Origin of the sequence: Roseateles asaccharophilus (assembly GCF_004362405.1) — a bacterium.
GTDB classification, from domain to species: Bacteria; Pseudomonadota; Gammaproteobacteria; order Burkholderiales; family Burkholderiaceae_C; genus Kinneretia; species Kinneretia asaccharophila.
Genome location: NZ_SNXE01000001.1, coordinates 226205 through 281484, shown reverse-complemented (window position 1 = coordinate 281484; position 55280 = coordinate 226205). Strand labels below are relative to the sequence as shown.

The window sequence follows — 55280 nt, the reverse complement described above, 5'->3', positions numbered from 1 at the left end:
AGGCGGCGCGTGCAGTTTGGATTGCTGGCGCTGACCGTGGGGCAGAGCTCGGGGTCGCGCCAGTCGGACGTGTCCAGCAGCGGCGCCGTGTTGGGTGCCAGCTGCTGGAAGCTGGGGGCCTTGAAGCCGGTGTTGACCGAGCCGCGCAGCAGCACCATGTCATTGGGCTGGAAGCGGAAGGCGATCTTGGGGTTGGTGGTGCTGCCCACATCGCTGTAGCGGTCATGGCGCAGTGCCAGCTGCAGGTCCAAGCCCTTGACCACCGGCACCGCCAGCTCAGCGTACAGCGCCTTGATGTCACGGCTTTGCTTGCCGATGGCGCTGTTGCCCGGGCACAGCAGCACGTCGGTTGCAGTTGCTGTGCTGCTCAGGCCGGAGACGCAGTTGAAGGCACCGGGCTCGGGCGCGAACTTGTAGCCTTCGCGGCGCAGATCGAAGCCGGCGGCAAAGTCCAGCGAGCCTGCCGGCAGGGCCATCAGGCCGCCCGAAATCGAGCCGTCGAACTGGGTCAGGGTGGTCTCGCCGCCCATGAGGCGACCGCGCGCCTTGGTGGACTCGATCAGGTCCATGGCCGCCTGGCTCTGCTTCTCGCCGGGCTTGACCCAGGGGTTGATGAGGCCGGTCTTGAGCGCCTCATTGAGTTTGGCGGTGTAGGCGTAGCCGTCGATCAGATCCGACCAGGCCTTGGCCTTGGCCGTGGAGAGGCCGAGCTTGTAGGCATAGGCGCCGATATCGCCGTCCAGGCCGGTGGCCAGGCGCTGGTTGTCCGACACATTGCCGATCACGCGGTTGCCGAAGTCCTGCATGCGCCAGCGGTAGGCGATGGGCTTGGTGGGATCGAAGTCGTTGACGCCCGCGCTCTTAAGGTTGAGGTAGTGCGGGCCGTTGACCGGGTAATGGTTGCCGGCCGCGGTCGTGGTGCTGAACTGGGCGGGAGTCAGCTCAGCCTTGGATTCGGTGCGCGAGGCGGTCAGCTCCACGAAGGCGGTGTGGCTGTCGCTCAGCAAGAAGCTGCCGCGCGTCACCAGGTTGAAGGCATCCTTGGGCGGAGCCAGCATGTACTGACGACCATAGTCGGTGTTGCACAGGTAGCGGTTGGCCGCGGCGCTGGCGTTCCAGAGCTGGGGTTGGTACTGCACGCCCGTGGCGATGGCGTCGCAAGAACCCTTGAGGCTCAGGGCATTGATGCGGGTGTACCGGGTGGCGTCGCCGCTGCCCACGGTGGAGCCGGTGGCACCGAGGGCGGTGTTGGCCACATTGATCACGTTGGCGAAAGGATGGCTGGACGAGTCCGGCGAGAGGTAGCGATCAGGCTGGAAGCCATTGGCCCAGCTGCGCTCATTGCCGCGCAGGATGTCGTCTTTGTCCAGGGCCAGGCTGGCCAGCACATTGAAGCGGTCGCGGTCCAGATTGCCGAAGCCGCCGGTGATGCTGGCACGGCGCTTGGTGCCGCCGCCGGATTCCAGGGGCTGGGAGAAGTTCACGCCCACGTCCACGCCCTGCATGTCCTTCTTCAGGATGAAGTTGATCACGCCGCCAATGGCGTCGGTGCCGTAGATGGCGGAGGCGCCGTCCTTGAGCACCTCGACGCGGGCCACGGCCGCCATGGGGATGGCGTTCAGGTCCACCGCGCCACCGCTCATGCCATGGGTGGAGACGCGGCGGCCGTTCAGCAGCACCAGGGTGCTGCCCGGGCCCAGGCCGCGCAGATTGGCGTTGGCCGAGCCGCCGGTCAGGCGGTCGGTGTCGGAGCCGAACACATTGTTGTTGGCCACGGCGCTGTCGGCGCCCGTGCCATTCACGCCCATCTGGCTGAGCATCTGCTCGGCCGTGGTGATGCCCTTGCGATTGAGTTCCGCGGCCGAAATGATCTGCACCGGCAGCGCGCCCTCCGAGGCCAGTCGCTTGATGCTGGAGCCGGTGACTTCCACGCGCTCAACCTTCTTCACCTCCGGGCCGCTCTGCGCCCAGGCCATGCCTGCCACGTGAACGCCCATGCCGACCAGGGCCAGACTGCGCGCGAGTTGGTTCAATTTCAAGCTGCTTCTCCTTCGTAGGGGCTGGCACATCGTGGACGGCGCAAGCCGCTGGTCGATGTGCAGAGGAATGGAATACGGGTCCCTGGGGTGGCTCTGGTGGCGCTGTCTGCGCACGGCCCTCTTGCATTCATGATCAGACAGGGGCCTGAACCCCGCCAGAGGGCTCCCACCCATTTGTTGTGTCTGTCACGATGAATGCTTGTCGCCTGCCCATAACCTGATGGAATGCAGGCCGGAAACCGGCCCGCGGATGCCTGGAGCATGCCTGCTTGTGGGGCATGCGCGTGCCGATCTGGTGCGGTATGCGTCGGGGCATTCCCGAGGTTTCTGGACCTCGAGCAAGAAGTTATGCCGGCAGACGGCGCGGGACTATACAGTGGCCCGCCAAGCTCATCCTGTCCCGTCCCCATGCCACTGATCACCAAGTCCTTGAGTCTGATGGGTGCGGCCCTGCTGCTGTCGGGCTGCGCCAGCCTGAACTCGGTCGGCCCGGACCTGCCCGCCGAGCTGCGCCAGGCGCTGCAGGGCGCCGGCCTGCCCGAGAGCGCCCTGGCCGTGGTGGCCGTGCCCTTGCAGGGCGGGGAGCCCGGGCGTGGCGGCCTGCAGGTGCAGCCCGAGCGGCTGATGCAGCCGGGCTCCATCATGAAGCTGGTGACCAGCGTGGTGGCGCTGGACCGGCTGGGGCCCAACAGCCGGGGCCAGACCGAGCTGTTGGCTGATACGCCCGTCCGTGGCGAGGTGCTGGAGGGGCCGCTGTATCTGCGCGGTGGCGCCGACGACCAGCTGGACTGGGGTGCCCTGTGGCAGATGCTGCGCCAGCTGCGGGAGCAGGGCCTGCGCGAGATCCGCGGCGGCCTGGTGATCGATCGCAGCCTGTTCACGCCGGGTCGGCTGGACATCGGCGTGCCCGCCTTCGATGAGGCACCGGAGTTCCCCTACAACGTGATTCCGGATGCGCTCTATCTGAACGGGCAGCTGCTGGGTCTGCGCCTGCAATCGGACGCGCAGCAGCTGCAGGCGCGGCTGAGTCCGGCCTGGCCCGGCATGCGTGTGGACGCGAGCGGCATGAGGCTTGCGGATCGGGCCTGCCAGGACTGGGCGTCCGGCTGGTTGCTGCCCGCTATGACCTGGCAGGGCGGCGAGGCCGTGGTGCAGCTGCGCGGCAGCTTTCCGCGCCACTGCACGGTCGAGCCCCAGCTCAATCTGATCGAGCGCCAGTGGATTGCCACCCAGGCCCTGCGCCAGATCTGGCGTGAGCTGGGCGGCAGCCTGGCGGGCGAGGACCGCGAGGGCACGACGCCGGCCGGCGCCGTACGGCTGGCCCTGCACCAGGGCAGGCCCCTGGCCGAGCTGATGTACGGCATGAACAAGCGCTCGGACAATCCGCTCACCCGCCTGGTCTATCTGCGCCTGGGCGCGGCGGCCGCGGCGCCGGGTGAGGACAGCCGCGCCGCGGCCGAGCGCCAGATCCGCGCCTGGTTTGCCGAGCAGGGCATAGACGCCCAGGGCCTGGTGATGGACAACGGCTCCGGCCTGTCGCGCAGCGAGCGCATCAGCGCGCGTCAGATGGTGGCCTTGCTGCTGGCCTCGCAGCGCGGCCGTCATGGACCGGAGCTGCTGGTCAGCCTGCCGGTGGCCGGGGTGGACGGCACCTTGAGCCGGCGCCTGCGTGAGGGCCCGGCGGCGGGTCGGGCCCGCCTCAAGACCGGCACGCTGCGCGATGTCACGGCCCTGGCCGGCTTCGTGCCCGATGCGGCCGGCCGCACCTGGGTGGTGGCGGCCATGCTCAATGACGAACGCGCCGGCCCGCGCGGCAGTGCGGTGCTGGATGGCCTGATCGATTGGCTGGCGCGGCAGCGCTGAACGCCACCCGCTCAGTGACCGGGGCAGCGCAGCGGGCTTGATCGGCTCGCGGGGACAGGCTGCCGACTTTGGCCTATGCTGAAGCCGCCATGGATCTGTTCATCGACGAGGCGAGCTACCTGGTCCTGGCCCGCTCGGCCGGGCAGGCCGGAGCCGGCGTGGCCGAACGCCTGGCCCTGTGCTGGCACCAGCGCCAGCGCGACCCGGCCGCCGCCCTGGCCCTGAGCGCCCAGCTGCGAACCCTGGTGCCCGAGCTCGGCCGTGCCCGGCTGGATCTGGTCGAGGCCGAGCTCGCATTGCTCCGGATGGATTTACCCCTTCTGGACCAAGCACTAGGGCGCGCACGTCAGGCGTTCGAGGCGGCAGAGGATGCGCAAGGACTGGCCGATTGCGACTGGCTGGAGGCCTGGCGTGCCTCCACCGAAGGTCGGCAGCCCCAGGCGCTGCCCTGGCTGGAGAGTGTGCGGCAGCGGGCCGGGGCGCAGTCCCAGCGTGCCCAGGCCGCGAGCTTGTGGTCAGACTTGCTGCAGACCTTTGCCGACCCGCTGGCGGGCCGCGCTCGCGGCGCACCGTCGCTGGAGCAGATTGGCACGCTACCCGTGGGCGTGGACGCCTGGGCCCACGAGCTTCGCGGCACACTGGCCGCCCAGGCCAGTGACTATGGCCGGGCCGCCGGCGAACGCCTCCAGGCCTTTGAGAAGGCCCGCAACAGCGGCCAGCTGCACCGAGCCGTGGTGGCCATCCACAACGCCGTGGATGCGCTCAACAATCTGGGCATCTACGAGCAGTCCTTGCAGTGGATGGAGCATGCGCTGGAACTGCTGCGCCCGCGCGCCTGGCCGCTGCTGGAGGGGCACAGCCTGACCCAGCTGGGCGATACGCTCAGGCGCCTGGGGCGGCTGGATCAGGCCCTGCAGGCGCTGGATGAGGCCCTCGACAGGCTGGGCGGCCTGCCGACCTCCAGACCCTATGCGATTTTGCTCAAGTGTCGGGGTGATCTGCTGCTGGATCGCGCCGAAGCGGAACCGGCCCTGCAGACCTTCGAGCAGCTCCAGGCCCACGGCCAGGCCCGGCTGCACCCCGATCTGGGCATACATGCCCTGCGTGGCGGGGCGCAGGCCTTGAGCCTGCTCGGGCGGGGACAGGCGGCGCTGTGTCGCGCGCATACGGCCCTGCAGCGCGCCCGTGACAGCGCGCATGTGTACCGGCAGATCGAGTCGCTGCGCGCGCTGGCCCGCCTGCATGCGGCTCACCCGGCGCTGAAGCCGGACGAGCCCTTGCAGGCGCCCAGCCCGGCCTTGCACTACCTCTTGCAGGCGCAGGATCTGGCCGGCACATTGGCCGGCTTTTCGCCTCCCGGCGAGCTCTGGGACGAGCTGGCCGATGCCTGGGCGGCCAGCGGCGATATGGCGCAGGCCTACCGGCTGTGCCGCGTGGCCGAGGCTGCCAAGCGCCGCAGCCAGACCGATCAAGCTGCCCAGCGTGTGCTGGCCATGCAGGTCTTGCACGAAACCGAGCAGGCGCGTGCCCAGGCGGCCGAGCAGGCGCGGCGCGCCGACCGGCTGGATCGTGAGATGGCCCAGCGTGTGCAGCAGGGCAAGCTGCAGGCCCTGAGTCGTCTGGTGGCCGGCGTGGCCCATGAGCTCAACACGCCGCTGGGCAACAGCCTGATGGCCGCCAGCAATCTGCAGTCCCGTGGGGACGAGCTGCACCAGGCCTTGCAGGTGCAGCAGCTGCGCCGCAGCGCGCTGGAGGCCTTTCTGGATCAGATCCGCAGCTCGGGGGCGCTGCTGACGCGCAATCTGGAGCGTGCGGCCAGCCTGGTCGAACAGTTCAAGCAGCTGGCCGTGAGCTCCGACGCCCGGGTGCGGCAGCGCCTGCGGCTGCGCCCGCTGTGCGAGCAGCTCCTGCATGAGTTCCAGGGCCAGCTCGCGTCCACCCCAGACTTGCGCCTGGCGCTGGTGCTGGAGGTGGATCCGCGTCTGATCCTCAGCAGCGATCCCGTGGCGCTGCAGCAGCTGCTGGCCGAACTGCTGATCAACGCACGCCTGCATGCCTTTGCGGGGCGCAGCCAGGGGTGCGTGAGCCTGCGCGCCGCTATTGAAGGCGAGCGTGGGCTGCGCCTGAGCCTGGAGGACGATGGTTGCGGCATCGCAGCGGACAACCTGTCCCATGTGTTTGAACCCTTTTTCAGCACCCGTTTTGGTCAGGGGCGCAGCGGCTTGGGACTGCATATCTGCCACAACCTGGCGCTGGCCCGTCTGGGGGGGACGCTGAGCGTCAGCAGCGAGCCCGGCAGGGGTTGCTGTTTCACCCTGCTGCTGCCCGATGCCTATCCTGAACTGCGTGACGAGGCGCTATCCTCGTCCTGAGGATGATCCACAAGGAGCGCGACGCATGCAGCGTGCAGACGGCTGGAGCGAGGTGGTTGACCAGAGGAGGTGGTGGAGGCTGACAAGGCTGCTGTGCGGCTTGGCGCTGCTGTCCTCGCAGGCTGCGCTGGCGGCCGAGCCGCCGCGCCGTTTCCTGACCGAACCCTTCCCGCCCTACACCTTTGCCGACGAGGCAGGCCGCGCCGCTGGTCCCATGGTGGATGTCTTGCGGGAGGCCTGCGAACAGCTGGGCTGGCGCTGCAGCATCGAGGTCCTGCCCTGGCGGCGGGCGCTTAACGAGGCGCAGCGCGGCGAGGCTCATGGGCTGTTCACCATCTCTGACACGCCGGAGCGGCGGGCCTATTTCCATGTGAGCGCGCCCGTGGTGGACGGGCGCTACACCTTGTTTGCCCGGGCGGGTGAAGACTTTGTGTACCGCGGTCGGCCCGAACAGCTGGCGGGTCGCACCGTCGCGGCCTATGGTCCCTCGGGCACCCTGCTGGCCCTGGAGGAGCTGGCCCAAGCCGAGCCCAGCCTGCGGGTCGAGACCGAGCCGGACAATCTCACCGTGCTGCGCAAGCTGGTGGCGGGCCGCTACGGACCCGAGGGTCTGGCCCTGATCAATGAGGGCGTGGCCCTGCACCTGATCCGCGAGCGCGGCGTGGGCGGCTTGCAGGCCGCCGGGGTGGTGAAGCAGTTCGCCTACTCCTTCGGCCTCGCGCGCAGCCGGGTCAGCCTCAAGGAGTTCCAGGCCTTCAACGCCACCCTGGTGCGCCTGTGCCGCAGCGGCCGCAGTGCCGCCCTGATCAAGCCCCACGCCGTGCCAGCCTCGCCTTGCGCCAAGGCGTCCTGATGCCGGCCCTGCTCTTTCAGAGCGCCACGGGCCGCAGGATTTGCAAGCTGCCGGCGTCGGCGTCGATCTCGGCCTCGGCGCCCACGGGAATCGTGAACTTGCGGCGGATGTGGCCGATCATGGCGCCGCGGTAGACCGGCACCTTCAGCGGCAGGAAGTAGTCGTCGAAGACTTCGTCCAGCGTGTGGCTGGCATAGCCGTCGCCGGGCTCGCACCGCGTGAATTTGCCGATCACCACGCCGCTGAGCTGGCTCAGCGCGCCGCACAGGCGCAGGGTGGAGAGCATGCGCTCCACGCGGTAGATGTATTCGTTGACCTCTTCCAGAAAGAGGATGGCGCCGCGGCAGTCCGGGAAGTAGGGCGTGCCGGCCAGGGAACTGAGCACGGCCAGATTGCCGCCCACCAGGGGGCCGCGGGCGCGGCCGCCGCGCAGGGTACTGATGCGGTCGTCCTTCTGCACCAGGTTGTCGCCGCGCTCGCCCTTGGGGTTGCTGAGCAGCGGGGCCTCGGCGTTCATGACCAGGGCGCGCCAATGCGCCACCGAGAAGGCGTTCCACTCCGATTCGGCCACCGGTGCGTGAAAGCTCACCAGACCGGCCTGACGCTGCATGGCATTGAGCAGGCTGGTGATGTCGGAAAAGCCCCCGAAGTACTTGGGCTTGCGCCGCATCAGGGCGTAGTCCAGCTTGTCCAGAATGCGGTTGCAGCCCGAGCCGCCGGTCATGGCCATGATGCCGGCGACGCCGTCGTCGGCAAACATGGCGTTCAGATCGGCCGCACGCTGTTCATCGGTGCCGCCGAACTTGCCCCAGCGCGCGCGCAGATGAGGCGCTTCACGCACCTTGAAGCCCAGGGCCTGCAGGGCCTCGGTGGCGATGGCATAGGGCTCGCGCTCGAAGGTGGCCTTGGCCGGGCTGACCAGGGCGATGGTGTCGCCGGGCTGCAGGCGGCGCGGATAGACCGGGGCCGGGCTCGCCGGCGCGACAGCCCGGGTGGCGGGCGCGGCCAGACCGGCACCCGCGGCGAACAGTGATTGGCCCAGCAGGCGGCGGCTCAGCGTCATGGTGGCCTACATCACCCGCGGCAGGTCGCGGCGCACCGCGACGCGGTCGCCGAAGTCGAAATGCCACCACTCGGTGCTGATGCCCTGGAAGCCGGCCTGGCGCATCGCGGCGCGCAGCCAGCCCCGCTCCACCAGATGCTCGGGCCGGAGCAGGCCCAGGGCCAGATGCTCGGCCTCGTGGTCGGGGTGGGAGGTGAGGGCCATCTCGTCAAAGCCCGATCCCATGTCCACCTCGCGGCCCTGGGGGTCCAGCAGGGTCAGGTCCACGGCCATGCCGTAGCTGTGGATGGAGCCGCGCACCGGGTTGGCCAGATACAGGGTCAGGGGCGTGCCCTGCAGCTCGTCCCACAGCACCTCCTGCACGCGCTGGGGGCGCAGCGCGTCCAGCACCAGCATGCGGTAGCCGGGGCGGTGGGCCTGCAGCCAGCGCGCGGCCTGCTCCAGAGCGTCGGCGGCCTCGCGACGCAGATAGCCGCAGTCCAGGCCGCCATAGACATTGCGGCCCACAAAGTTATCGGGCGTGGCGTAGCGCAGCTCCACCGCAATGCCGGGAATGCTCAGCAGGGCGCGGAAGTCGGCATGGCCGGGCACCTCCTCGCAGGGAATCATGGGCGGCGTCAGGGATTCGGGGGCGTTCACGCCAGGGTCTCCAGATTGTCCTTGGCGGCATCGCCGAGAAAGCGCACCAGACGACGCGCGGTCTGGGCCAGGGGCGCATTGGCGGCGCTGAGCAGATAGAGCTGCACCGGCAGATGCGGCGCCACGGGGCGCAGGCGCAGGCGGCTGCGGTCGGCGCCGGCGGCGGTGAAGGGGTCGACGATGGCCAGGCCCAGGCCGGCCTCCACCAGGGAGCGGGCCAGCTGGTAGGTCTGCACCGTCAGGCGGCTGCGCGGCTGCAGGCCCTGGGCCTCGCAGGCATTGAGCACCACGCTGCCCAGGGGATCATCGGCCGGCAGGGCCACCAGCTCGCTGTGGATCTGACCCAGGGGCAGGGGACCCTCGCCGGCGGCCTCGGGTGAGCCCAGGGGGCACAGGGCCACCATGGGGCCGCTGGCGATGCTCTCGGAGCGTATGCCCGGGTGGCGCGGGTCCTGCAGCGAGAGGGCCAGATCGGCCTCGCCCAGCAGCAGGGCCGAGACGATCTCGCGGGTGTGGTTGGTGGCCAGCACGCAGCGGGCCTGGGGATAGGCCCGGCACCACTGGCTCATGGCCTGGGGAATGACCGTGGCGCCCAGGGTGGGCGTGGCCACCAGGCGCACCTGCTCGGACTCGCCGCTGCGCAGATTGGCGGCCAGGCGCCGTATCGAGACCAGATCGCGGTTGAGCTTGTCGATCTCCACGAACAGGCGCTCGGCCTCGGGCGTGGGGTAGAGCTTGCCGCGCACCCGGTCGAACAGGGGCATGCCCAGCTGCAGCTCGCAGTGCTGCAACACCTTGGTCACGGCGGGCTGGGAGATGTGCAGCAGCTGGGCGGCACCGCTGATGGTGCCGGCCTGCATCACCGCGTGGAAGACCTCGATATGGCGCAGCCTCATGCCCGGCAGCCTCTTGCGGCGCAGCGGCGCGGAGCGGCTTCGGCGGGGGACCTGGGCAGGGGCATGGGCTTCATGACAGGACCGGTCATTGTTTGGAGGCGGGACGGCGCTCGCAACTGAATAGAGCGGAGGCAAATATAACTTTGCGTTATCGCCTCCGTGAACCCGTTGTGAGAACCCGGCCCGCTGCCGGTCGGTCCTGCGCCAGCCCTACCAGCGCGAGGTATAGGGCTTGGCCTCGCCGCTGAGCGGGCTGCTGCTCTTGAGCAACATGCCGCCGGGGCTGCTGGCCACATCGATCAGGGCGGCGGTCTCGGGGTCGAGCTGGCCGTCGTAGCGGCTGGGCCGGTACTTCATCTGGAAGGTGACGATGGTTTCCTGCGTCAGCTGATCAAGCTGGCCATGGCGCGGCACGTTGTAGCCTATGCGCGCCAGGCGCTCCTGGGCCCAGGCGTAGTCGGGCGGCTGCAGGGTGAAGAGCGGCACCTTGGCCGCCACCTGGGCGGCGTCGGGCCAGGGAATCAGGCCGGCATCGGCAAACTGCTTCCAGGGGAACATGGGGCCCGGGTCCTGCTTGCGGCCGGGTGCGATGTCCGCATGGCCCAGGATGCGCTCGGGCTTGATGCCGTGGCGGGCCACGATGTCCTTGCTGAGGGCGAGCACCGCGTCGATCTGCTTTTGCGAGAAGGGGGCGTAGACGCGTCCGGCCGCGGTGTCGGTGTAGCCGGGGTTGACGATCTCGATGCCGATGGAGGCGGCGTTCAGATTGCTGTGGCCGGCCCAGAAGCTGGGGCCGGCATGCCAGGCGCGGCGGTTTTCGTCGACCAGGCGGTAGATGGTGGGGGGCTCGTCGCGCACCAGATAGTGCGAGGAGACCAGACCGCCGCTGGTCAGCACCTTGAGCGACTTGGGAAAGTCCAGCACCGTGTAGTGCAGGATCAGGAACTGGGCGCGGCTGTCCTGGTTGTCCGAGGTGTAGCTGCTGTCGATCTGCAGCGCGGGCGGGGTTTGCGGACCCGTGGCGCAGGCGCTGAGCAGCAGGGCCAGGGTCAGCGGGGCGAGCAGTGGCGGGATCTTCATGAGCGGGCGGCCAGCTGGGCGGCGGTGAGATGGGGTTGCAGATGCGTGATGGTGAGCGAAGTGTCGCCGGGCAGGCCCGCGCGCAGGCCCTCGCCCAGCAGCGGGTGCAGCTGCAGGGCGCGCCCGGCGGCCACCACCGGACGCGCACCATAACGCCGGATCAGCGCCAGCGCCAGCCGGGCCAGCTCCTGGCCCGCACGATAAAGCAGCGCGCGGGCCTGCGCGTCGCCGTCCTGCTCGGCCGCCGCCGCCACGGCCAGGGCCAGGCGGCCCATATCGCCGCGCTCCCCGCCGTAGACAAAGGCCCGGCTGCGGGCCCAGTCGCTGTCGCCCAGGGCCTCGAAGACCCGGCGCGCCAGGGCCGAGTCCCGCCAGGCGCCCGGCGCCTCGTCCTCGCGCCGCCAGACCTGGGCCAGGGCCTCGCGGGCGATCCAGAACCCGCCGCCCTCGTCGCCCAGCAGGGGGCCACGACCACCGGCGCGCTGCATGCGGCCCTGTTCGTCGATGAAGGCCGCGATGGCGCCGGTGCCGGCGTACAGCAGATAGCCCTCGCCCGGCGCGAAGGCGCTGCGATAGGCAATGTCCATATCGCTGCCCACGAAGATGGCGGCGGGCGCCAGGCCCAGGGCCTGGGACAGCAGCTCGCGCAGCTGGGCGGCCGCCGGGCCGTCGGACTCGCCCACGCCGGTGATGCCGGCGTAAATGCCCCGCGGCCGGCCCCGCGCCAGCACGGCGCTGGCCAGGACCTGGCTGATCTGGGCCAGGCTCACGCGCCCCGCGCTGCTGGCCAGCTGCAGGCCGCTGAGGCCGGCCACCTGGCCCTCGGCCAGGACATGACCATCGACCTGGGCCAGGGCCCAGCGGGTCTGGGTGCCCCCGGCGTCCAGGCCCAGGCCCAGCGCGGTGGTGGAGTAAGGGGAGACTGACATGGTCGGCGGCCTAGCTTAGAGCCCCGCGGATACCGGCGCCAATGTCAATGCCGGGCCGGGCCATAACCTGGGCTCAGGCGTGCGCCCCGCGTCCTGCCGAGCCCCCCCTAATTTGCAGGTAGACGCCACGGTAAAACTGAGGTGCCGGGGGGGCACACTGCGGTGCAGCATTGCCTTGCAGGAGTTTTCCCATGCCCAGCTCGATCACCCAGACTTCCCGCCCCACGCCCTGGCAGCGTCTGCGCACTGCCGCCGTCATGGCGCTTGGCACCCTGGCGAGTGCGGGCGCCATGGCCGGTTTCATCACCCTGAATGAAGCCGGCATGGACAGCATCTTCAGCCAGCCCAGCTTTGGCTCGCAGACCGTGGACATCCGATTCAACGCTCCGATGACCCTGGTCAAGCCCAGCCTGCTGGGCCTGGACAGCATTTGGGAGATGGACGAGCTGCGCAGCCTGGCCGCGCCGGGCAGCAAGACCGTGAGCATGTTCTTCGCGGACAGCATCAACTGGTGCGGCGAGGACGGCAGCAACTTTGTGGGTTGCGCGGATCTGGGTGGCCCCGGCTACCCCGCCGCGCGCATCATGGTGCTGAAGTCCAGTACCGCGGCTTCAAATTTGGGGGCCGTCCTGGCCGCGCATGAGCTGGCTCATGTGCTGGGCCTGGACCATGTCAACACCAGCGGCAATTTGATGAATCCCTTTATCGGGGCCACCAGCCTGAGCTTCAGCCAGGTCAGCAGTCTGCTGAGCAGCCCCATGATCCAGCTGGACGGCGCTCAGCGCTTTGTCTCGATCACGCCCATCGCCCTGGTGGCCCAGGTGCCCGAGCCGGCCAGCTGGGCCATGCTGGGCCTGGGCGTGCTGGCCCTGGGCTGGCGCCGTCGGGCCCGGGCCGCCTGAGCCCGCGGCAGCTTCAGTCCGCCATCAGCCGCAGGGCCGCACGCGGGCCCTCATTGCCCACGCGGTCCAGGGCCGAGACCACCAGGGCCTCCAGTCCCGCGCGCTCCAGCAGCAGCTCGGTCTCTTGTGTGGTGCTGAAGCGCCATTGGCCCGCACGGCGTTGCCAGAGCGCATAGCGCAGCACCGGCTTGCCGGGGCCGGGACGCAGCTGCAGGCGCAGCTGGGCGGGGTCCGCCTCCTGCAGGGCCAGCTGCGGGGCAGCCGGGCCGCCCGCTTCCAGCCAGGGTGTGGCGGGCACCAGGGCTTGTTCGGCATAGAGTTCGCGCTGCAGGGCCTCACTCAGGCCGCGGCGGTTCTGGCTCAGGGCCACCATGCTGAAGTGCGCGTGACCGCTGCCGGGATAGGCCTGGCGGCTGTGGGCGATCTGGGCCGTGATCTCCTCGACGGGCCAGCCCTCGGCCTTGTCGGCCGGGGTGATGCGGCTGGTGAAGAGCCCCGCCCAGATATGGCGGCCCTGGCGGTTCTGCGCGTTCCAGTAGTCCAGCAGGGGCGCAAAGGCCTGGGCCCGCTGGGCCCGCGGCCAGTAGAGCTGGGGCAGCAGATAGTCCAGCCAGCCCTCGTGCAGCCAGCGCTCCACATCGGCATAGAGCTTGTCGTACTGGCTGAAGCCGGCAATGCCCTCGGGCCGCAGCGCCGGCTTGGGCAGGCCAAAGGGGCTGATGCCAAAGCGCACCCAGGGCTTGGTGCTGCGGATCAGCTGATGCAGGCGCTGCACCAGCTCGTCCACATTCTGGCGCCGCCAGTCGGCCCGGCCCAGCTTGCCGCCCCCCTGCACATAGCGCTGCCAGGCGGGCTCGTCCGGGAAGTCCAGCTCCAGCTTGGACGCCGGGTCGCTGCCCGGCTGCGGGACGGGGTAGGGGTAGAAGTAGTCGTCGATGTGGATGCCGTCCACGTCGTAGCGCTGCAGCACATCGCGGAACACGGCCAGGGTGTGCTCGGCCGCACCGGGCTCGCCCGGGTCCAGCCAGAGCTGGTCGCCATAGCGCTTGACCCAGTCGGGACGGGTCTGGCTCAGATGGTTGGTGGCCGGGGCCGACTTCGCGCCGCTCTGGCGCGCGCGGAAGGGGTTGAACCAGGCGTGCAGCTCCAGGCCGCGCTGGTGGGCCTCGGTGATCCACAGGGCCAGGGGGTCATAGCCCGGCGAGCGGCCCTGCTGCCCGCTCAGGTACTCGCTCCAGGGTTCCAGGCGCGAGTCGTAGAACGCATCGGCGCTGGTGCGGATCTGCAAGATCAGGGCGTTGAGCTTGAGTGCCACGGCCCGGTCCAGGATGGCGCGCATCTCGGCGATCTGCTGGTCGGCGCTGAGGCCGGGCTGGCTGGGCCAGTCGATATTGGCCACGGTGGCCACCCAGGCGGCGCGGAACTCGCGCGGCGCCGGCGGGGCCGCGGCGGCCAGCTCGGGCGCGGGGCGCGCGAGTGGGGTCCGGTCTTGCGGCGGCGGCAGGCTGCCGCAGGCCGACAGGGCGGCGCCGGCACCGCCGGCCAGCAGCAGGCGACGGCGCCCGGCATTCAGACTTTGACGAACCATTGCTTCTTCCACATGAACCAGGCCACACCATACATGGCGCCCAGGAATGCCAGCGCATACAGCAGGGAGGCATTGACCGGCGCCAGCCCCAGCTGCTGGATCGGCGCGTAGATCAGGGCCTTGAGGCTGGTCTGACCGTCGGGCTTGACGCTGGCCAGCAGCTTGGCCACCAGGCCCGAGAACGCAAAGATGAACAGCGCATTCATGCCGAAGACCAGCAGGGGCTTGGCCAGCACGGCCATGCGCGCGCGCACCAGCGGCAGGGGCATGGCGTCCAGCAGCCAGTAGCAACAGGCGAACACCAGCTGGGCCCAGCCCGCCATCGCGAACACATAGGACGGCGTCCACAGATTCTTGTTGATGGGCATCAGCCAGGCATCCAGAACCTGGCCGATCCACAGGCAGGCAAGACCCGAGACCATGAACCACCTGGCCTTCTCGCCCGGCTCGCGGCGGCTCAGCAGCCACTGGCCGGCCAGCACGCCCAAGAGCTGGCTGGCGACGGCCGGCAGGGTGGACAGCAGGCCCTCGGGGTCCCAGGTCTTGCTCTGGCGCCAGAGGTGGCCTTCCATCAGCCAGCGGTCCAGCCAGGCGCCCACATCCTCGCCCGGGCGCAGCGAGCCGGTGTGCCACACGCCCTGGGCATCCGGCACCGGCACGCCCAGCTGGATGGCGCTGTAGAGCGCCATCAGGCCCAGGGCCCAGGCCAGCTGGCCGCGCCAGCCCCACCACAGCACGATGGGCGCGGCCAGCAGGGTGCACAGGCCCAGGCGCTGCAGCACGCCGGGAATGCGCAGCTCGGCCAGGCTGAAGCTGGGGATCCAGTTGAGCAGCAGGCCGATGGCGATGATGGTGAAGGCGCGCCGCGCCGTCTGGGCCAGCAGCTTGAGCTTGTCATCGCCCAGCGCCGCGCGGCGGCCCAGGCTGATGGGCATGGCCATGCCGCTGATGAAGACGAAGAAGGGAAAGATCCAGTCCGTGAAGGTCCAGCCATGCCAGGGCGCATGCCCCAGCGGGCCGTACAGATGGCTCCAGCTGCCCGGGTTGTTGACCAGCAGCATGGCGGCAATGGTGAAGCCGCGAAAGACATCCAAGGACAGCAGGCGGGTATTCATCGGGCCGCGTCGTCCTCGGTCTTCTTGCCGAACTCGGCCGGCACCTTGATCAGCGCGGCCATGGCAAAGGACGGCAGCGTGGCGATCAGCACCCAGATGAAGAAGTTTAGATAGCCCAGCTGCTGCTGCAGCCAGCCGCTCCACATGCCGGGCAGCATCATGCCCAGGGCCATGAAGCCGGTGCAGATGGCGTAGTGCGCAGTTTTATGCTCGCCCTCGGCCACATAGATCATCACCAGCAGATAGGCCGCGAAGCCCAGGCCGTAGCCGAACTGCTCGAAGGCGATGGCGGCGCTGATCAGCCACAGATTGCCTGTCGGCCAGGCCGCCATCAGCACATAGACGATATTGGGCACATTGATGGCCAGCACCATGGGCCACAGCGCCCGGCCCAGACCCACGCGCGAGATGATCCAGCCGCCCAGCAGGCCGCCCAGGGTCAGCGCCGTCAGGCCCACGGTGCCGTAGGCGATGCCCAGCTGCTTGGTCGTCAGCGCCAGGCCGCCGGCCTCCAGCTTGTCCAGCAGAAAAGGGGTGGCCAGCTTCAGCAGCTGGGCCTCGGGGAATCGGTACAGCAGCAAAAAGGCCAGGAAGACCGCAATGCCTGGCTTGCGGAAGAAGGCCGCGAACACGGTCAGGAACTCGGCCAGCCAGCTTTGTCCGGTGTGCACGCGCGCCTGGTCGGCTGCCGGCCGCGGCAGGGCCCACTGGTGATAGGCCGCCATGGCGACGAAGAAGCCCGCCAGGATGAAGAAGACGATGCTCCAGGCCGTCGTCATGCTGCCGGTGCGCTCCTGCAGCTCGCCCGCCAGATAGACCAGGCCGCCCTGACCGCCGATATTGGCCAGGCGGTAGAAGGTGGAGCGCACGCCCACGAAGGCCGCCTGCTGGTGGGTCTTGAGCGCCAGCATGTAGAAGCCGTCGGCCGCGATGTCATGCGAGGCTGAGGCAAAGGCCATCAGCCAGAACATGGCCAGGGTCAGCTGGAAGAACTTGGGCGCCGGCACCGACAAGGCCACCAGGGCCAGGCTCGCACCCACCAGGAACTGCAGCGCCGTGATCCAGTGCCGCTTGGTGCCGAAGATCTCGATCAGCGGCGACCACAGCGGCTTGATCACCCAGGGCAGGTAAAGCCAGCTGGTGTACAGCGCGATCTCGGCGTTGGAGACCTCCAGGTTCTTGTACATGACCACCGACAGGGTCATGACCACCAGATAGGGCAGGGCCTGGCCGAAGTAGAGGCTGGGAATCCAGGCCCAGGGGTTGCGGGCGTTGCTGCGGCTGGCTTCAGGGATGCTTGTTGTCATGCGCTAGGGTTCGTTTCGGCGTCGGGACCACCCCAGCCTCGGTCGGGGCGGTCTGCAGCGGCCTGCTCGACGGCAGCCGCATCCTGCGGCGTGCATTCTCGGCCCGCAAGCGGGACAACTCCATGCGCTCGACGCTGACCTCTGCCGCGCGCTCCAGGGTGCCGCGGCGCTGGGCCTGGGCCCAGTTGCGCAGGGTCTGTTCGGCCAGGCCCAGTTCACGGGCGGCGGCATAGACGCCACACTGGGCCGCACGGGCCAGGGCCTCGCGCTTGAAGTCCAGGGTGTATTCGCGCCGTGGCGCGCCGCGCAGATTCATGGGCGGCGCCCGCTCAGCCCGCGTCCAGGGCCTGGCGCACGCGGCCCTGGGCCTGGTCCAGCAGCTGGCGTGCCGCCTCCACCGAGACTTGGCGGCGCAGCGCCACCACGGCCACCTTGACCTGGAAATCGCAGCGCTCCAGCACCGCACGGGCCTGGGCCTCATCGGCGCCGGTGGCACGCATGGTCAGGGCCACGGCGCGGCGCAGCAGCTTGGCATTGCTGGCCTTGAGGTCCACCATCAGATTGCCGTAGACCTTGCCCAGCCTGACCATCAGGCTGCTGGAGAAGGTGTTGAGCGCCATCTTCTGCGCGCTGCCGGCCTTGAGCCGGGTGGAGCCCGAGATCACCTCCGGGCCGGTGTCCAGCGTGATGCCGATCTCGGCCGCCGCCGTCACCGGCGCGCCCTCATTGTTGGCAAAGGCAATCGTCAGGGCGCCGGCGCCGCGCGCCGCCTCCAGTGCGCCCAGCACATAGGGCGTGCCGCCCGAGGCGGCCAGGGCCAGCAGCACATCGTGCGGACCGATGTTCACGCCCTGCACATCGCGTGCGCCCTGCGCCTGGTCGTCCTCGGCGCCTTCCACCGCCACGAACATGGCCTCCTGTCCGCCGGCGATCAGGGCCAGGGCACGCTCGCGCGGCCAGGAGAAGGTGGGGTAGAGCTCCACGCTGTCCAGCACGCACAGACGCCCCGAGGTGCCGGCGCCGGCATAGATCAGGCGCCCGCCGGCCTGGATGCGCGGCAGGGCGGCGGCCACGGCCTGGGCCAGCTGCGGCCCGGCAGCGCGGACCGCGGCCACCGCCTGCAACTGATCCTCGACAAAGGCGCTGATCAGCTGGGGCAGTTCATACAGGTCCAGATCCGGGTGGGCCGTGCTGGGTGTCTCGGTCTTGAGCATGTGGGGCGGGGTGTGCTGGCGGGAGCGTTCACTCTAGAGCTGCCCCGCCCCTCTGACCAATGAATGCCGACGCTCGGCACATAACGCCAGGTAATCGACCCCCCCGCGGCCCATTCGGCGGCTAGGGCTCGTAGCGCAAATCCAGCGGGGTCGCATACTCGCCGCTGCGCGTGCCGCCACTGCTGATGCCCATGGGAACGCTGGCAGGCTGGCTGAGCGCCCAGGTGAGCCGGAAGTCACAGCTCTTGTGCGGGCTGTTGCTGCTGCTCGGTAGCTGCGTCAAGAAGCGCGTGAGGTCAGCGCTGCGCAAGCGGTAGCGTTGAATCTCGCCTTGCGCCTCGATCAGCTCAAAGGGAGGTTCTTGGGCGAAGGCCGCGAGACTACCGTCTTGACGTGAGCAGCTGGCCGAACTCTTGAGCAGCGGTCGTCCTCGCGACGGAACCTGGAGCAGCACCTCAAGATCGGGACTGTTGCCATTCATGCGCACAGGCCCGCTGGGGCTGATCATGCTGAAGCGGGGTGGAATCTGCACCGCGCTGTTGTACGCGCTCCCGGCGCGACGAAAGCTCACCATGACCTGAGCTTGCTCGGCTGCGCCATCGAAGACCGCCACATAGTCAGAGGCGCTAGGGCTGCTCGGCCTGAGCTCCAACGTCCGACCTTGCAGCTCGGTGCTCAGGGCATCTCCGCCGGCCAGCTGCAGCACGGCCCATTTGCCGTCCTGATGCAACTGCGCCCTGACCGTCAGGACCGAGCCGGTCTGGGTGGCGGTGTAGCTCAGCCGGACGTCTTGGGTGGCGGCCTCGGACGAGGGCTTGCAGTTGGCAATTGCGCAGACCACGCCGTTTGCGAAGCCGGCCCCAATGGAGCGGCCCAGGTCTTCCGCATCGGATGATGAGCCGCCGCCGCACGCCGCCAGCAGCGCCCCCAGCGCGACAGGAACAAGAAAGTGGCGCCCGCGGCGCGCATGTGTTGTTGGCATATTGCTCCCCTGTGTGCTGCCCTTGTTGGAGGCAGTCGGCAGGCATTATGCAAATGGGAGATCATCCGGGACATCAGAAACTGGAGAGCTCGCCATGCGTCGCTTTGATATCTCACGCCGACTGGCTGTCGCCGCCCTGCTGCTGGTCGGCGCCTCGGCCCAGGCCGCCTTGCAGGTGGGCGCACGTGCCCCCGATTTCCGGGCCGAGGCCGCGCTGGGTGGCCAGGGCTTTGCCTTCCACCTGGGCACCGCGCTGAAGGAGGGGCCGGTGGTGCTGTACTTCTACCCCAAGGCCTTTACCAGCGGCTGCACCATCGAGGCCAAGCGCTTCGCCGACGCCACGCCTCAGTTCAAGCAGCTGGGTGCCACCGTGATCGGCATGTCCAACGACGATATCGCCACGCTCAAAAAGTTCTCGGTCGAGGCCTGCCGCAGCCAGTTTGCCGTGGCGGCGGACGCGGGCGCCAAGGTGATGAAGGACTATGACGCCGCCCTGCGCATCGTGCCCGGCATGGCCGACCGCATCTCGTACCTGATCACGCCCGACGGACGTATTGCCGCCGTGCACGAGAGCATGAATCCGGACGGCCATGTGGATGCCATGCTGCAGGCCTTGCAGCGTTGGAAGAGCGGGGCCGCCAAGCCCTGATCCTCGCCCCATTGCTCCCCTGAGCCATTGCGCCGCTGGGCTGCGGCGCTAGCATGCGCAGCTTCGCCGCCCCAGCCCATGCCGCCACACACCGCGCCCTCGCCCCGCCTCTTCGCCCTGGCCTGGCCCCTGTTCATCGAGCTGCTGCTCGGCCTGGCCGTGGGCATGATCGGGACGCTGCTGGCCGCCCGGGTGTCGGATGCAGCCGGGGCGGCCTTTGCGCTGGCCAATCATGTGCTGGCCACGCTCTTCATCCTGTTTCGCATCATCGGGGCCGGTGTCAGCGTGGTCGTGACCCAGAGCCTGGGTGGCGGACGCCGCGACCAGGCCGACGCCCTGGCCCGCGCTGCCCTGGGCGCCAGCAGCTGGATCGGCCTGCTGGGTGGGGCCGCGGCCCTGCTGGGCGCCGGGCCCTTGCTGCGCCTGCTGAACGCGCCGGCCGAGGTGCTGCCCCTGGCCCAGCCCTTTCTGATGGCCCTGGCCCCGGCCCTGCTGCTGGATGCCTGGAATGCCTGCATGGCCAGCGTGATGCGCGCCCATCTGCGCAGCCGGGACACCTTGGCGGTGCTGGTGGCCATGCAGCTGTGCCAGCTGGCGCTGGCTATTCCGCTGATGCAGTGGCTGGGTCTGCCGGGCTTTGCCCTGGCCCTGGTGCTCAGCCGCGGCTTGGGTCTGGGCCTGCATCTGGGCCTGTGGCGTCTGCGCCTGGGCCTGCGGCCGCAATGGGGCGACTGGTGGCGCCTGCCCCGCCGCGAGTTGGCCACGGTGCTGCATATCGGCCTGCCGGGGGCGGCCGAGAACATTGCCTACCGCCTGGCCTATATGGTCAGCATCGCGGTGGCCGGTACCCTGGGCGCCTCGGCCCTGGCGGCACATTCCTATGCCTCGCAGCTGATGTACTTCGTGCTGCTGCCCGGCCTGGCCACCGGCTTCGCGGCCGAGATCGTGGTGGGCCATCTGATCGGTGCGGGCCGCTTGCACGAGGCGCATCGCCTGGTGCGCCGGGCCCTGGCCCGAGGTCTGCTGATCAGCGTGGTGGTGGCCACGCTGGCGGCCCTGGCCTCACCCTGGCTGCTCAGGCAGTTCAGCACGGATGCCGGCATCGTCTCGGCCGGCGTGACCCTGATGTGGCTCACCGTGCTGCTGGAGCCTGGCCGCACCTTCAATCTGGTGGTCATCAATGCCCTGCGAGCCGCGGGGGATGCACGCTATCCGGTCATGGTGGGCGCGGGTTCCATGCTGCTGGTGCTGGCGGGTGGCAGCTGGTTGCTGGGTCACGTGCTGGGCTGGGGTCTGGTGGGTCTGTGGATCGCCTACGCGGCCGACGAGTGGCTGCGCGGCCTGCTGATGTGGCGACGCTGGGCCACCCAGGGCTGGGTGCCCCATGCCCGCGGTGTTCACCGGCGGCTACACCGGCGTCACCCGCTCTAGGGACAGGTCTTGACCCACTCAGGCGAGCGGGTGGCAGCGGGCGGGGTGCCGCCCTACACTGCGCTGGGCAGATTGAGGGGATCAGCATAGAAGCCGAACCGTCCACGTCGGCGCAGCCGCAGACGGCCGTGCAAGCGCACCGGCCGCTGAGCCTGTGCCCGTTCTGCGAGCATCGCAGCCCGTCCGGGTCCAAGTTCTGCAATCAGTGCGGCGCGGCCCTGCATCTGCAGCCCTGCCGGCACTGCGGTGCGCTCAATGACGTCACCCAGACCCGGGAATGCGCGCGCTGCCATCAGGACCTGGGGCCGCTGGAGCCCGAGCCGCTGCAGGCCGATCCCCCGGTGTCGGGCGCCCTGAGCCCCCGCCCGGCCCTGCCCCTGGTCTCGGAGCTGGTGGTGGACCGGGACTGGCGCCTGGCCGGCGAACCGTCAAGCGCTTCGACCCGGGGGCCACGCTGGCCCTGGTTGCTGGCCCCGGGCCTGCTGCTGGCCGGCCTGAGCGCCTGGGCCGGTTATCGCCTGGCCCTGCATCAGGCGGCGGCGCAGCCGCCGGCACCCGCGGTGCTGTCTGCGGGTCCGGCCGCCTCCGCGCCTGGCGCGCTGGCGCCCCCAACCCCAACCCCGACCCTGAACACCAGCGTGGAGCCGGTGCGCGCGAGCGCCCCCCCTACGCTCCCGGCCCCGGCCGCCGTTGCCGCCACCGCCTCGTCCGCACCCCCACCCGCCGCGGCGGGCGCAGTGCTTCGCAACCCGCCGCGCCCGGCGGTGGTGGCGCCGCCCGCCGCGCTGCCCGGCCGCGCGGCGTCTGCGGCAGCCTGCAGCGAAGCCATGGCGGCCCTGGGCCTGTGCGCCTACCGCGGCGATTCCCCCAGCCCATCTTCTCCCAGGAGTCCCTGATGAACCGATTGCTGAACACCGGCCTGGCGCTTGCGGCCCTGCTGTGCGCGGGCGCGGCGGCGGCCGCGGTCGACTACAAGATCGTCACCGCCTCCGAGAAAGGCACTTACTACGCCATTGGCAAGGACCTGGCGCGCCTGGTGGCGCCCGAGGCGGGCATCAATCTGGAGGTGCTGCCCACCTCGGGCTCGGCGGCCAATGTCAAGCTGCTGCGCTACGAGCCGGGGGTGAAGTTTGCGGTGGTGCAGGCCGATGTGTTCCAGGCCTTTGTGGACCGCTCCGGCGCCGGCAATGCCGAGGCCAGCACCCTGATCCGCCCCCTGCGCGTGATCCTGCCGCTCTACAACACCGAGATCCACTACATCGTGCGGGCGGACTCGCCCTACAACTATCTGCACGAGATCAAGGACGCCAGGATCAACGGCGGCCTGGTGGGCAGCGGTGCCGCCCTCATCACCCACACCCTCTACCGCATGATGTTCGGCGGCCCCGTGCCCGAGGCGCAGGCCAGCTTTCTCTCCAACGAGGAGGCCCTGGTCAAGCTGATCGGCGACAAGTCGCTCGACGTGGTGGTGGTGGCGGCGGGCCAGCCGGCGCCCCTGATCGCGAACATGAAGCCCGAGGCGCAGAAGTTCATCAAGCTGCTCAAGTTCGATCCCAGCCACCCCAGCGCCCGCCAGCCGCTGAGCACCTACGCCCCGGCCACGGTGCGGGCCGCCAGCTATCCCAATCTGCTCAGCGAGGACTTCACCACCATCTCGGTGGGCGCCTTTCTCGTGACCTACGACTACAACACCCGCGGCACGGTGGACAGCATGCGTGCCTTCGGCCGCGCCCTGTGCCAGAACTTCGAGCGGCTGCAGGAGCAGGGCCATCCCAAGTGGCGCGAGGTCAAGCTGGCCCTGCCCGAGCTGGGCCCGGGCTGGAGCTACTACTCGCCCACCGCGCGCGAGCTGCGCGCCTGCACGCCCAAGAAGCGCTGCTCCAACGAGGAGCGCATCCTGGGCCTGTGCAACTGAGGCCTCGCCCCGTACCGGCGCGTCTGTCCCAGACCGGCCCCACGGCTATCATGAGCGCCGCCTGCAGGGGGTGGCCGGTGTCGGCCTTGGCCGAGGTCTTGAAAGAGGATTGATGAGCAGCAGCAGCGAGCACGACGCTCTGGCATGGCCGAGCCCGGTGCGCCTGGTCGACGAGGTGGCCCGGGTGCTGCGTCAGCGCATCTACACGGGCCACTATCTGCCGGGCGATCTGCTGCGCCAGCAGCAGCTGGCCGAGGATCTGCAGGTCAGCCGCACGCCGCTGCGCGAGGCCTTGCGCATGCTGCAGAGCGAGGGCCTGGTGGAGGCCGACGGGGTGCGTGGCGTGCGCGTGGCGCGCGCCGACCGGCGCCGCCTGCTGGATGCCTATGCCCTGCGCGAGATGCTGGACGGGCTGGCCGCCCGTCAGGCCGCCGAGCGCGGTGCCGCGCGCGCCCGCGACCTGCTGGGCCCCATCGTGGAGGCGCAGCGCCTGACCCTGGAGCCCTGGCAGCCCTCCGAATACATACGCCTGAACGTGGAGCTGCACGCGGCCATCGTGGCCCTGGCGGACAACGAATTCCTCTCCGCCCAGCTGGCCCTGGTGCGCAAGACCTCCCAGGTCTTTGCGCCGGCGGTGCTGATCAGCAAGGACCGGGCGGCCCCCTCGGTGCACGAGCATGGCCTGATCGTGGAGGCCATTGCCGCGGGCGATGCCGAGCGCGCCGAGCGGCTGGGCCGTGACCATATCCGCGCCACCATGGACTGCCTGCGCCAGGCCTCGGCAGCCCTGGAGCGCGCCGGCTCGCGCCCGCGCGCCCTGGCCGCATGAGCCTGTTCCTCGCGCGCCGCCTGGCCACCCTGCTGCTGACCCTGCTGGCCGCCTCCCTGCTGGTCTTTGCCGTGCTGGAAGTCCTGCCCGGCAATGCCGCCCAGCTGCTGATGGGGCCGGACGCCGCGCCCGAGGCCGTGGCCGCCCTGGCCGACAAGCTGGGCCTGAACCAGCCGGCCTGGCAGCGCTATGGCCAGTGGCTGCTGGGCCTGCTGCGCTTTGATCTGGGCCTGTCCTATGCCTATGGCAGCCCGGTGGCCGAGCTGATCGCCGAGCGCCTGGCCCTGACCGTGCCCCTGGCCCTGCTGGCCATGATGCTCACCACGGCCATCGCCCTGAGCACCGGCCTCTATGCCGCGGCCCGCCATGGCCGACCCGGCGACACGGGGGTGATGCTGCTCAGCCAGCTGGGCATTGCCGTGCCCAGCTTCTGGTTTGCCATCCTGCTGATCCTGCTCTTCTCGGTGAAGCTGCAGTGGATACCGGCCGGCGGCTTTCCGGGCTGGCGCGAGGCTGAGGGCGGCGGGCTCTGGCCGGGCCTGCAGGCCCTGATCCTGCCGGCCCTGGCCCTGGCCGTGGTGCAGGCCGCCATCCTGGCGCGCATCACGCGCTCGGCCATGCTGGAGGTGTTGCGCGAAGACTTCATGCGCACCGCCCGCGCCAAGGGCCTGTCCCCGCGCCAGGCCCTGTGGGGCCATGGCTTGCGCAATGCCATGATCCCGGTGCTCACCGTGATGGGCCTGCAGTTCGCCAATCTGCTGGCCGGCACCATCGTGGTGGAAAACGTGTTCTACCTGCCGGGCCTGGGCCGCCTGATCTTCCAGAGCATTGCCAACCGCGACCTCATCGTGGTGCGCAACTGCGTGCTGCTGCTGGCGGTGATGGTGATCCTCGTCAACTTCGTGGTCGATGTGCTCTATGCCTGGATCGACCCGCGCATCAAGACCACCGAGCTATGAGCCGGCATCGCAGCTTCGTGGTCGGCGCCGTGCTCTGCAGCCTGGTGCTGGGTGCCGCGGCCCTGTCCCTGGTCTGGACGCCCTGGCCGGTGCAGGAGATCGATATGGCCAAGAAGCTGCTGCCGCCCAGCGGCCAGCACTGGCTGGGCACCGATCCCCTGGGCCGCGATGTGCTGAGTCTGATCCTGGCCGGCGCGCGCAATTCCATCCTGGTGGGCGTGATCGCCGTGGGCATAGGCCTGGGCGTGGGCGTGCTGCTGGGCCTGTGGGCGGCGGCGCGGCGCGGCTGGGTGGAAGAGGCCCTGATGCGCCTGAGCGACTTCAGCTTCGCCTTCCCGGCCCTGCTGCTGGCCATCATGCTCACGGCCGTGGCCGGGCCCGGCATCGTCAACGCCATCATCGCCATCGGCCTGCACAATATCCCCACCTTCGCCCGCATCACCCGCGCCGCGGCGCGCCAGCAATGGGCGCGCGACTATGTGCTGGCCGCGCGCGCCTGCGGCAAGGGGGCCTGGCGCATCAGCCTGGAGCATGTGCTGCCCAATATCGCGGCGGTGCTCATCGTGCAGGCCACCATCCAGTTCGCCCTGGCCATACTTGCCGAGGCGGCCCTGTCCTATCTGGGCCTGGGCAGCCAGCCCCCCGCGCCCAGCTGGGGCCGCATGCTGGCCGAGGCCCAGACCCTGCTCTTCCAGGCGCCGCTGCTGGCGGTGTTTCCCGGCCTGGCCATCATGGCGGCCGTGCTGGGCCTGAACCTGCTGGGCGACGGGCTGCGCGACCTGCTGGACCCCAAACTGGCGCGGAGCCGCTGAGCATGTTGCTGGAGCTGCAAGACCTGCACATCCACCTCGCCACGGCTCATGGGCCGGTAGAGGCGGTGCGTGGTCTGGATTTCACGCTGGACCGCGGCCAGACCCTGGGCCTGATCGGCGAGTCCGGCAGCGGCAAGTCCCTCACCGCCCTGGCCCTGATGGGCCTGCTGCCCGAAGGGGCACGGGCGACGGGCCGCATCCTGCTGGAGGGTCAGGACTTGCTGAGCCTGCCCGAGCAGGAACTGGCCCGGCTGCGCGGCGCGCGCCTGGCCATGGTCTTCCAGGAGCCCATGACGGCGCTCAACCCCCTGCACCCCATAGGCCGCCAGGTGGCCGAGCCCCTGCGCCTGCACCGCGGCGCCACCCGGCACGAGGCCGAGACCCGCGCCCTGGCCCTGCTGGAGCGCGTGGGCCTGCCCGATGCGCGCCGCCGCCTGGGTGCCTATCCGCATGAGCTCTCGGGCGGCCAGCGCCAGCGCGTGATGATGGCCATGGCACTGGCCTGCGAGCCGGCCCTGCTGATTGCCGACGAGCCCACCACGGCCCTGGACGTGACGGTGCAGGCCCAGATCCTGGACCTGCTGGCCGAGCTGGTGGAGGAGGGCGGCATGGCCCTGCTGCTGATCTCGCACGATCTGGGCGTGATTGCCGAGAACGTGCAGCGCATGCTGGTCATGTACGGCGGCCTGGTGCTGGAGCAGGGGCCCAGCGCCGCCCTGTTCCAGCGCATGGCCCACCCCTACACCCGCGGCCTGCTGGCGGCGCGGCCGCGCCTGGGCGGCGCCCGGGGCCAGGCCTTGCGCGCCATTCCCGGCACGGTGCCGGGTCTGCACGAGATGCCGCCGGGCTGCCCCTTCGCGCCGCGCTGCGAGCGGGCCACAGCGGCCTGCGAGGCGGCGCGGCCCGCGGCGCGGGCGCTGGCGCCCGACCATCTGCTGCGCTGCATCCATGTGCATCAGGAGGGTGCCGCCCATGGCTGAGCCGGCCGCAAGACCGCCGCTGCTGGAGCTGCGCGAGCTGCGGCGCCACTACAGCCTGCCGCGCGAGCGCCTGTTCGCGCCCGCGCCGCGGGTGCAGGCCCTGCAGGGCGTGGACCTGCGCCTGGAGGCCGGCCGGGCCCTGGGCATCGTGGGCGAGTCGGGCTCGGGCAAGAGCACCCTGGCGCGTGCGGTGCTGGCCCTGGACGAGCCGGCGCAGCGCGGTGGTGGCCAGGTCTTGCTGGACGGGCAGGACCTGCTGGCCCTGCCGCCCGAGGCCCTGCGCCAGGCCCGCGCGCGCATGCAGATGGTCTTTCAGGATCCCTATGGCTCGCTGGACCCGCGCCGCCGCGTGGGCCGCATCGTGGCCGAGCCCCTGGCCGCGCTCACCCGCCTGAGCCCGGCCGAGCAGACGGCGCGTGTGCTGGAGACGGTGCAGGCCGTGGGCCTGCGCGAGGCGGATCTGCAGAAGTACCCGCATGAGTTCTCCGGCGGCCAGCGCCAGCGCATCGCCATTGCCCGCGCCCTGGTCACCCGCCCGGCCCTGATCGTGGCGGACGAGCCGGTCAGCGCCCTGGATGTCTCGGTGCAGGCCCAGGTGCTGAACCTGCTGGCCGAGTTGCGCGAGCGTTTCGGCCTGGCCTATCTGCTGATCAGCCACGATCTGGCCGTGGTCAACCATGTCTGCGACGAGATTCTGGTGCTCTACCGCGGCCGCGTGGTGGAGCAGGGCAGTCCCCTGACCCTGTTCCGCCTGGCCGCCCACCCCTACACCCAGGCCCTGCTGCAGGCGGTGCCGCGCCTGCAAGCCAGCGGCAGGCGGCGACGTGCTGCGGCCGTGACCGTGGAGCGGCCCGCGGGCGCCTGCGACTATGCCCAGCGCTGCCCCCATGCCACGCCGCGCTGCCTGGCCGAGCGGCCCCTGCTGCGAAATCTGGATGGCGCGCAGCGCGTGGCCTGCCATCATGCCGAGGCGATACTGCAACTGCACACCCAGACCGAGGAGAGCCCGCCATGAAGATCACCCGACGCTCCGCCGCCGCCGGCCTGATGGGCCTGAGTGCCCTGGGCAGCCTGCCGGCCTGGGCCCAGGCCCGCCGCGACGGCAGCCTGGTGCTGGGCATGACCCTGGAGCCGCCGGGTCTGGACCCCACGGCCGGCGCGGCCTCGGCGATTGCCGAGATCGTGCTCTACAACATCTTCGAGACCCTCACCAAGATCGCCCCGGACGGCAAGGTCAAGCCCTTGCTGGCCGAGAGCTGGGAGGTCTCGCCCGATCTCAAGACCTGGACCTTCCGCCTGCGCAAGGGCATCAAGTTCCAGAACGGCGAGCCCTTGGATGCCGCGGCGGTGAAGTTCAGCTTCGAGCGCGCCGCCGGCGAGAAGAGCAGCAACAAGGACAAGCGCCTGTTTGCCAGCATGGGCTTCATCAGCGCCCCCGATGCGAACACCGTGGTGATCGGCCTCAAGACCATCGAGCCCGACTTCCTCTTCCTGATCGGCCAGGCCACGGCCATCATCGTGGAGCCCAAGAGCGCCGAGAAGAACGCCAGCCAGCCCGTGGGCACCGGCCCCTACAAGCTGGAGGCCTGGAACAAGGGCGCCAGCATCACCCTGGGCGCGTGGGCCGGCTACCGCGCCGCGGCGGCCATCAAGATCCGCCGCGCCACCTTCCGCTTCATCAGCGATCCGGCGGCCCAGGTGGCGTCCCTGCTCTCGGGCGATGTGGACGCCTTCCCGCGCGTGGCCGCGGCGCGCAGCCTGGGCCAGTTCCGCAACAACCCGCGTTTCCAGGTCATCCAGGCGGGCTCGCGGGCCAAGACCATCGTGGCCATCAACAACAAGAAGAAGCCCCTGGACGATGTGCGGGTGCGCCGCGCCATTGCCATGGCCATCGATCGCAAGGCCGTGATCGAGGCCGCGGCGGACGGCTTTGGCGTGCCCATCGGCAGCCACTACCCGCCCAGCGCGCCTGGCTATGTGGACCTGACCGCGGTCAATGCCTTCGACCCGGCCAAGGCCCGCGCCCTGCTCAAGGAGGCCGGTGTGAGCACGCCGCTGGAGCTGAGCCTCAAGCTGCCGCCCACGCCCTATGCGCGCCAGGGCGGCGAGGTGGTGGCGGCCCAGCTGGCCAAGGTGGGCATCACGGCCAAGATCGAGAACGTGGAGTGGGCGCAGTGGCTTTCGGGCGTCTACACCAACCGCAACTACGACCTCTCCATCATTGCCCATGTCGAACCTTTCGACCTGGGCAACTACGCCAAGCCCGGCTACTACTGGGGCTATGAGAACCCCGAGTTCGCCAAGCTGCTGGACCGCATCAACAACACGCCGCGCGAGGCGGACCGCCTCAAGCTGCTGGGCGATGCCCAGCGCCTGATCGCCCAGGATGCGGCCAATGTCTTCCTCTACCAGCCCCTGTGGCTGACCGTGGCCAAACGCTCGCTCAAGGGCCTGTGGACGGACATGCCCGTCTTCGTCAACGACCTCGCCGGCCTGAGCTGGGAGTGAGGACGATGAGCCCGGCCCTGCACGAGCTTGGCGCCCTGGCCCTGGTCGAGGGCTACCGCCGCCGCGACTTCTCGCCGCTGGAGGTGGCGCGCAGCCTGCTGGACCATGTGGCGCGCTGGGAGCCGCAGCTGTGCGCGCTCTATGCCTTCGAGCCCGAGGCCGTGCTGGCCCAGGCCCGGGCTTCCGAGGCGCGCTGGCTGCGCGGCGAGCCCCTGCGCAACGCGCAAGGCCTGAGCCTGGACGGCGTGCCCGCCACGCTCAAGGAAAACATTGCCACCCAGGGCACGCCCGTGCCCCTGGGCACGGCGGCCACCGAGCTGCGCCCCGCCACCGAGGACGCGCCGCCCGCCGCCCGCCTGCGCGAGCTGGGCGCCGTGCTGCTGGCCAAGACCACCATGCCGGACTACGGCATGCTGAGCTCGGGCCTGTCCAGCTTCCACGCCCTGAGCCGCAATCCCTGGGGCCTCAGCAAGAACCCCGGCGGCTCCAGCGCCGGGGCGGCCGCCGCCGCCGCGGCCGGCTACGGCCCCCTGCACCTGGGCACGGACATCGGCGGCTCGGTGCGGCTGCCCGCGGCCTGGTGCGGGCTCTTCACGCTCAAGCCTAGCCTGGGCCGCATTCCCATCAAGCCGCCCTATGCCGGCCGGGTGGCCGGGCCCATGACGCGCACGGTGGAAGACGCCGCGGTGATGATGGCGGCCCTGGCCCAGCCCGACTGGCGCGACACCACCAGCCTGCCGGCCCAGGACATTCCCTGGCTGCAGGCGCGCGAGGCTCAGGACTTGCGCGGCCTGCGCCTGGGCCTGATGCTGGATGCCGGCTGGGGCTTGGCCGTCACGCCCGAGATCCGCGCCGCCGTCGAGGCCGCCGCCGGGGTCTTGGAGCGCGCGGGCGCGAGTGTGGCGCTGATGCCCGGCTTTTCCACGCGCGCCATGATCGACGGCCTGGACCGCTTCTGGCGCATGCGCTCCTGGCTGGACATCTCGGCCCTGCCGGCCGAGCGCCAGGCCCAGGTCCTGCCCTATATCCGCGCCTGGGTGGCCGGCGGCGCCCAGCTCAGCGCGTCCGAGCTCTTTCATGGCTACAGCCAGATGGCGGCGCTGCGCGAGGCCGCGGTGGCGGCCTGCCAGCCCTATGACTATGTGCTCTCGCCCACCTCGCCGGTGGGCAGCTTCCCGGCCGAGTGGGCCAGCCCGATCAACGATCCGCTGCGGCCCTTCGAGCACATCGCCTTCACCCTGCCCTTCAATATGAGCGAGCAGCCCGCCGCCAGCATCAATTGCGGCTACGACGCGGACGGCCTGCCCATCGGCCTGCAGATCGCGGGCCGGCGCTTCGATGATCTGGGCGTGCTGCGCCTGGCCCGTGCCTACGAGCAGCTGCGCGGGCCGCAGCGGCCCTGGCCCGTGCCGCCCGAGGCGGATGCCGACCCAGCGTCCGAGGCGCAGACGCCGACCCTGATACGCCGCTCCAACCCCCTGGCCAACCGGGGGCGCGCCGGCTATCGCTGAAGCAGGGCGTCCAGCAGGGGCTGGATGAAGACCGCCATGAACACGGTGCTGGGTGCCATGCCGATCAGGGTGCCCAGCACCATCTGCCAGAGCCGGATATGGGTGGCCCCGGCCACCATATTCACCACCGCAAAGGGGGCGATGGGCAGCAGGCGCAGGATCACTACCGAGCGCAGGCCGCGGCGGCCCAGGCTTTCGCTGAGCAGCTGCACCTTGGGCCCGGCCAGGCGCAGCAGCAGCTCATGACCCAGGGCATGGCCCAGGCCATGGCTCACGCAGGCCGAGAGCGCCGCCGCGCCAAAGCACAGGGCCAGGCCGGGCCAGGGCCCCAGGGCGGCCAGCACCAGCAGGCAGAGCAGGCTCAGCGGCATGGCCAGCACCAGGGCCAGCACCATCAGGCCCAGCATCAAGAGCGGCCCCAGGGCCTGGGCGCCCTGCTGCAGGGCCGTGAGCAGCTTCTGCGGCGAGAGCCAGGGCGCCAGGGCCTCGCTGCGCCAGGCCAGGCTCAGCGCGATCAGGGCCAGCAGGGCCAGGCCCAGCAGCAGCAGGCGCCAGCGCAAGGCGGCTGAAATCCGGGGACGTGGCCTGAGGCTCATGGCTTAGCGTTGCGCTGGGGCTTGCGAGGTCGGGTCCGCCATGTTCGCCGCAACTGATGGCAGTTTGGTGAGCAGCTCGGCCAGGGCCTGCACATGCTCGCTGTCGAACATGCTGCCGTGCAGGCCGGGCACCTCGGCCAGGCTCAGGCGCTGGCCCAGCAAGCGCTCCCAGGGCTGGAACAGCATGCGGTTCCAGCGCAGCAGGCCGCTGCTGCGCACCAGCAGCACCGGGCAGTCGCAGGCGCTGCTGCGGTGCCGGCGCAGGGCCGCCACCTGGGCGACCAGGCCCGGATCGCTGAACATGGCGCCCAGGCGGCGGCCGTTCAGGCTCAGGTCCTGCAGATGCAGATGGCGCACCAGCCAGCTGGCCAGGCGCCAGGAACTGCCGCCGCCCAGGGCGGCATCCGGGTACAGGGTGTCCAGCAGCAGCAGGCGCTGCGGGCCGTGGCCCTGGGCCTCCAGCTGCGCACAGCTGGCCAGGGCCGCCACCCCGCCCACCGAGAAGCCGGCCAGCAGATAGGGCCTGCCGGCCGTCTCGCGCGCAATCGCCTGGGCATAACGCGTGGCCAGGTCCGCCATGCTGGCCGGTGCCGGATCCAGCGGCGGCTGCAGCATGCGCAGGGCATAGCGGCCCTGCAAGGCCTCGGCCAGGCGGCGCAGGCGCAGCAGATCGCCATGGCCCGAGGCCGCGATGAACAGCGGCGTGCCGCCCTCGCTCAGGGGCAGCAGCAGATCGCTGCCGGGCGCGGGCGCCTCCAGGGCGGCGGCCAGGCGCCGGGGGCTGGGGTGCTCCACCAGCCATTGCAGGGGCAGGCTGCGCTGCAGCGCCTCTTCCAGCGCGCCCAGCAGGCTCAGGGCGCTCAGCGAGTCGCCGCCTTGTTCGAAGAAGTCGTCGTCCAGACCGATGTCCTCGCGCTGCAGCTGTTGCCGCCACAGGGCCAGCAGCCGGGCTGGCAGCGCGCTGCCGGGGGGCTCCGCGCCGGCCCTGCGCTCCGGCGCCTGGGGGGCGGGCAGGGCCTGCAGATCGATCTTGCCGGTGGCGCTGAGCGGCAGCTCGCTCATCAGGCTCAGGCCCGCGGGCACCATATAGCCGGGCAGACGGCCGCGCAGGGCGGCCAGCAGCTCGGCGGCGGGGCGCATGCCGCTGCCCGCCAGCCAGGCGTGCAGCCGGGCGGGCCCCGGGCCCTCCTGCAGGCACTGGACGGCCGCCTGGCGCACCCCGGGCAGGGTCAGGCAGGCGGCCTCCACTTCGCCCAGCTCGATGCGGTGGCCGCGCAGCTTGATCTGCCGGTCCTGGCGTCCGGCAAAGTGCAGCTGGCCGTCGGTGTCCAGCCAGCCCCGGTCGCCGGTCCGGTACATGCGCTGATCCGGGTGGAAGGGGTCGGGATGAAAGGCGCGCGCCGTGTCCTCGGCCTCAAGATAGCCCTGGGCCAGGGTCGGTCCGGCCAGCCAGATATCGCCGCAGACGCCAAAGGGCAGGACCTGGCGCTCGCTGTCCAGCACATAGATGCGCGTGTCGTCCAGGGCGCGGCCCACGGGCAGGGCCTGGTCCTCGGGCCAGGGTTCGCAGGCCCAGGCGCTGGCAAAGATGCAGGCCTCGGTGGGGCCGTAGACATTGAAGAGCGTGGCTCCGGTCTGGGCCAGAAAGCGGTTGGACAGGGCCGGCGGCAGGGTCTCGCCGCCGCAGCAGGCCAGGCGCAGGCTGGGCACCGGGTGCTCGCGCAGGCCTTCCAGCAGGGCCTGCAGCGTGGCCGGCACCAGGGCGCAGAAGCTCACCCGGTGGCGCGCCATGAAGGCCGCCAGGCGCTGCGGGCTGTGGCGCCCCGGGGGCATCAGGGCCAGGCTGGCGCCCTGGGTCAGGGGCAGCAGCAGCTCGATCAGGGCCGGGTCGAAGGCGGGCTGGACCTGCTGCACCGCGCGGTCCTGCGGGCTCAGGCCCCAGCGTCGTGCCATCCAGGCCAGGCGGCGTTGCAGGGCGTCGTGCCCCATCAGCACGCCCTTGGGGCGGCCCGTGGAGCCGGAGGTGAAGAGCATATAGGCCGCGCCCTCGGGGCTGGAGTGGTCCTCCGCCTCATCCGGCTGCGGGCCCGGTGTCTGTGCCGGCCAGGGGCCCCAGAGCGGCAGGCACAGGGTGTCGAGGGCCGAGCTCACGGGGCAGGGTTCGCTGCACAGCAGCAGGCGGGCGCGGCTGAGCGCCAGCAGCTCGCCCAGGCGCTCGGGCGGGCTCTCGGCATCCAGGATCAGAAAGGCCGCGCCCGCGCGCGCCGTGGCCAGCAGGGCCAGCACCAGGGCCACCCGGTCGCCGCTGTGCAGGCCGCGCTCGCGCAGCTGCCGCGCCAGATGCAGGCTGATGGCGTCGAGCTGGGCATAGCTGAGGCGCTGGGCCTGGGGCGCGTCCGGCTCATCCTCCCAGAACAGGGCGCTGGCCTGCGGGGCCAGGCGGGCCTGGCGCAGAAGCTGCTGGACGAAGGTCTGGGGCCGCTCCAGCCGCGCCAGGTCTTGATGCAGGCCCAGGATCAGGGCCTCGCGCTCGGCCGCGGGCAGCAGCGCCAGCCGCTCCAGCGGCGCCTCCAGGTCTTGCGGCAGCTGGACCATCAGATGCCAGAGCCGGCGCAGCAGCAGGGCGGTCTCGGCCGCGCCGCAATGGCTGTCGGCGGCTTCCAGCACCAGCTCCACGGCCTCGCTGTCGCCGAACTCGCACAGGGTCAGGGCCAGGGGATAGCGGGCCTCGGTGCCAAAGCTCTGGCTGGCGCGGGTCAGGGGGCTGTCGCCAAAGCTCAGGGCATAGCTCTGCCGCTCCAGCGAGACCATGGCGTCCAGCAGGCTGTCGCGCCCGCTGCGCATCAGCTGCAGGCGGTGGGCGGTCTCGCTCAGGGGATAGCGGGCATGGCGCAGACCGCCGGCCACCTGCTGATGCACCTGGTCCACCAGCTGGCCCACACGCAGGCCCGGCTGTGGCCGGATCAGCAGGGGCTGCACCGTGGCAAACATGCCCAGGGTGGCCCGCCAGCGCGCGCCGGAGCGCCCCAGGCTGGGCATGCCCACGGCCACGGCGTCCGCGCCCTGGCTGCGGTGCAGATAGAGGCAGAGCGCGGCCACGGCGGCATCAAAGAGGCTGTGACCGCGGGCCTGCAGCCCACGCAGCACCGGGTCCAGCTCACGGCGGCTGATGCGCAACCGGGCCAGATGCAGGGCCGGCAGGCGGCCCGCAGCGGCCGTGCCGCGCTGGCGCGGTGCCTGGGCCGCGGGCAGCAGGGCGGGCCACTGCCGGGCCCAGTAGTCGGCGTCGCGCGCGAAGGCGGGGCTGTCGCGGTAGGCCAGGGACTCACGCACATGCTCGCTGTAGGCGCCGCCCTCGTAGGCCGGGACGGGCTGCCCCGCCAGCAGGGCGCTGTAGATCTGGGTCCAGCGCTGCAGAAAGCGCTGGGTGCCCCAGCCGTCCATCACCAGGTGGTGAAAGCGCAGATACAGGGCGTGCCGCTGCCGGCCGTCGCTGAGCAGGCTCAGACGCCAGGGCAGCTCGCGGCCCAGCTCGAAGCGCTGCTGGCGCTCCTCCAGCCACCAGCGTTCGATAAAGGCCTCGGCATCGCCCTGAGCCGGCAGGGCGATGTGCTGCAGGGGCGGCGTCACCCGGGGCAGCAGACGCTGGCGGCCGCTGCGCTCGGGCAGCAGGCGCAGGGCCTCGCTCTCGGCCACCATCAGGGCCAGGGCGCGCTGCAGGCAGTCCAGATCCAGCGGGCCCTGGGGATGGCAGCAGCCGCCGATGTGCAGATGGCCGCTGTCCGGCCACAGGCGCTGGTCCAGCCACACCTCGTGCTGGGCGAGGGACAGGGGCAGCGTCAGGGCGCTGTCGGACGGGCTGGAATCAGGGGCTGCCATAGATGCTGTTGTTCCAGGGCGTGGCGGTAGCCACGTTCGGCGATCTCCTCGGCGCGCTGGTAGGCCATCAGGGCAAACTCGCGCACATCGGGCGAGAGAAAGACATCGGCCTGAGCCAGGGTGCGCGGACGCTGGGTGGCGCCGCCGATATGGCCGGCCGCGTAGAGGATGTCGGCAATGCCGGGCGCGCGTGGCGCCTGGGCGCTGCCCAGGCTGCGCAGGCGGGCCCCCGGGCCCAGGCGGTCCAGCCGCGCGTCGGCCCGCAGGTCCTCGCGCTGGTCCACATCGATGGCGAGCACCGTGCCATTGCCGCGCCGCCGCTCCAGCGGCGTGCCCAGGCGGGCCCGCATGGCGGCCACCGGCACATTGTCCAGAATGGCCCCGTCCACCAGCAGCTCGCCGTCCCGCAGCACCGGCGGGAACAGGCCGGCCGGGGAATTGCTGGCCAGCACGGCCTGCCACAGCGGCCCCTGGTCCAGCACCTCGGTCTGACCCCGGCTCAGATTGCAGGCCGCCGCGAAATAAGGGCGCCACAGCTGCTCGATGCGCAGCTCACCGAAGAGCGCCTGCAAGTCCCGCTGCACCCGCTGGCCGCCCACCAGGGAGACCAGGGGCAGGGTCAGGCGTTCGCCCCCGGCGGCAAAGCGCCGGGTCTGGCTCAGGATCTCGTCCAGGCTCGACCCCAGGGCCAGCTGGGCGCCGATCAGGGCGCCCATGCTGTTGCCGCCAATCAGGTCCACGGGCAGGCCTTGCTCCTCGAAGGCTCGCAGCACCCCCAGATGCGCAAAGCCGCGCGCGCCGCCGCCGCCCAGCACCAGGCCGATGGCACGGCTGGTCAGGAAGCGTGCCAGACGTCCGGCATCGCCCGCGTGACCGCGCCGGATGGGATAGGTGCGCTCCAGCAGCCGGTCCTGGCGCCAGCGCTCCAGCTCGTCGGGGCGTGCCGCGGCGGGTGCGTGCAACAGCACCAGATGCTGGCGTTTGAGGTTCCAGCCCGGCTCCTCGCGCAGGCCCAGTTCCAGGGGGGTGGGCCTGGCCTCGCCCCCGTCCATGCCCACCAGGATCAGCTGGTCGGCATGGCGAAAGGCCAGGCGCGTCCAGTCGGGGCGACCGGCCTCGCCGGCATAGACCAGGAAGTCATGGCCATCGTCCAGATCGGCCAGCCGGGACAGCCCCAGCTCCTGACCGTCCACGCTGAGGTGCTCGGCGTCCCGGCCCGCGCTCAGGGCCATGGCCGTGCCCAGGCAGCGCAGAGCCAGGACCAGATCCTGGGCCAGGGCCTGCACGGCCTGGCGCGCCGCCTCGCTGTCTTCCAGGGGGAGCAGCAGGAAGCTCTGCGACATGCGGCGCTTCTCGCCCTCGCCATCGGCACCGCGCAGGCGCTCGGCCACCGCACGCACCAGGCTGCGGCTGAGCGGCAGCGGATAGTCGCGCAGCAGGTCTTCGAAGGCCTCGCGTGACAGCACGGCGATGGTGGCATCGCGCAAGGCGGTCACATGCTGGGCGCGGCGTTGCTCCATGATCATGGAGAGCTCGCCCACGCTCTGGCCGGGATGCAGTTCGTTGTAGAGCAGCAGCTCGCCGCGGGCACCGCGCCGCCAGCAGCGCAGGGCGCCGCTGATCACGAAGACGAAGGAGTCGGAGGCATCTCCCTCCGCATAGACGGCGCTGCCGCCCGGCACCTGGCGCAGCTGCATGCGGGCGGCCAGGCGCTCCAGCAAAGGGCTGGGCAGCTCGCCAAAGATGCGATCCTCCCGCAGCACGGCGATGAAGCGTTCCTGGTCGGAAGGGCTGGGAGCGTTGTGCAATGAGGCCTCGTGCCGAGTTCAGCGCTTGCGATCCATCTTGCATGCCCACCCCCGCTTGCGCAAGGCGGGGCGCCCCGGGTCCGGCCATGGTTCACAATCCGGCGCAAACCCGATATTGCAGGAGCCCACACCATGAGCCAGACCCCCGACACCTCGACCGTCGAGCGCCCCGACCAGCTGGAAGCCCAGCTGGCCTTCAAGTCGCGCTTCGTGCTGCTGTTCGGCGAGATCAATGACACGGTGGCCCATGCCACCTGCCGCCGCCTGCTGGCCCTGTCGGAGCAGTCGGATGCGCCCATCACTATGCTGATCTCCTCGCCGGGCGGCCATGTGGAGTCGGGTGACGCCATCCACGACATGATCCGCTTCGTGCGCGCCCCGGTCACCACCGTGGGCACGGGCTGGGTGGCCAGCGCCGGCGCCCATATCTTCCTGGCGCCGCCCAAGGAGCGCCGCGTCTGCCTGCCCAACACCCGCTTCATGATCCACCAGCCCGCCGGTGGTGCCGGCGGCCAGGCCAGCGATATCGCCATCCAGGCGCGCGAGATCCTGCGCACCCGCGAGCGCATCGCCCGCGTCATCGCCACCCAGACCGGCCAGAAGATCGAGCGCGTGCAGGCCGATATGGAACGCGACCACTGGATGAGCGCCGAGGAGGCCATCGAGTACGGCATCGCCACGCGCGTGATCGAGCGCCAGCAGGACCTGGGCTGAGCGGGCTGCGGCCCGGCCCGCGCTTTTCCGGGGACGCAATGTCACGCCCCGGTGGTAGATTGGGGCGCCCGGCCGGGTGCGCGTGGAGCGACCGGCCCGGCCTGGAGAATCCCTGATGCCTTTCAACCTGCCGGAACTGCTCGGTCCCTATCTGCTGCCCCTGCTCATCGCGGTGCCCCTGGCCCTGCTGGTCATCGTGATCAGCCGGCGCCGCGGCGACGATGAGCTGCCGCCGCCGCCCCCACGGCCTCGTCCGCCCCAGCCCGCCCCCCTGCCACCGCTTGCGCCGGCACCGGCGGCGCGCGAGCCGGTGCCGCCGCCCGCCGCCCCGGCTGTTCCCGCCGCCCCGGCCGCTCCGGCCCATCTGCTGCTTGTCGATGACTCCGCCGTGGTGCGGGCCAAGCTGGCCAAGCTCTTCGAGGGCGCCGGCTACCGCATCAGCCTGGCCAAGGATGGGGTCGAGGCCCTGGACGTTTTGCAGCGCGAGCGCTTTGCCGTGCTGATCACCGATCTGGAAATGCCCAATCTGGACGGCTTCGGCCTGATCGCCGCGGTGCAGGGCGATATGAACACCGAGGATCTGCCCATCATCGCCATCACCGGCCATGAGGAGCTGCACACCCGGGTGCATGAGATCCAGGGCCTGTTCGGCCTGTTCAAGAAGCCCTGGAACGACCGCGAGCTGCTCAAGCGCGTGGAGACCCTGGCCGCCATGCGGCGCTCGGGTATTTAACGATTCTTAAGACTGTTGCCCAGCCATTCCTGTGACGATGCTGGTGAAGTACCCGGTGTTCGGGTACCTCAGGCTTTTCAATAGCAGGAATCGTGATGAAGAAGTACTTTGTGGCGGCAGCAGTCGCCGTGGCGGCGGTGCAGGCCGTGGCGGCGGATACGGCTTGGTATGTGGGCGCAGATCTGGGCAACACCAACTTCAAGCAAGAGGACGACAAGACCAACCGCGTTGGCTTCGGTGCCACCGTGGGCTACCGCATCAACGAGAACGTGGCCCTTGAGCTGCAGGCCCGCCGCCTGGGCCGCAGCGGAGACCTGAGTGCCAACGCCGTGAGCGCCTCGGTGCTGGGCATTCTCCCCCTGGAGAACAATTTCTCGCTGTATGCGCGTCTGGGTTATGGACGCAACTCGCTGGAGCTGGATTCGGGTAGTGCGGACTACACGGTCCGCAAGAGCAAGGCTCTCTTTGGTCTGGGTGCCAGCTACGCCATCGACAAGAACTGGTCCGTGCGTGCCGAATATGTCAACCTGGGCAAGAACAAGTTCCAGGACGGCCAGGACAGCGTCGAGATCAAGATGCAGCAGTTCAACTTGGGTGTGAACTACGCCTTCTGATTGCTAGGGGACTCCCCGTTTGACAGCCCTGCCTTGTGCGGGGCTTTTTTTCGTCGTGGTGAGCTAGCGCATCAGCATCCAGGCCATGAGCCCCGCTGGAATCAGGGCCAGCCCCAGCAGCATGAACAGCAGCAGCGCTTGACGCTGGTTGCGCTGGCGCAGCTGCTCCATGGCCGCCACCAGCTGCGCGTTCTGCTCCGCCAGACTCTGCAGCAGGGCCGCGCTCTCGGCCTGCTGTTCGCTGAGCCCGGCCAGCTCCTGTTCCAGGCGCTGCAGCCGGGCGAGCGCCTCGGCCAGGGTCTGCGGTGCCGCCTGCGGTGCTTCGGCGGCCGCCTCGGCCTCCTGGCTGCGCTTGAAGAGCTTGCGCGCGCCCTTGACCAGCACGGGCGTGGCCTCGATCACATCGGCCCAGGGCACGGCCTTGAGGGCGCTGATCCAGCTGATGGCCATGGTGCTTCAGTCCTCCAGGCCTTGCAGATGAGCGTCGTCGCCCCAGCTCAGGATCTGCAGCCCGCCCTGGGCATCCATGCGCAGGCGATTTAGCCCGGCATTGGGAATGGCGCACTCGCGGGCGCCGTGCAGGGGCTTGTTCAGCGCCTCGCGCCAGACCATGTCCAGCACCCCGCCATGCGTGACCACGGCCAGCCTGCGCCCGCGATGCGCCGCCGCCAGCTCGCGCAGGGCCGCCAGCACCCGGGCATGGAAGTCGCGCCGGCTCTCGGCGCCGCCGGGCAGGGCGTAGTCCGGCTCATGCCGGGCCCAGAGCGAGAACTCCTCGGGGTGGCGCTGCCGTATGTCATCGAAGCTCAGGCCCTCCAGGATGCCGAAGGCCTGTTCGCGCAGGGCCGGCGCCAGCTGCGGGGCCAGGCCTTGCGTGCTGGCCAGCGGCTCGGCCGTCTGGCGGGCCCGTATCAGATCGCTGCTGACGAGCAGGTCCAGGGCCTCGCCGGCCAGGCGCTCGCCCAGGCGGCGCGCCTGCGCCAGCCCGCGGGCATTGAGCGGCACATCGATCTGGCCCTGGAAGGTCTGGCGGCGGTTCCAGTCGGTCTCGCCGTGGCGTATCAGCAGCAGTTCGGTCATGGGCCGATTGTGCCGGCTCCGCCGGACTGACTCTGCAGCCAGGCCAGCAGCTCCAGCCCCAGCACACGCCGGCGGGCGGTCTCCACCTGGCGTCGCTTGTAGGCCTCGTGACTGGCCGCGCCCTGCTGGCTCTTGGCCAGGCTGGCGGCATCCAGCAACTGGATCTCGTAGGCAAAGAAGAAGCTCACATCGCCGTTCTCGGTGACCAGGGCCTCGCCGCCGTCCTCGGCGCGCGGGGCCTGCTCCGGCCGGCCCAGGGCCGCGGCGGGCAGGTGGATCATCTTGCGGACCGTGAACTGCAGGCTCTGGAAGTCGGCCGCGCTGTGCGGGTTGTCGCGCTGGGTCTGGCGCTGGGAGATGGCGGCCAGCTCCTGGTCCATCTGCTGCAGCAGGGCGCTGGGGTAGCCGGGGCTGCGGTCGATCTCGGCACGGTGGCGGGTGAAGATCTCCTTGGCCGCCAGCAGGTCCACCAGGGTGTTGCGCGTGCGGCTGACCTCCAGATTGGTGAGGGTGATCAGATGGGCCCGGCGCAGCAGGTCCAGGGCCAGCAGGCACTCGATGCGGGTGTTGAGCGTGAGGCGCACGCCCAGATGGTCGTGGATGTCGGCCGCCACATACTCGGGCTTTTGCAGCAGCTTGAGCAGGATGCTGTGCCGGCCCTTGTTGCGCTTGCGGTCCACATGGACCAGGGGCAGGCAGATGCGGCCGTCGCTCAGGTACGGGCGATCGCCCTCGATCTGTATGACCTCGTCCAGGCCGGCAAAGACCTGCTGCCGGATGGCGGCAAAGTGGCGCAGCTTGAGGTTGTTGTCGATGTAGAACAGGCCGTGCATGACCTTGAGCAGGACGCAGGCCCACAGGCGCAGGGGTTCGAAGCGGTGCGCGCGCTGCGAGGCCAGCACCAGCAGCTGCAGGGGATCGCTGTCATCGCAGACCTCGGCCGGCAGCAGGGACTGCTGCCCGGGCTCCAGGAACTGCTCCCGCACAAAGCCCAGGGCCTCGCGCTGGATGCGGCGCAGATAGTCCAGCACCCCGGGCTGCTCCACGTCGTAGCCGTACTCGCGCGCGAACTGGCGCGCATCGCGCAGATTGCGCAGGGCCAGGGCGCCCAGATCGATCACCGACACGCCGCGCGTGATCGCGTTCAGATAGGTCCAGTTCAGCGAGAAGCGCTGCTCTGTTTTCAGCGAGGCCTGCAGAAGTTCGTCCATGGGTATGGCGTGCGTGGCTGTGCCCAGCATAGCGCTACGCACGCCCGCAGGCCATGGGGCCCGCGAGACACCCTGCTCAGACCCAGGGCGGCGCCAGCCCCTCGGCCGCCAGGGTCTGCTGCACGGCCGGGCGCTCCAGCATGCGCTGCAGATAGGCGCCGAGGGCCGCCCGGCTGCGCGCCGGCCGTGCAAAGCCGCGCGTCCAGCGGCAGAGCATGAAGGCCATAGCATCTACCGCGCTGTAGCGCTGGCCCAGCAGCCAGGGGCCGCTCGTGTTTTGCAGCTGCTGCTCCAGCTGTTCCAGCAGCTCCACCACCCGCGCCTCGGCACAGGCCTTCACCTCGGCCGCGCCGGCCTCATTGCCCGCCGCCACCCAGCGCTCGGGGTAGAAATAGGCCATCAGCGCGGGCTGCACCGTGTTGGTGAGCCAGATCAGCCATTTGTAGAACTGCGCCCGCTCCGGCGTGCCCAGGGCCGGGGCCAACCCGGCCTGCGGGTGGGTGTCGGCCAGATGCAGCAGGATGGCGGCCGTCTCGTAGAGCACCAGATCGCCGTCCTGCAGCACCGGGATCAGGCCATTGGGATTGAGCTTCAGATAGTCCGGCGACTTCTGCGCATGGCGCTGCCGGTCCACCAGCAGCAGCTCGAAGGCCGCGCCCAGCTCGCGCAGCAGGATATGGGGCGCCATGCTGGCGTTGCTGGGGTGGTAGTGCAGATGGATCATGGTTGGCATCATCCCAGATGCCGCGCCTAGCTCGGGTCGTAGGGCCCGTAGCCCGGCAGGGCCCAGAGCAGCCCCCGGGTGAAGAAGCCGGGGCCCATGGTTCTGTGGTCTTCGCCCTCCAGGGTCTCGCTGCTGATCTCCAGACCCGGATAGCCGCGGGAGCGCAGCAGGGCCTCGAAGTCCTTCATGTCTCCGAGCAGGTTCCAGCCGGGGGTGTAGCGCGGCTCGGGCCGGTCGGTCTCGAAGGAGCCGGCGTACAAGCGCACCCGGGCCTTCAGATCGCGGTGCCGGGCCGCGTAGCGCGACTCGATCTCCCAGATGGCGCGCTCATCGAACCACAGCGAGGGACTGCCCAGCAGATAGGTCTGGAAAAGCTCGGGCCGGGTCAGCAGCACATAGGCCCCGAAGAGCCCGCCATAGGACTGGCCGACAAAGCTGCTGCGGCTCAGGTCCGCGCGGTAGTGCTCGCGCACAAAGGGCAAGACCTGGCGCTCCAGATAGTCGCGGTAGCGGGCCGCCTCGCCATAGGCCGCGGCCCTGTAGACATCGCGTCGGTAGTCCGGTTTGCGCAGCGGGTTGCTGGGCGTGTAGTCGCGGCTGCGGCTGCCGCTCTGGGGCAGGCCCGGCTCGTAGCCCAGGCCCACCAGGATGAAGGGCTCGATATTGCGTCCCTGATTGCCGACCATGGCATGGATGCCGCGCATCAGGGGCAGCGTGTAGGGCGCGTCCGTGACGAAGACCACCGGCAGCTTGCCCTTGAGCTGCTCATAGTCGCGGGGCACCGAGACCCAGAGCCAGTACTTGCGGCCGCTGTCGCTGGCCGGCAGCTGGTGCACAAAGGTGTGGCTTAGGGTGACCGCTTCGGGCGCCGCCGGCTGCGGCGGGGCACTGGGCGCATGGGCGCAGCCGATCAGAACCAGGCTCAGGGCCAGCAGGCCCCCGAGCAGGAGGCTGCGGGCGCGGTAGGGGATGGGGCTTGTCATGAATGCGTTCCTGGAAGTGGCGGCGCTCGGACGGGCCGGCCGGTTCGCCGTGGCTCGCGGCACTGTAGAAGCCCGGCGATTACAGTTCAATGCCCATGAGTCGCATTGAGCTTATGAAGGAAATTCATGAATAGACTGGCCGTGGATTCGCGCCGGCAGATGGCCGATCTGGCGGCCTTCGCCGTGGTGGCCGAGGAGCGCAGCTTCACCCGTGCGGCGGCGCGCCTGGGGGTATCGCAGTCCGCGCTCAGCCATGCGCTCAAGGCGCTGGAGGAGCGGCTGGGCCTGCGTCTGCTCAGCCGCTCCACGCGCAGTGTCTCGACCACCGAGGCCGGCGAGCGCCTGCTGGCCCAGCTGCGTCCGGCCCTGCAGAGCATTGACGAGGCCGTGGCCTCGGCCCTGCAGCAGCGCGAGTCTCCGGTGGGCAAGATCCGGCTGACCACCTTCAAGCTGGCCGCGATGACGGTGCTCTGGCCCATGCTGCCGCGCTTTCTGGAGCAGCACCCGGGCATCGAGCTCGAGCTGCATGTGAGCGATGCGCTGGTGGACATCGTCGCCGAGGGCTTCGACGCCGGCATACGCCTGGCCGACACGGTGGAAAAGGACATGATTGCCGTGCCCGTGGGGCCGGCCTTTCGCATCATCACCGTGGCCGCCCCGGCCTATCTGCAAAAGCATGGCAGTCCGCGTGAGCCCGAAGACCTCCTGAGCCAGCGCTGCCTGCGCTACCGGCTCAGCAGCTCGGGCCGGCTCTCGGGCTGGAAGCTCAGCCGCGGCCGCCGCTCGGCCCAGCTGGGCGTGGAGGGGCCGCTCACCTCCAACGACAACGACACCCTGGTGCAGGCCGCCCTGGCCGGCCTGGGGGTGGTGCGCGTGCTGGACGGTCTGGTGGCCGAGCATCTGCAAAGCGGCCGCCTGGTCCAGGTGCTGCCGCAATGGGTCAGCCCCCTGCCGCGCCTGACGCTCTACCACCCCAGCCGGCGCCAGATACCACCGGCCCTGCAGGCCCTCATCACGGCGCTGAAGGCGGAGGCGGCCGTGGCGGCGGCGCACAAGCCCCTGTCCTGAGCCTGCGCCAGCCGTCTGACCCGCAAGCTGCGCGAAGATGCGGCATCAGCCCCGCAGCCCCAAGCCTGCCCCCCACCTGCCCCAAGCCCCCATGCGTCTTGTCCCCTCCCTGTTGCCCAGCCTGTCGCTGTGTCTGGCGCTGCTCATGTACGGTGAGTCGGCCCGCGCCCAGACCCCGGACACCGTCTACTTCCCCAGTGCCGACGGCCACACCGAGCTGGTGGCCTACCGCGCCAGCCCGGCCCGCCTGCCGGCGCCGGCCATCGTGCTGCTGCATGGGCGGGCCGGCCCCTACACCGGGCCGGTGGCCGCGCAGTGCAAGACCGTGGCGCGCGGGCAGGACTCGCCCTGCGGGGCCGGCAGCCTCTCGGCCCGGCACCGCCAGTGGCTGGCGCATTGGGCGGCCCAGGGCTACACGGCTCTGCTGGTGGACAGCTTCGGCCCGCGCGGCCGGGCCCATGGCTATGGGCGCAACACCCATGGCATTCCCGAGCGCGAGGCCGTCAACGAGCGCACCGTGCGCCCCCTGGACGCCGAGGGCGCGCTGCGCTGGCTGGCGGCCCAGCCCGAGGTGCAGGCCGGGCGCATCCTGGTCCAGGGCTGGAGCAATGGCGGCAGCACCGTGCTCAATGTCCTGCAGCGCCAGAGCGAGCGTGCCGCCAGCGCCGAGGCCGGCGCTCCGCGCTTTGCGGCGGCGCTGGCCTTCTACCCCGGCTGCGGCGAACGCGCCCTGCTCAACCTCTGGCCGCAATGGGATGTGCCGGTGCTGATGCTGCTGGCCGGGGCCGACGAGGAGGTCTCGCCCCGGCAGTGCGAGGCCCTGGTGGCCCGCGCCCAGGCCCGGGTGCCGCCCCAGCTCAGGACGTATGCGGGCGCGGCCCATGGCTTTGACAGCCCGGTGGCCAGCCTGCAGCGCGAGCCCGACAACGCCGCCGCGCGCGAGGATGCGCTGCGGCGCGCCACCGCCTTTGTGCGCGCCCAGCTGCCCTAGCGCGAACCGGCCCTAGCGCAGCCAGCCGCGCAGCAGGTCCAGCACCTCGGGGCTGGACAGCAGCTCCAGATGCCCCGTGCGGTAGACCACGGCCTGGCGCTCGGGCGCAAAGTCCAGGCTGCGCGCCGGATCGCGGTGCCGGCCCAGGGCGCTGGCCACCGGCACCAGGCCGTCGCCCAGCAGGCGCGATTTGAGACTGCTCGGCGCCGGCCCCAGGCTGGCGGCCACGGCGTAGCAGCGGGTGTTGCCGGGCAGGGGCACCCGGTCCCAGTGGCGCCGCCCCTGCGCGTCCGACGCCGCCTCGGTGATATGGCCCAGGCGCAGGTCCGTGATGCCCGCGCTGCGGATCTGGCCCAGGCGGGCCAGCGGCGCCGCATAGGGCAGGGCCGCCAGCAGGCGCTCAAGGCCGTGGCCGGCACGCTCCAGCGGCGCGCCCAGATGGGGTGAGCCCAGGCAGACCAGATCGTCCAGGCGCTGCGGCCAGCTCAGGCTGGCGTCACCCTCGCCGCGCCGCTGCGCCGCGTGGTGGATGGCGCTGCGCGCCACCAGGCCGCCCATGCTGTGGCCCAGCAGCACCAGGCGCTCCAGGGGCTGGGGCCAGGCCTCGCACAGGGTTTGCAGCCGCTCGGCCAGCAGCCGGCCGTTGCGCGCTATGCCCAGGCCGCTGTTGTAGTGCAGATGGACGGGCGTGTAGCCCAGCTCGCGGGCCAGCACCTGGCCGTGATCTTCATGGCCGGCTGCCTGCCACTGCAGATCGTTCATGCACAGGCCGTGCAGCAGGACCAGCAGGCGCGGTGTGCTGGCCTGGGCCGCCAGGCGCTCGCGCAGGGCCTCGGCCTGCAGGGGCAAGACCTGACCCTGCCGGCGAAAGCGCATGGGGATGGCCAGGGGGTTGCCGCTGTCGGCCAGATGGTCGCCCAGCACGCCGTTGAGCGCGGCGAGCAGGGCCTCGCGCCGGGCATTTGGTGCGGCCGCGCTGCTCGCGGGCAGCAGCTGCCGGGCCAGGCTGCCCAGCACCAGCTCCGTCGCGCTGCCCACGCCGCCGCTGATGCCGCGCACGCCGCGGTAGACCAGGCCGGTCAGGCCCCGGGTGCGCCGCGGCCCGGCCTCAGGGTCCGCTGCCGAGGCGCGCCCCAGCACCCGGTCGGCAATGCCGGCGTGCATGGCCTCCACCAGATCGATGAGGCCGCCCAGCGCCTCGTGGCTCAGGCGCAGCGCGCCGCGCACATCCTCGGCCCGCAGGGCGGTGGCGGCGCTGGCAGTGGCTGGGGGCATGGCGGGCTTGTTCATGGGCCAGTGTGGCACGGATGGATCAGGCCGCGCCGGCCCACGGCGCGCCGCGCTCAGCCCATGGCGGTCTTGAGCATGCCCAGCAGGCCGCCCAGTGCGTCCTGTGGCGGCAGCTGGCCGTTCGGCGTCATGCCATCGATCACCTGGGGCAGCATCTGGGCCAGCTGGCCGGAGAGCTGCAGGGGCGAGAAGCCCAGACTCTGGGCCAGGGCCTGCACCTGCTCGCTGCCCAGCACCGCCTGCAGCTGCTCGCCCGAGATGGCCTGGTTCTGCCCGGTGCCTATCCAGGAGGCGATCACCTCGCCCAGCCCCTGCTGCTCAAAAGCCTTCACCAGGCCCGCCAGCCCGCCGGGCTGGCTGTTCAAGAGGCTGCCAATCGCATCAAACAGCGCGCCTCCACCCGGTGCGCCACCGTTGCCGCCGCCCAGCACCTGGCCCGCAATCGCGTCAAGAAGTCCCATCGCTCATCCCCTGAAGGCATTGAAAATGCCCCGAGGGTAGGGGCAATGCGCCCCGCTGCTCACCCCCTAGCTTCGAGCTCTGTGGGAATCCAGTGGGGATCAGGCCCGCGCGAAGCGCAGCACCGCAAAGAAGAGCAGCATGCTCAGCGCGATATCGCCAAAGGTGGTGTAGGCCAGCCAGACATCGGTGCTGAAGAATTCCGCCACGCCCCAGTTCAGCGAGGCCATCAGGGCGCCCAGCAGGCCCAGGCCTATGGCCAGGCGCTGTTCCACCACCGGCTCCATCACATAGCGGGCCAGGCGGCGGCCAAAGTAGCGGCCGCGGTTGAAGAGACCGTCGCCCAGGAAGAGCGTGGCCGTGAGCAGGCCCAGGATGGTGCCCTTCATCTTGACGGCCCAGTCATCCTGGAAGAGCCAGGAAAAGCCCGCCGACACCAGCAGCATCGCCACGCCGAACATGGCCAGGCCGCCCAGCAGGTCCACCTTCACATAGCGCTGCACCAGATAGACGCTCAGCCCTGCCGCCGCGCCCAGCAGGGCGGCCGTGGTCAGGTCGGTGAACTTGGCGCAGACAAAGAAGAACAGGCCCAGGCCCAGATCCACATAGATGCTGGGCTTGTTGCGTTCCCATTGCGCGGCCTGGCGGGCCTGGGTGACGGCGTCTAGCGAGCCGCGGGCGGGGGAGGAAGGTTCGGGTTTCATGGCGGGCGCTATTGTGGGGCCAGTCGGGCGGCCGCCCCGGCCCCGGCTCAGGGGCTGGCGCGCAGCCCCATCACCAGGGCCGGAAAGAAGACCATCAGGATCAGGCCCAGCAGCAGGTAGTTGCCCGTGGCGGGGTTGAAGTCCTGCTGCAGCACCCGGCGCCAGGGGCGGCGCAGCAGCAGCACGCCCAGGCTCAGGTCAAAGCCGGCCATGAACAGGGCCAGGCCCAGGCCCAGCGCCAGCTGCTGCCCCAGGCTGTGCAGGCCCATGGCCGGCACCAGCAGCCAGCACACCCCCAGGGCCAGCAGGGAACCCGAGACGATGCTGAGCTTGAGTGCCCGCTCCTTGCCCACGCGCGGCACCAGCCAGACGGTGCGCGCAATGCCGTGCAGGGTTTCCACGCCGGCCAGCACCACGCACAGGGCCAGGGCGCGTATCAGGGTGTCCTCGTTCATGACTCGTCCAGCTCCTTGCGACGTGGTGTCGGCGCTGCTGCTGCTGCCGCCGCCGCCAGATCGTCGCCCGCTTCCAGGGCCTGCAGCCAGCGCTGGGCGGCCTCCAGCTCATGTTCGCTGAAGACCTGGATGCCGGCCTGCATCAGCCGCTCGGCCGTGAGCCCGCGGCCCGGCACGCGGCGGCGGCTGAAGCTGCCGTCATACACATAGCCCGAGCCGCAGGAGGGGCTGCCCTCCTTGAGCACGGCCAGGCGCACGCCGTGCTCGCGGGCCAGGCTCAGGGCCTGCTCGGCCCCGGCCTCAAAGGCGGCTGTCACATCCCGCCCGTGGACATCCAGCACCCGCTCGCGGCCCTGGGCGTCCCGCAGCCGCTCGGCCGGCGGCCGCGGCACCGGCAGGCCGCCCGCCAGCTCCGGGCACAGCGCCAGCACCCGCCCCGCCGCCAGCCAGGCGGCCAGCACCGGATGCTGGGAAACGCCGTTGGCGCCGCCGTCATAGCGCACCGGCTGGCCCAGCAGGCAGGCGCTGATGAGGATGGGGGAGGGCATGGTGGGGCGGGGAGCTGGCGCGCGATGCGCTGCGATGTTAGCGGCTGGTGCCGCCGTGGTTCCTATGGATCAGGCCCGGGCGCGAGCGCCCATCAGCCTGTCATGCCCAGCTTGGAGCATCCGTGGGCATGCAGCCGGCGCCGCGCGCTAGCGCGGGCGAGCGATCACTCAGAAAGGACCTCCTCACATGTTCCCCACCAAACCCTTGATGCTGGCCCTGTCTCTGGGCCTCGCCACCCTGTCCGCCCAGGCCCAGGCCCCCATCAGCCTGAGCTATCTGGGTCAGCAGATCCTGCCCACCAGCACCCAGTACGCCGGCACCACCGTGGGCGGGCTCTCGGGCATCGATTACGACGCCGCCAGCGGCCGCTACTTCGCCATCAGCGACGACCGCTCGGGCCTCAACCCGGCCCGCTTCTACACCCTGGGCCTGGACCTGAGCCAGTTCCGCCGCTCGGCCACGCCCGGCATGGCCGGCGTGCAGCTGCAGAGCGTGGTCACGCTGCAGCGCCCCGAGGGCGGCGCCTTTGCCCTCAACACCGTGGACCCCGAAGGCCTGCGCTACCACGCCGCCACGGGCAGCCTGTTCTGGAGCAATGAGGGCCAGCGCAGCGGCGCCGGCTTCCAGAACCCCACCGTGCGCGAGATGCGCCTGGACGGCAGCCATGTGCGCGATCTGCAGGTGCCCGAGGCCTTCAAGCCCAGCGGCAGCGCGGCCGGCACGGCCCCGGGCGACCGCGGCATCTACAACAACCTGGCCTTCGAAAGCCTGACCCTCTCCACCGACGGCAAGACGCTCTACACCGCCACCGAAAACGCCCTGGCCCAGGACGGCCCGCAGGCCTCGCTCAGCAAGGGCTCCGTGGCGCGCATCGTGGGCTTTGATCTGGCCAGCGGCGCCGCCAGCGCCCAGTACGCCTACGCCGTCTCGCCCGTGGTGCTGCCGCCCGTGGCCGGCGGCTTTGCCACCAACGGCCTGACCGATCTGCTGGCCGTGGGTGACCGCCAGTTCATCGCCATCGAGCGCTCCTTCTCGGCCGGCGCGGTCACGCCCGGCACGCCCGTCACCGGCAACACCATCCGCCTGTACCACGTGGACGCGCGCCAGGCCACCGACATCTCGGGCCTGTCCAGCCTGGACGGCGCCAGCTTCACCCCGGCCCAAAAGACCCTGCTGCTGGACCTCTCGACGCTGAAGAACGAGGACGGCAGTTTTCTCGCCACCGACAATATCGAAGGCCTGACCCTGGGCCCCGAGATCAATGGCAAGCGCAGCCTGATCCTGGTCTCGGACAACAACTTCTCTCCCACCCAGTTCACCCAGATCATCGCCCTGGAAGTGAGCGCCGTGCCCGAGCCCGGCAGCTGGGCGCTGATGGCTGCGGGCCTGGCCGCGCTGGGTGGGCTGCTGCGTGGCCGGCGTCGCAGCAGCGGCAGTCAGGCCTGAGCCGGCCCTAGGGCTGGTAGCGGGCTGCCGTGATGAACTCGCTGAAGGTCTCGCACCAGATCACCACCGTGTTGTAGCGCGCCACATCCACGCCCTCGGGCACCTCGACCAGGAAGTTCTTGAAGGTCTTGACATCGCCCACCCGCAGCATGCGCGGCTTGAGCCGCTTGAAATCTGCCTCGGTTTCCAGAAACTCCGGTGACAGATAGAGCTTGTAGTCCGGGCCCGGCGCGATCTCGCCCTCCAGGGCAATGCTGCGGGTGCCGACCGAGACCCGGCCCTCGCCCCAGTGCAGCGCGTCGCTGTCCTGCAGCTCGCGGCGGAACTGGCCCTGGTAGCGGGCCTGCGCCGCCTGCGCCTGCAGCGCTGCCGCGCTGGGCGGCGCCGGCGCGATCAGCAAGGGCAGGGCGTAGATGCCCAGGGCGAAGCCGATGCACAGCACCAGGGTGTGAGACAAGAGCAGTGCAAGCGGCTTCTTCATGGCTAAAGGTCTTTGCAATGGGCCTCAGGGGCGGCTTGGCTTGGCGGCGGGTGGGCGGCGTCTGCACACTGTATCCGGCCAGGACCGGCTCTTGACAGCCCGACACCGCCGGACCATTCTTCCGGCGCCGACACCAGGAGGCTCGCGAGCGACATTGCGTATGGACCGCTGTCATGGCCGCAGCGGGCGTGTTCTGCGCTGGGCCCGCCTTGGCGGTTCCACATTCACGGTGGATTTCGATTCACCCGGCAATGTGAGCTGCTTCGCGGTGCCCATACCCTGCAGCAATGGCAACACGGTGCAGGGCGTCAGCGCAGAGCTGCCGACGGGGCTGCAGTTCGTCAGCCTGGCCGGACGCTTCTGGGGCACCGGATACAGCGGCGCCACGAATGTCTTGACGACCTTTGTTCCCAAGGCCGACCTCTGGGTGGCGTTTCAAGCGGCGCCGGGCTATCGGGTTCGCGTCGAGGAGTTCACCCTGGCCCCGCGCCAGGGCGGCGTTCAGGCGAGCCAACCCTTCCGAGCCAACGGTGTGCTTGGCTGGACCGGCGACCTGTCGACGGCCACCACCTTCGCCGCCGCCGCCGGGGGCGCCGAGCGCAGCAATACCTTCACGCTCCAGTCGACGTACAACCGGGCCGATATCGCCATCGACTCCATCACCGTGAGCGTCACGGCCGTACCCGAGCCCGGCAGCTGGGCGCTGATGGCTGCGGGCCTGGCCCTGCTGGGCGGGCTGCTGCGTGGCCAGCGTCGCAGCAGCGGCAGTCAAGACTGAGCCTCGACCCCGCTTTTGGGGGGCTGTCGAGCGCTAGCGTGTACCTCGAAGCGCCTACAGGCAAACCCCGGGGCGTGGACGGCTGGCCACTGCGAAACTCTTGCGGGCGTTCTCTGCCCCGGAGCGCGCGCGTGTTTCGCCATGGACATGAGCCCACACGAGGTGCTTGGTATGTACGCTGCGCAAGCGACGCTGGACGAAGATGCCTGGGACGATCTGCTCAGCTTCATCGAGGAGCAGCGGGTCATCCCCATCGTCGGCCCGGAGCTCCTGGAGGTTCAGACCGAGCAGGGCCCCCGGCTGCTGTACGACTGGCTGGCGGACAAGCTGGCGACCAAGCTGAACGTCGACGTCCAGCAGCTGCCTCAGCCTTACACGCTCAACGATGTCGTCAGCTGGTACATGGCGGCACGCGGCAGGCGCGAGGAGGCTTATGTGCGTCTGCGCGGCATTCTTCGAGACACGCCGCTGGCCGCCCCCGCGGCGCTTCGCCAGCTGGCCGACATCCGCGACTTCTCGGTCTTCGTCAGCACCACCTGCGATCCCCTGCTTGAGCAGGCCCTGGCCGAGGTGCGCGGCGCGGCGCCGGAAGTGCTCAGCTATTCACCCAACAAGGTGGTGGATCTCCCCCTTGCGCAGCTGCCGCCGGGTGGCGCCCTGCTCTACCACCTGTTCGGAAAGGTGGCCGCTTCGCCCAGCTACGTGATCTCGGATGAGGATGTGCTGGAGTACATGTGCGCCTTGCAAAGCGAGCATCTGACGCCGGAGCGCCTCTTCCACGCGCTGGAGACGCACCACCTGCTCTTCATCGGCAGCAATTTCAGCAACTGGCTGGCGCGGCTCTTTCTGCGCATGGCCAAGCGCCGACGTCTTTCAGATCCGCGTGACGTGGGCGAGGTGCTGGCCGACGATCACTCCACCGAAGATGAGCGGCTGATGTCCTTTCTGCAGCAGGTGAGCGTGCGCACCCGCGTGTTCTCAGGGGCGAGCCGCTTTGTGGACGAGCTGCATCGGCGCTGGCGTGCCCGCCATCCCGAGACCCAGCCGCTCGGCGAGACCCGACGCGTACCGCCGCTGGCGCGGGAGATGCCCGACCAGGCCGTCTTCATCAGCTACGCCCGCGAAGACCTGGCCGCCGTCCAGCGCTTGCGCGATGGGCTGGAAGCGGCCGGCATCACGACCTGGTTCGATCAGGACCGCCTGGAGGCGGGCGACGACTTCGACCTGAAGATACGCCGCAACATCCAGCGCTGCAGCTTCTTCCTGCCCGTCGTGTCGGCGACGACCGAACGTCGCCACGAGGCCTACTTCCGGCGCGAGTGGAACTATGCCCTCGACCGCACGCGCAATATGGCGGACGGGGCCCTGTTCATCCTGCCGGTGCTGGTCGATGGCACCGACCCGAGCCGGGCCTTGGTGCCCGAAGCCTTTCGCAGCCTGCACTGCAGCCGGCTCGAAGGCGGGCAGGTCTCGCCCGAGTTTGCGGCGCGTATGGCCGAGATGTTGCAGCGTGGGAGGGCCCAGCCATGAGCGAGCACATCACGGGCGCCGCCGAGATGGGCGAGGAGCCCGCCGTCACCCGCGAGCAGCCCTGGCTGGGCCTGGCGTCCTTCAGCGAAGCCAGTCGGCAGTTCTTCTACGGTCGCGAGGAGGAGGTCGGCGAGCTGGTGCGACGCGTGCAGCGCAAGCTGCTGACGGTGCTGTTCGGGCAAAGCGGTCTGGGCAAGACCTCCATCCTGAAAGCCGGCGTCGTGCCGCGCCTGCGCGAGCAGGGCTATTGCCCGGTCTATGTGCGCATCGACTATGCGACGGATGCCCCACCGGCTGCCGAGCAGATCAAGCAGGCGATACGGCGCGAGACCCAGTCGCGTGGGCAGTGGACCCAGGTGGGCGTGGCCCTGGAGGGTGAAAGCCTCTGGGAGTTCCTGCATCACCGCGACGACCAGCTGGTCGATGCCGAAGGCCGGCCGGTGCTGCCGCTGCTGATCTTCGACCAGTTCGAGGAGCTGTTCACCCTGGCCCAGGGCGACGAGGCCGGGCGCGCCAAGGCGGCCCAGTTCATCACCGAGCTGGCTGAGCTGGTGGAGAACCGTGTGCCGGCTGCGTTGGAGGCCCGCCTGGAGGAAGACGACAGCGCCTACGAGCGCTTCGATTTCGCACGCTGCGACTACCGGGTGCTGCTGGCGCTGCGAGAGGACTATCTGGCCCATCTGGAAAGCCTGAAGGCCCAGATGCCCAGCATCACCCAGAACCGCATGCGGCTGGCGCCCATGACGGGCCCGCAGGCGCTGGCCGCCGTGCGTGGCCCGGGCGCGCAGCTGATCAGCCAGGAGGTGGCCGAGGCCGTGGTGCGTTTTGTGGCCGGTGGCGCCGAGCTGGAGCATGCGGTGGTCGAGCCCTCGCTGCTGAGCCTGATCCTGCGCGAACTGAATGACAAGCGCATTGCCCAGGGCCGGCGCGAGATCAGCCAGGACCTGCTGGCGGGTTCGCACGCGGCCATCCTGAGCGACTTCTATGAACGCAGCCTGAGCGACCAGCCCGCCGCGCTGCGGCGCTTCATCGAAGACGTGCTGCTGACCGACTCGGGCTACCGCGAGAACGTGGCCGAGGAGCGCGTGCGCAGCGAGTTCGCCGCAGCGGGCGCCGCCCCAGACGCACTGTCCCAGCTGGTGAATCGCCGGCTGCTGCGCATCGAGGAGCGGCTGGACCTGCGCCGTGTCGAGCTGACCCACGATGTGCTGTGCAGCGTGGTCAAGGCCAGCCGCGATGCCCGGCGCGAACGTGAATCGCGCGAAGCCACCGAGGCCTTGCTGGCCGAGCAGAAGCAACGCGCCCGCGAAGCCCGACGTGCCCTCTTGCGGGCGCGCCAGATCGCGGCGGTCTGTGCGGTGCTGGCCCTCGGTGCGCTGGGTGCGTCCGGCTATGCCTACTGGAGTTCCCAACGGGCGCTGGATGCCGAGCGCCAGGCCGAGGCGGCACGCCTGCTGACCGACCAGGCGCGCGACAAGGCCGAGGGCCTGCTGGCCTTTCTGCTGGACGATTTCTTCGATGAGCTGGAGCCCCTGGGCCGCCTCGATCTGGTCGTGAAGCTGGGCGAGCGGGCCGTGGCCTATTACGAGCAGCTGCCGCCCTCCCTGCGCGGGCAGGACACCGAACGCAAGCACGCCCAGGCGCTGATGCGCCTGGGCGCGGCCTTGAGCAATCAGAACCGTCAGGCCGAGGCGGGTCCCCGGTTGGAGGATTCGGTCAAGCGCTTGCAGGCCTTGCGCCAGCAGGGCGACGCCACCGAGGCCACCCTGCTGGGCCTGGGGCTGGCCAGCCGGCATCTGGCGCGGCAGCAGATGCAGCTGGGTCAACGCGAGCAGGCTCTGCAGACCATCGCACCGGCGGTGCAGCTGCTGGAGCCCGTGCTGGCCCAGCCCCAGCCCTCGGCGGAGGCCCTGTTGGTGGGTGCCGTGGTGCATAGCTACGAGGGCTATCTTCTGCAGCAGACGGCGGCGGGCGGGCCAACGCTGGAGCGGGCCGCCCAGGCGCTGCGGCGTAGCCAGGCCTTGTCGGAGCGCGTGATTGCCGGGCGCGAGCTGCGGGATGCCCAGGATGCCCAGCTGCTGCGAGCCTATGCGCTGAATGCAGGGCAGGCCAATTGGCTGATGGTGGCCCTGTCACGGATGGAAGACAAGGACGGCGAGCACGACCAGGTTGCCAAGCTGGGGCTCGCGCGGCTGGACACCTTGTTGGCTGTTCGCCCGGACCATGGCGGCGCGGCGGCCTCGCGCGCGCTGCTTCATGCGGGCTTGGCGCAGCGGGCAATCCGCCATCTGCAGATGGGCCAGGCCCGCAGCCACGCACTCGAGGCCGAGCAGGGTTGGCAAAGGCTGTTGCAGCGCGATCCCAGCAATGGCGCCAGCTGGAACAATCTGGCCGTAGCACAGAGCGTATCTGCCTTCGTGGACTGGCTGGCATGGCGCCCGGCCGAGGCCGAGCGCCGTCTCCAGCAGGCCTTGCAGTCCCTGGATCGCGGGCCGACGAGCAGTTTCGGCCGCCGCAATGGCGAGGCCTGGCTCGTGAGGCTGGTGGAGATTCAGACCCTGAGCGGACGGCGCGAGGCAGCGCAGCAGTCGCTGAAGGAGCTTGAACGAAAGGTCGCGGAGCGGCAGCGTTTGGACGCCGCCAAAGGCGGCTGGAAGCGCGCAGAGGATGAGGCTCTCTTGCACGGTCTGCGCCTGATGCAGTACCGCGCGGGGTGGGGCACACAGGCACTGGTCGAGGAGGCCGGCCGCT

At 70.3% G+C, this 55280-nt stretch carries 50 protein-coding genes (2 of these 50 running past the window's edge); 24 read left to right on the top strand and 26 right to left on the bottom strand.

Annotated features, from left to right (window positions below; all coding sequences use genetic code 11):
• Positions 1 to 2039 carry the 5' portion of a TonB-dependent receptor gene (locus tag DFR39_RS01240; protein WP_162849367.1) on the bottom strand. 757 nt of this gene lie to the left of the window's left edge, so only the first 2039 of its 2796 coding nucleotides appear in the window; it begins with the start codon at positions 2037 to 2039; the stop codon falls past the left edge of the window.
• Between the two features lie 408 nt (positions 2040 to 2447).
• Here DFR39_RS01240 and dacB point away from each other — a divergent pair, with 408 nt between their 5' ends.
• From dacB to DFR39_RS01225, 3 genes are all read left to right on the top strand, one after another.
• Entirely contained in the window at positions 2448 to 3902 is a 1455-nt protein-coding gene (dacB, locus tag DFR39_RS01235; RefSeq protein ID WP_162849366.1) for a D-alanyl-D-alanine carboxypeptidase/D-alanyl-D-alanine endopeptidase, read from the top strand.
• A gap of 89 nt (positions 3903 to 3991) precedes the next feature.
• Complete coding sequence (locus DFR39_RS01230; RefSeq protein ID WP_133601711.1) at positions 3992 to 6274, top strand: sensor histidine kinase; 2283 nt, start codon at positions 3992 to 3994, stop codon at positions 6272 to 6274.
• Positions 6275 to 6299: 25 nt separating this feature from the next.
• Positions 6300 to 7127 (top strand): substrate-binding periplasmic protein, encoded by an 828-nt coding sequence (locus DFR39_RS01225; RefSeq protein WP_162849365.1) that lies wholly within the window; start codon positions 6300 to 6302, stop codon positions 7125 to 7127.
• Positions 7128 to 7143: 16 nt separating this feature from the next.
• On the opposite strand, the gene DFR39_RS01220 is transcribed toward DFR39_RS01225, so the two are convergent.
• The 5 genes from DFR39_RS01220 to DFR39_RS01200 all read right to left on the bottom strand — a co-directional run bounded on the left by DFR39_RS01220 (position 7144) and on the right by DFR39_RS01200 (position 11734).
• On the bottom strand, positions 7144 to 8190 hold the full coding sequence (locus tag DFR39_RS01220) for a S66 peptidase family protein (protein ID WP_133601709.1): 1047 nt from the start codon (positions 8188 to 8190) through the stop codon (positions 7144 to 7146).
• Positions 8191 to 8196: 6 nt separating this feature from the next.
• Positions 8197 to 8829, bottom strand: a complete 633-nt coding sequence (locus tag DFR39_RS01215; RefSeq protein ID WP_246030636.1) for a M15 family metallopeptidase — start codon at positions 8827 to 8829, stop codon at positions 8197 to 8199.
• Entirely contained in the window at positions 8826 to 9725 is a 900-nt protein-coding gene (locus DFR39_RS01210) for a LysR family transcriptional regulator (RefSeq protein WP_133601708.1), read from the bottom strand. Before DFR39_RS01210 ends, DFR39_RS01215 begins: the two co-directional genes overlap by 4 nt.
• Positions 9726 to 9935: 210 nt before the next feature.
• Positions 9936 to 10805, bottom strand: a complete 870-nt coding sequence (locus DFR39_RS01205; protein ID WP_133601707.1) for an N-acetylmuramoyl-L-alanine amidase — start codon at positions 10803 to 10805, stop codon at positions 9936 to 9938.
• Positions 10802 to 11734 carry an N-acetylglucosamine kinase gene (locus tag DFR39_RS01200; protein WP_133601706.1) on the bottom strand — a complete coding sequence of 311 codons (933 nt, stop codon included), beginning with the start codon at positions 11732 to 11734 and terminating at the stop codon, positions 10802 to 10804. The genes DFR39_RS01205 and DFR39_RS01200 overlap by 4 nt, the downstream gene beginning before the upstream one ends.
• Positions 11735 to 11925: 191 nt before the next feature.
• On the opposite strand from DFR39_RS01200, the gene DFR39_RS19930 reads away from it, so the two are divergent.
• On the top strand, positions 11926 to 12636 hold the full coding sequence (locus DFR39_RS19930; protein WP_170223000.1) for a PEP-CTERM sorting domain-containing protein: 711 nt from the start codon (positions 11926 to 11928) through the stop codon (positions 12634 to 12636).
• Positions 12637 to 12649: 13 nt separating this feature from the next.
• Here the strand turns inward: DFR39_RS19930 and DFR39_RS01190 are convergent, their stop codons facing one another.
• The 6 genes from DFR39_RS01190 to DFR39_RS01165 all read right to left on the bottom strand — a co-directional run bounded on the left by DFR39_RS01190 (position 12650) and on the right by DFR39_RS01165 (position 18701).
• Entirely contained in the window at positions 12650 to 14224 is a 1575-nt protein-coding gene (locus tag DFR39_RS01190) for a glycoside hydrolase family 10-like protein (protein ID WP_133601705.1), read from the bottom strand.
• Positions 14206 to 15339, bottom strand: a complete 1134-nt coding sequence (locus tag DFR39_RS01185; protein ID WP_133601704.1) for an acyltransferase family protein — start codon at positions 15337 to 15339, stop codon at positions 14206 to 14208. The genes DFR39_RS01190 and DFR39_RS01185 overlap by 19 nt, the downstream gene beginning before the upstream one ends.
• Positions 15336 to 16646, bottom strand: coding sequence for an MFS transporter (locus tag DFR39_RS01180; protein WP_133601703.1), 1311 nt, complete (start codon positions 16644 to 16646; stop codon positions 15336 to 15338). Before DFR39_RS01180 ends, DFR39_RS01185 begins: the two co-directional genes overlap by 4 nt.
• Complete coding sequence (locus tag DFR39_RS01175) at positions 16627 to 16962, bottom strand: transposase (protein WP_133601702.1); 336 nt, start codon at positions 16960 to 16962, stop codon at positions 16627 to 16629. Before DFR39_RS01175 ends, DFR39_RS01180 begins: the two co-directional genes overlap by 20 nt.
• A gap of 13 nt (positions 16963 to 16975) precedes the next feature.
• On the bottom strand, positions 16976 to 17860 hold the full coding sequence (locus DFR39_RS01170) for an N-acetylmuramic acid 6-phosphate etherase (protein ID WP_133601701.1): 885 nt from the start codon (positions 17858 to 17860) through the stop codon (positions 16976 to 16978).
• Positions 17861 to 17981: 121 nt separating this feature from the next.
• Complete coding sequence (locus DFR39_RS01165) at positions 17982 to 18701, bottom strand: hypothetical protein (RefSeq protein ID WP_162849364.1); 720 nt, start codon at positions 18699 to 18701, stop codon at positions 17982 to 17984.
• A 235-nt stretch (positions 18702 to 18936) separates the two neighbouring features.
• Here DFR39_RS01165 and DFR39_RS01160 point away from each other — a divergent pair, with 235 nt between their 5' ends.
• The 11 genes from DFR39_RS01160 (at position 18937) to DFR39_RS01105 (ending at position 30436) form a co-directional block, all read left to right on the top strand.
• Positions 18937 to 19491, top strand: a complete 555-nt coding sequence (locus tag DFR39_RS01160; RefSeq protein ID WP_133601699.1) for a peroxiredoxin — start codon at positions 18937 to 18939, stop codon at positions 19489 to 19491.
• 78 nt (positions 19492 to 19569) lie between these two features.
• Positions 19570 to 20922, top strand: a complete 1353-nt coding sequence (locus tag DFR39_RS01155) for an MATE family efflux transporter (RefSeq protein ID WP_133601698.1) — start codon at positions 19570 to 19572, stop codon at positions 20920 to 20922.
• Between the two features lie 128 nt (positions 20923 to 21050).
• Positions 21051 to 21818: a zinc ribbon domain-containing protein gene (locus DFR39_RS19755; RefSeq protein ID WP_162849363.1), complete on the top strand. Its 768-nt coding sequence runs from the start codon at positions 21051 to 21053 to the stop codon at positions 21816 to 21818.
• Positions 21818 to 22837 carry a TAXI family TRAP transporter solute-binding subunit gene (locus DFR39_RS01140; RefSeq protein ID WP_133601696.1) on the top strand — a complete coding sequence of 340 codons (1020 nt, stop codon included), beginning with the start codon at positions 21818 to 21820 and terminating at the stop codon, positions 22835 to 22837. Before DFR39_RS19755 ends, DFR39_RS01140 begins: the two co-directional genes overlap by 1 nt.
• Positions 22838 to 22949: 112 nt before the next feature.
• A complete protein-coding gene (locus DFR39_RS01135) occupies positions 22950 to 23666 on the top strand; it encodes a GntR family transcriptional regulator (RefSeq protein WP_133601695.1) in 717 nt (238 codons plus the stop codon).
• Positions 23663 to 24625, top strand: coding sequence for an ABC transporter permease (locus DFR39_RS01130; protein WP_133601694.1), 963 nt, complete (start codon positions 23663 to 23665; stop codon positions 24623 to 24625). Before DFR39_RS01135 ends, DFR39_RS01130 begins: the two co-directional genes overlap by 4 nt.
• The gene (locus DFR39_RS01125) at positions 24622 to 25437 is read left to right on the top strand and encodes an ABC transporter permease (protein WP_133601693.1); all 816 of its coding nucleotides are present in this window, start codon (positions 24622 to 24624) and stop codon (positions 25435 to 25437) included. Before DFR39_RS01130 ends, DFR39_RS01125 begins: the two co-directional genes overlap by 4 nt.
• A gap of 2 nt (positions 25438 to 25439) precedes the next feature.
• Positions 25440 to 26417, top strand: coding sequence for an ABC transporter ATP-binding protein (locus tag DFR39_RS01120; protein WP_133601692.1), 978 nt, complete (start codon positions 25440 to 25442; stop codon positions 26415 to 26417).
• Complete coding sequence (locus DFR39_RS01115; RefSeq protein WP_133601691.1) at positions 26410 to 27432, top strand: oligopeptide/dipeptide ABC transporter ATP-binding protein; 1023 nt, start codon at positions 26410 to 26412, stop codon at positions 27430 to 27432. The genes DFR39_RS01120 and DFR39_RS01115 overlap by 8 nt, the downstream gene beginning before the upstream one ends.
• A complete protein-coding gene (locus DFR39_RS01110) occupies positions 27429 to 28925 on the top strand; it encodes an ABC transporter substrate-binding protein (protein ID WP_133601690.1) in 1497 nt (498 codons plus the stop codon). Before DFR39_RS01115 ends, DFR39_RS01110 begins: the two co-directional genes overlap by 4 nt.
• Positions 28926 to 28930: 5 nt before the next feature.
• Positions 28931 to 30436, top strand: a complete 1506-nt coding sequence (locus DFR39_RS01105) for an amidase (protein ID WP_133601689.1) — start codon at positions 28931 to 28933, stop codon at positions 30434 to 30436.
• Here the strand turns inward: DFR39_RS01105 and DFR39_RS01100 are convergent.
• From DFR39_RS01100 to DFR39_RS01090, 3 genes are read right to left on the bottom strand one after another with little or no spacing between them, the layout of a single operon-like run.
• Positions 30427 to 31032: a TVP38/TMEM64 family protein gene (locus DFR39_RS01100; protein ID WP_133601688.1), complete on the bottom strand. Its 606-nt coding sequence runs from the start codon at positions 31030 to 31032 to the stop codon at positions 30427 to 30429. The two genes, DFR39_RS01105 and DFR39_RS01100, sit on opposite strands and share 10 nt — an antisense overlap.
• 3 nt (positions 31033 to 31035) lie before the next feature.
• Positions 31036 to 34911, bottom strand: coding sequence for a non-ribosomal peptide synthetase (locus DFR39_RS01095; RefSeq protein WP_133601687.1), 3876 nt, complete (start codon positions 34909 to 34911; stop codon positions 31036 to 31038).
• Entirely contained in the window at positions 34872 to 36719 is a 1848-nt protein-coding gene (locus DFR39_RS01090; protein ID WP_133601686.1) for a patatin-like phospholipase family protein, read from the bottom strand. Before DFR39_RS01090 ends, DFR39_RS01095 begins: the two co-directional genes overlap by 40 nt.
• Before the next feature lie 132 nt (positions 36720 to 36851).
• Between DFR39_RS01090 and DFR39_RS01085 the strand changes: the two genes are divergently transcribed.
• The 3 genes from DFR39_RS01085 to DFR39_RS01075 all read left to right on the top strand — a co-directional run bounded on the left by DFR39_RS01085 (position 36852) and on the right by DFR39_RS01075 (position 38780).
• On the top strand, positions 36852 to 37433 hold the full coding sequence (locus DFR39_RS01085) for an ATP-dependent Clp protease proteolytic subunit (RefSeq protein ID WP_133601685.1): 582 nt from the start codon (positions 36852 to 36854) through the stop codon (positions 37431 to 37433).
• Positions 37434 to 37548: 115 nt separating this feature from the next.
• Positions 37549 to 38166, top strand: coding sequence for a response regulator (locus DFR39_RS01080; RefSeq protein WP_133601684.1), 618 nt, complete (start codon positions 37549 to 37551; stop codon positions 38164 to 38166).
• Between the two features lie 95 nt (positions 38167 to 38261).
• Complete coding sequence (locus tag DFR39_RS01075; RefSeq protein ID WP_133601683.1) at positions 38262 to 38780, top strand: porin family protein; 519 nt, start codon at positions 38262 to 38264, stop codon at positions 38778 to 38780.
• A 63-nt stretch (positions 38781 to 38843) separates the two neighbouring features.
• On the opposite strand, the gene DFR39_RS01070 is transcribed toward DFR39_RS01075, so the two are convergent.
• From DFR39_RS01070 to DFR39_RS01050, 5 genes are all read right to left on the bottom strand, one after another.
• Positions 38844 to 39230 (bottom strand): hypothetical protein, encoded by a 387-nt coding sequence (locus DFR39_RS01070; RefSeq protein ID WP_133601682.1) that lies wholly within the window; start codon positions 39228 to 39230, stop codon positions 38844 to 38846.
• Between the two features lie 6 nt (positions 39231 to 39236).
• Positions 39237 to 39860, bottom strand: coding sequence for a histidine phosphatase family protein (locus DFR39_RS01065; RefSeq protein WP_133601681.1), 624 nt, complete (start codon positions 39858 to 39860; stop codon positions 39237 to 39239).
• Positions 39857 to 41071 (bottom strand): TIGR04552 family protein, encoded by a 1215-nt coding sequence (locus tag DFR39_RS01060; RefSeq protein ID WP_133601680.1) that lies wholly within the window; start codon positions 41069 to 41071, stop codon positions 39857 to 39859. The genes DFR39_RS01065 and DFR39_RS01060 overlap by 4 nt, the downstream gene beginning before the upstream one ends.
• Before the next feature lie 76 nt (positions 41072 to 41147).
• Positions 41148 to 41795, bottom strand: coding sequence for a glutathione S-transferase family protein (locus tag DFR39_RS01055; protein ID WP_133601679.1), 648 nt, complete (start codon positions 41793 to 41795; stop codon positions 41148 to 41150).
• A 26-nt stretch (positions 41796 to 41821) separates the two neighbouring features.
• Positions 41822 to 42778 carry an alpha/beta hydrolase gene (locus DFR39_RS01050; RefSeq protein ID WP_133601678.1) on the bottom strand — a complete coding sequence of 319 codons (957 nt, stop codon included), beginning with the start codon at positions 42776 to 42778 and terminating at the stop codon, positions 41822 to 41824.
• A 126-nt stretch (positions 42779 to 42904) separates the two neighbouring features.
• On the opposite strand from DFR39_RS01050, the gene DFR39_RS01045 reads away from it, so the two are divergent.
• A complete protein-coding gene (locus DFR39_RS01045; protein WP_246030635.1) occupies positions 42905 to 43846 on the top strand; it encodes a LysR substrate-binding domain-containing protein in 942 nt (313 codons plus the stop codon).
• 91 nt (positions 43847 to 43937) lie between these two features.
• Positions 43938 to 44837, top strand: coding sequence for a dienelactone hydrolase family protein (locus DFR39_RS01040; RefSeq protein ID WP_133601677.1), 900 nt, complete (start codon positions 43938 to 43940; stop codon positions 44835 to 44837).
• A 12-nt stretch (positions 44838 to 44849) separates the two neighbouring features.
• On the opposite strand, the gene DFR39_RS01035 is transcribed toward DFR39_RS01040, so the two are convergent.
• The 5 genes from DFR39_RS01035 to DFR39_RS01015 form a co-directional block, all read right to left on the bottom strand.
• Positions 44850 to 46112 (bottom strand): esterase/lipase family protein, encoded by a 1263-nt coding sequence (locus DFR39_RS01035; protein ID WP_133601676.1) that lies wholly within the window; start codon positions 46110 to 46112, stop codon positions 44850 to 44852.
• 68 nt (positions 46113 to 46180) lie between these two features.
• Positions 46181 to 46588, bottom strand: coding sequence for a YidB family protein (locus DFR39_RS01030; protein WP_133601675.1), 408 nt, complete (start codon positions 46586 to 46588; stop codon positions 46181 to 46183).
• A 99-nt stretch (positions 46589 to 46687) separates the two neighbouring features.
• Positions 46688 to 47290, bottom strand: coding sequence for a septation protein IspZ (locus DFR39_RS01025; protein WP_133601674.1), 603 nt, complete (start codon positions 47288 to 47290; stop codon positions 46688 to 46690).
• 47 nt (positions 47291 to 47337) lie between these two features.
• Positions 47338 to 47745, bottom strand: a complete 408-nt coding sequence (locus DFR39_RS01020; RefSeq protein WP_133601673.1) for a hypothetical protein — start codon at positions 47743 to 47745, stop codon at positions 47338 to 47340.
• Positions 47742 to 48293, bottom strand: a complete 552-nt coding sequence (locus DFR39_RS01015) for a 2-thiouracil desulfurase family protein (RefSeq protein ID WP_133601672.1) — start codon at positions 48291 to 48293, stop codon at positions 47742 to 47744. The genes DFR39_RS01020 and DFR39_RS01015 overlap by 4 nt, the downstream gene beginning before the upstream one ends.
• Before the next feature lie 187 nt (positions 48294 to 48480).
• On the opposite strand from DFR39_RS01015, the gene DFR39_RS20040 reads away from it, so the two are divergent.
• Positions 48481 to 49740, top strand: a complete 1260-nt coding sequence (locus DFR39_RS20040) for an esterase-like activity of phytase family protein (RefSeq protein WP_133602375.1) — start codon at positions 48481 to 48483, stop codon at positions 49738 to 49740.
• A 7-nt stretch (positions 49741 to 49747) separates the two neighbouring features.
• On the opposite strand, the gene DFR39_RS01005 is transcribed toward DFR39_RS20040, so the two are convergent.
• Positions 49748 to 50221, bottom strand: a complete 474-nt coding sequence (locus tag DFR39_RS01005) for a DM13 domain-containing protein (protein ID WP_133601671.1) — start codon at positions 50219 to 50221, stop codon at positions 49748 to 49750.
• A 229-nt stretch (positions 50222 to 50450) separates the two neighbouring features.
• Between DFR39_RS01005 and DFR39_RS01000 the strand changes: the two genes are divergently transcribed.
• From DFR39_RS01000 to DFR39_RS00990, 3 genes are all read left to right on the top strand, one after another.
• The gene (locus tag DFR39_RS01000; RefSeq protein ID WP_246030634.1) at positions 50451 to 50999 is read left to right on the top strand and encodes a PEP-CTERM sorting domain-containing protein; all 549 of its coding nucleotides are present in this window, start codon (positions 50451 to 50453) and stop codon (positions 50997 to 50999) included.
• 171 nt (positions 51000 to 51170) lie between these two features.
• Complete coding sequence (locus DFR39_RS00995; protein WP_162849362.1) at positions 51171 to 52529, top strand: toll/interleukin-1 receptor domain-containing protein; 1359 nt, start codon at positions 51171 to 51173, stop codon at positions 52527 to 52529.
• Positions 52526 to 55280, top strand: the 5' portion of a protein-coding gene (locus tag DFR39_RS00990; protein ID WP_133601668.1) for an nSTAND1 domain-containing NTPase. 527 nt of this gene lie beyond the right edge of the window; only the first 2755 of its 3282 coding nucleotides appear in the window; it begins with the start codon at positions 52526 to 52528; the stop codon falls past the right edge of the window. Before DFR39_RS00995 ends, DFR39_RS00990 begins: the two co-directional genes overlap by 4 nt.

What these genes read in the sequence shown, in the direction of transcription:
- DFR39_RS01105 (WP_133601689.1), top strand. Translation starts at nt 28,931, where the DNA reads ATGAGCCCGGCCCTGCACGAGCTTGGCGCCCTGGCCCTGGTCGAGGGC.
- DFR39_RS00995 (WP_162849362.1), top strand. Translation starts at nt 51,171, where the DNA reads ATGTACGCTGCGCAAGCGACGCTGGACGAAGATGCCTGGGACGATCTG.
- DFR39_RS20040 (WP_133602375.1), top strand. Translation starts at nt 48,481, where the DNA reads ATGTTCCCCACCAAACCCTTGATGCTGGCCCTGTCTCTGGGCCTCGCC.
- DFR39_RS01100 (WP_133601688.1), bottom strand. Translation starts at nt 31,032, where the DNA reads ATGAGCCTCAGGCCACGTCCCCGGATTTCAGCCGCCTTGCGCTGGCGC.
- DFR39_RS19930 (WP_170223000.1), top strand. Translation starts at nt 11,926, where the DNA reads ATGCCCAGCTCGATCACCCAGACTTCCCGCCCCACGCCCTGGCAGCGT.
- DFR39_RS01220 (WP_133601709.1), bottom strand. Translation starts at nt 8,190, where the DNA reads ATGACGCTGAGCCGCCGCCTGCTGGGCCAATCACTGTTCGCCGCGGGT.
- DFR39_RS01110 (WP_133601690.1), top strand. Translation starts at nt 27,429, where the DNA reads ATGAAGATCACCCGACGCTCCGCCGCCGCCGGCCTGATGGGCCTGAGT.
- DFR39_RS01075 (WP_133601683.1), top strand. Translation starts at nt 38,262, where the DNA reads ATGAAGAAGTACTTTGTGGCGGCAGCAGTCGCCGTGGCGGCGGTGCAG.
- DFR39_RS01185 (WP_133601704.1), bottom strand. Translation starts at nt 15,339, where the DNA reads ATGAATACCCGCCTGCTGTCCTTGGATGTCTTTCGCGGCTTCACCATT.
- DFR39_RS01125 (WP_133601693.1), top strand. Translation starts at nt 24,622, where the DNA reads ATGAGCCGGCATCGCAGCTTCGTGGTCGGCGCCGTGCTCTGCAGCCTG.
- DFR39_RS01205 (WP_133601707.1), bottom strand. Translation starts at nt 10,805, where the DNA reads ATGAAGATCCCGCCACTGCTCGCCCCGCTGACCCTGGCCCTGCTGCTC.
- DFR39_RS01155 (WP_133601698.1), top strand. Translation starts at nt 19,570, where the DNA reads ATGCCGCCACACACCGCGCCCTCGCCCCGCCTCTTCGCCCTGGCCTGG.
- DFR39_RS01045 (WP_246030635.1), top strand. Translation starts at nt 42,905, where the DNA reads ATGAATAGACTGGCCGTGGATTCGCGCCGGCAGATGGCCGATCTGGCG.
- DFR39_RS01140 (WP_133601696.1), top strand. Translation starts at nt 21,818, where the DNA reads ATGAACCGATTGCTGAACACCGGCCTGGCGCTTGCGGCCCTGCTGTGC.
- DFR39_RS01015 (WP_133601672.1), bottom strand. Translation starts at nt 48,293, where the DNA reads ATGCCCTCCCCCATCCTCATCAGCGCCTGCCTGCTGGGCCAGCCGGTG.
- DFR39_RS01025 (WP_133601674.1), bottom strand. Translation starts at nt 47,290, where the DNA reads ATGAAACCCGAACCTTCCTCCCCCGCCCGCGGCTCGCTAGACGCCGTC.
- DFR39_RS01055 (WP_133601679.1), bottom strand. Translation starts at nt 41,795, where the DNA reads ATGATCCATCTGCACTACCACCCCAGCAACGCCAGCATGGCGCCCCAT.
- DFR39_RS01135 (WP_133601695.1), top strand. Translation starts at nt 22,950, where the DNA reads ATGAGCAGCAGCAGCGAGCACGACGCTCTGGCATGGCCGAGCCCGGTG.
- DFR39_RS01060 (WP_133601680.1), bottom strand. Translation starts at nt 41,071, where the DNA reads ATGGACGAACTTCTGCAGGCCTCGCTGAAAACAGAGCAGCGCTTCTCG.
- DFR39_RS01095 (WP_133601687.1), bottom strand. Translation starts at nt 34,911, where the DNA reads ATGGCAGCCCCTGATTCCAGCCCGTCCGACAGCGCCCTGACGCTGCCC.
- DFR39_RS01225 (WP_162849365.1), top strand. Translation starts at nt 6,300, where the DNA reads ATGCAGCGTGCAGACGGCTGGAGCGAGGTGGTTGACCAGAGGAGGTGG.
- DFR39_RS01065 (WP_133601681.1), bottom strand. Translation starts at nt 39,860, where the DNA reads ATGACCGAACTGCTGCTGATACGCCACGGCGAGACCGACTGGAACCGC.
- dacB (WP_162849366.1), top strand. Translation starts at nt 2,448, where the DNA reads ATGCCACTGATCACCAAGTCCTTGAGTCTGATGGGTGCGGCCCTGCTG.
- DFR39_RS01210 (WP_133601708.1), bottom strand. Translation starts at nt 9,725, where the DNA reads ATGAGGCTGCGCCATATCGAGGTCTTCCACGCGGTGATGCAGGCCGGC.
- DFR39_RS01180 (WP_133601703.1), bottom strand. Translation starts at nt 16,646, where the DNA reads ATGACAACAAGCATCCCTGAAGCCAGCCGCAGCAACGCCCGCAACCCC.
- DFR39_RS01200 (WP_133601706.1), bottom strand. Translation starts at nt 11,734, where the DNA reads ATGTCAGTCTCCCCTTACTCCACCACCGCGCTGGGCCTGGGCCTGGAC.
- DFR39_RS01190 (WP_133601705.1), bottom strand. Translation starts at nt 14,224, where the DNA reads ATGGTTCGTCAAAGTCTGAATGCCGGGCGCCGTCGCCTGCTGCTGGCC.
- DFR39_RS01115 (WP_133601691.1), top strand. Translation starts at nt 26,410, where the DNA reads ATGGCTGAGCCGGCCGCAAGACCGCCGCTGCTGGAGCTGCGCGAGCTG.
- DFR39_RS01085 (WP_133601685.1), top strand. Translation starts at nt 36,852, where the DNA reads ATGAGCCAGACCCCCGACACCTCGACCGTCGAGCGCCCCGACCAGCTG.
- DFR39_RS01070 (WP_133601682.1), bottom strand. Translation starts at nt 39,230, where the DNA reads ATGGCCATCAGCTGGATCAGCGCCCTCAAGGCCGTGCCCTGGGCCGAT.
- DFR39_RS01130 (WP_133601694.1), top strand. Translation starts at nt 23,663, where the DNA reads ATGAGCCTGTTCCTCGCGCGCCGCCTGGCCACCCTGCTGCTGACCCTG.
- DFR39_RS01030 (WP_133601675.1), bottom strand. Translation starts at nt 46,588, where the DNA reads ATGGGACTTCTTGACGCGATTGCGGGCCAGGTGCTGGGCGGCGGCAAC.
- DFR39_RS01050 (WP_133601678.1), bottom strand. Translation starts at nt 42,778, where the DNA reads ATGACAAGCCCCATCCCCTACCGCGCCCGCAGCCTCCTGCTCGGGGGC.
- DFR39_RS01120 (WP_133601692.1), top strand. Translation starts at nt 25,440, where the DNA reads ATGTTGCTGGAGCTGCAAGACCTGCACATCCACCTCGCCACGGCTCAT.
- DFR39_RS01040 (WP_133601677.1), top strand. Translation starts at nt 43,938, where the DNA reads ATGCGTCTTGTCCCCTCCCTGTTGCCCAGCCTGTCGCTGTGTCTGGCG.
- DFR39_RS01005 (WP_133601671.1), bottom strand. Translation starts at nt 50,221, where the DNA reads ATGAAGAAGCCGCTTGCACTGCTCTTGTCTCACACCCTGGTGCTGTGC.
- DFR39_RS01175 (WP_133601702.1), bottom strand. Translation starts at nt 16,962, where the DNA reads ATGAATCTGCGCGGCGCGCCACGGCGCGAATACACCCTGGACTTCAAG.
- DFR39_RS01160 (WP_133601699.1), top strand. Translation starts at nt 18,937, where the DNA reads ATGCGTCGCTTTGATATCTCACGCCGACTGGCTGTCGCCGCCCTGCTG.
- DFR39_RS01020 (WP_133601673.1), bottom strand. Translation starts at nt 47,745, where the DNA reads ATGAACGAGGACACCCTGATACGCGCCCTGGCCCTGTGCGTGGTGCTG.
- DFR39_RS01035 (WP_133601676.1), bottom strand. Translation starts at nt 46,112, where the DNA reads ATGCCCCCAGCCACTGCCAGCGCCGCCACCGCCCTGCGGGCCGAGGAT.
- DFR39_RS01230 (WP_133601711.1), top strand. Translation starts at nt 3,992, where the DNA reads ATGGATCTGTTCATCGACGAGGCGAGCTACCTGGTCCTGGCCCGCTCG.
- DFR39_RS01170 (WP_133601701.1), bottom strand. Translation starts at nt 17,860, where the DNA reads ATGCTCAAGACCGAGACACCCAGCACGGCCCACCCGGATCTGGACCTG.
- DFR39_RS01080 (WP_133601684.1), top strand. Translation starts at nt 37,549, where the DNA reads ATGCCTTTCAACCTGCCGGAACTGCTCGGTCCCTATCTGCTGCCCCTG.